The organism is Stenotrophomonas sp. YJH_SMC_54 (assembly GCF_059368435.1).
In genome coordinates, this window is the sequence record NZ_JCAFRS010000011.1 from 53267 (window position 1) to 109941 (window position 56675).

Consider the following 56675-nt stretch of genomic DNA (forward strand, 5'->3'; position numbering starts at 1 on the left):
CTCGGGCGGTGCCGGTGCGATGGAGCACTTCGCCGAAGCCTTCGACCAGGCCGACGTCGACGGCGCGCTGGCCGCCAGCGTGTTCCACAGCGGCGCGATCGCCATTCCGGAATTGAAGCGCTACCTGCGCGGACAGCAGATCGAGGTGCGGGATGTCTATTGAAGTCAGGCCGTCGTTGGACGCATTGCAGGCGCTGGACTGGGCCAAGGGTGACGGCCTGCTGCCGGCGGTGGTTCAGGATGCCGATACCCTGCAGGTACTGATGCTCGGTTATGTCAGCGCCGAATCGCTGGCGGCCACGCTGGCCATCGGCCACATGACCTTCTTCAGCCGCAGCAAGCAACGGTTGTGGACCAAGGGCGAGCAGTCCGGCAACGTGCTGGTGGTGCAGTCGATCAGCGTCGACTGCGATGCCGATACTTTGCTGGTGATGGCACGGCCGGCGGGGCCAACCTGCCACACCGGTGCAGAGAGCTGCTTCGACCAGGCGCCGAAGGATTTCCTGGGCGGGCTGGGCCAGCTGGTGGCGATGCGTGAGGCGCAACGCCCGCCGGGCAGCTACACCACCAGCCTGTTCGAGGGCGGCATCCGCCGTATCGCACAGAAGGTGGGCGAGGAGGGTGTGGAGACCGCCCTGGCGGCGGTGGCGCAGGATGACGAGGCGCTGCTCGGCGAGGCCTCGGACCTGCTGTACCACCTGCTGGTGCTGCTGCGCGCGCGCAGGCTGTCGCTGGATGATGCGCGTGCGGTGCTGGAAAAACGCCATTGTTGACGTGTGGTAGTGCCGGCCGCTGGCCGGCAAGCCCCGGATGCCCGACGATCATGAGGTTGCCGGCCAGCGGCCGACACTACCGGCAATGCGTCATCGCGTGCGCGATGTCATCAACGGAATCTACAATAGGCGGTCTTTCTTTCCCGGACCGCCCATGAAACTGCCTGCCGCCTGGCTGTGCTGCCTGTTGCTGACCTCGCCGGCCTGGGCCGCGGACACCGTGGTCACCGGCAAGGTGTATCTGGAGCGTGACGGCAAACCTGGCCGCGGTGCGACCGATCCGGGCCTGGCCGGGGTGCAGGTCTCCAACGGCGAGGCCATCGTCAAGACCGCCGCCGACGGCAGCTACAGCCTGCCGGTGCGCGACGGACAGACCGTATTCGTGATCAAGCCCGATGCGTATTCGTTCCCGAAGGCGGCCGATGGCCTGCCTTCGTTCTGGCGCCACTATCGCCCGAACGGTTCGCCGGCGCTGAAGTACGGTGGCATCGCCGCCACCAGCGATGTCACCCGCAACTGGGATTTCGCCCTGCAGTCGGATCGCCATGACAGCCGCCGTGGTTTCCAGATGCTGGTGTTCACCGACTCCCAGACCGCCAGCCTGAAGGATATCGGCTACTACCAGCAGTCGATCGTCGCGCCATTGGTGGGACAGACCAAGGCGCGCATGGGCACCACCCTGGGTGACATCGTCAACGACGACCTGACCCTGTATCCGGCGATCAACAAGGTCACCACCGGACTTGGCGTACCGTGGTTCCACGTGCCGGGCAACCACGATCTCGACTTCGATGCGGCCAGCGACGAACACTCGCTGGACAGCTGGCGCAACATCTACGGTCCGGACACCTACGCGGTGGAAGAGGGCGGCGCCAGTTTCGTGTTCCTGGACGACGTGGTGTACGACCCCAAGGCCAAGCCGAAGTACATCGGCGGCCTGCGCGAAGACCAGTTCGCCTTCCTCGCCAGCTACCTGAAGAGCCTGCACAAGGATCGCCTGCTGGTGCTGGGCATGCACATCCCGCTGTTCGACGCGGCGCCGGGACGCGAGACCTTCCGCCATGCCGACCGCCAGCGCCTGTTCGACCTGCTGAAGGACTTCCGCAACGTGCTGGTGCTCAGCGGCCACAGCCACACCCAGCAGCACGTCTACCATGGCAAGGCCGAGGGCTGGAACGGCGACAAGCCGCTGCACGAATACAACGTCGGCGCCAACTGCGGTGCGTTCTGGTCAGGCGTGAAGAATGCTGCCGGCGTGCCGGACAGCACCATGAGCGATGGCACGCCGAAGGGCTATGCGTTGCTTGACGTGGCCGGCAATGGCAGCTACAGACTGCAGTACCGCGTGGCCGGAAAACCGGCCAGCGAGCAGATCGGCCTGCATGCGCCGAAGGTGCTGCGCCAGGGGGCCTACCCGGCCTGGGGCATCTATGCCAACGTCTACATGGGTGAGGATGCCAGCGTGGTCGAGTACCGCGTTGATGGTGGCGCCTGGCAGCCGATGAAGCAGGTCAGCCAACCCGATCCGCGCCTGATGGTGGAGAACGTGGCCGACGATCTTGCAGACAGCCTGCGTGGCTACGACCGCTCGCCGGAGGCCACCGCATCGCCGCACCTGTGGCGTGGCGCGCTGCCGACCGATCTGGCCGTGGGCAGCCACAAAGTCGAGGTACGCTCCACCCAGCCCGACGGCGCGGTGTTCACCGCCAGCACCAGCTACAGCCTGCAGACTGCCCAGCCCTGACCCCGCACACCACCGCTCCAGCGAAAGGACCCCGCATGGATATCCGCTTCATGGCCGGCACCACGCCGGTGACCCTCAGCCGCCACTGGTTCACCGGCGCGATGCTGCTGCAGAGCGCTACCGAGAAGGTCTGGGTGCAGCACCCGCTGCATCCGGGCACCCACTTCTCGTTCTCGCTGGTACAGTCGTGGCTGCGCCACATTGCTGGCCATGAAGTGCTGGTAGAACGCACCCGGCCGCTGCTGTTCGCCGGCTTCCGCCCGCAGCGCCTGCGCGTGCTGGTGGACGGCGTGCAGGTGGCCGAACAGGAAGGCATGTAGGCCACCCTGAACCACCGGCGTGCTAGGCAAAGCCGCCCCGATGCCTGAGAATCGGGGCGATTCAATCGATCCAAGCAGGCCAGCGTGACCATCGCAGCAGCGTCCCCGGTTTCCTCCGACTCCGCCCGCGGCGGTCTTCCGCGCCATCTGGTCGTCGCCGATGTCGGCGGCACCTTCGCCCGTTTGGCGTTGGCTGAAACGCAACCCGGCCAGGCGCCGCTGCTGGGCAGCCATCGCACCTACGCCTGCGCCGGGCATCCCAGCCTGGCGGCGATCCTTGCTGATTTCACCGCTGGCCTCAGCCAGCCGGTGCAGACCGCCGTGGTGGCCATCGCCGGCCTGCTCGATGGCGATGTGCTGATCAATTCCAACCTGCCGTGGACCGTATCGCTGTCGGCCACCCGCGCGCAGTCCGGGCTGCGCGAGCTGCAGCTGATCAATGATTTCGAGGCGGTGGCACTGGCCATCCCGTACCTGCAGCGCGAGACGCTGGTGCCACTGAACGGCGACGCCGATCCGGCGCAGGCGTTCCCGGCGCTGGTGCTGGGCGCGGGCACCGGCTTGGGCGCTGCGCTGCGTTTCGCCGATGGCGAGCGCCCGGTGCTGGCCAGCGAGATCGGCCATGCCGCGCTTGGCGCCGGCAACGCGCTGGAACTGCAGGTGCTGGGCAAGCTGCTTCAGCGCTGGGCGCACGTGGACAACGAGCGTGTGCTTTCCGGCAGCGGCCTGATGAACCTGTATCCGTGCCTGTGCGAACTGCGTGGCGTCACCCCGGTGTGGTCCAGCACCGAGGCGCTGATCGGCGCCGCCCGCAGCGGCGAGGATGCGCTGGCGGTGGAGACGCTGCAGGTGTTCTGCGCCTGGCTGGGCAGCCTGGCCGGTGACGCGGCGATCGCCGTCGGCGCACGCTCGGTGTACCTGGCCGGCGGCATTTCCGCGCACGTGCAGGATTTCCTGGCCGATGGCCGTTTCCGTGAGCGCTTCCTCAACAAGGGCGTGCTGACCGAGGTGCTGCGCCAGGTGCCGGTATGGCGCGTGGAGCATGGCCAGCTGGGGGTGCTGGGCGCAGCGGTCTGGCACGCCGCACGGCAGCCCGCGCACGACTGATCGCTGCGACCGGCATCGTGCCGGCCGCACATTGCAGACTGGGAGGGGAAGATGGTGGATCGCAGGCAGTTCCTGCAGGCCGGAGCACTGGCTGCAGGCATGGCAGCATTACCGGGCGTACGCGCGCGCGCGCAGGGTGGAGCCAAGGTGGTTTCGACCTGGGACTTCGGCGTACCGGCCAACCAGGCTGCGTGGAAAGTACTGGCGCAAGGTGGCAGCGCGCTGGATGCGGTGGAAGCCGGTGCGCGCTGGGCCGAGAGCGAACTGTGCAATCCCACCGTCGGTCATTGCGGCAACCCGGATCGCGACGGCGTACTGAGCCTGGATGCCAGCATCATGGATGGCGATGGCCGTTGTGGTGCGGTGGCCGCGCTGGTCGACATCCTGCATCCGGTGTCGGTGGCCCGCAAAGTGATGGAGAACAGCCCGCATGTGCTGCTGGTGGGCGAGGGCGCGCAGCAGTTCGCGGTGCAGCAGGGTTTCGAACGCCAGCGCCTGCTGACGCCGCAGGCCGAAGCGGCCTGGCGCGAGTGGCTGAAGACCGAGAAGTACCAGCCGCAGATCAATGCCGAGCGCCGTGGCATCCCCGGCAACAGCGACAACCACGACACCATCGGCATGCTGGCGCTGGATGCCAAGGGCCATCTGGCCGGTGCCTGCACCACCAGCGGCATGGCCTGGAAGCTGCATGGCCGGGTCGGCGACAGCCCGATCATCGGTGCCGGCCTGTATGTCGACAATGAAGTGGGCGCGGCCACTGCCTCGGGCGTGGGTGAGGAGATGATCCGCAACGCCGCTTCATTCCTGGTGGTTGAGCTGATGCGCCAGGGGCGCTCGCCGGCGCAGGCCTGTCGCGAGGCGATCGACCGTGTGGTGCGCAAGCGCCCGGAAGCGAGCAGAACGCTGCAGGTGTGCTTCCTGGCCATGAACAAGCAGGGCGAGGTGGGCGCGTACGCGTTGCACCGCGGTTTCGTCTACGCGGTGTGTGATGCGCAGCGCCAGGATGACCTGCGCGACTCGCCGTCGATCTACACGAGCACGCAGGCGTGAGCACGCGGCGCACCCTGGAAATCGCCAGCAACTCGCTGGCCTCGGCGTTGGCGGCGCAGGCCGGCGGGGCCGACCGCATCGAGCTGTTCGACAACCTGGCCGAGGGTGGCACCACGCCGTCGTTTGCCACCATCGCGATTGCCCGCGAACGCCTGTCGATTCCGCTGTTCGTACTGGTGCGCCCGCGGCCGGGTGATTTCCACTACGACGCGTTGGAAACCGAACTGATGCTGCGTGACATCGCGCAGTGCCGTGCCCTCGGCTGCGATGGCGTTGTGATCGGCGCACTGGATGTGCAGGGCAACATCGATCTGCCGCTGTGCCGCGAACTGGTGCAGGCCGCCGGGCCGTTGCAGGTGACCTTCCACCGCGCCTTCGATGCCGCCCGCGACCTGCCTGCCGCACTGGAGCAGGTGATCGGGCTGGGATGCCAACGGGTATTGACCTCGGGGGGCCAGGCAAGCGCCGAGGCCGGTGCCGAGGTGCTGGCGGGCCTGGTTACCCAGGCGGCGGGGCGCATCACGGTGATGGCTGGTGCCGGACTGGGCCCGGCCAACATTGCCACGGTCGCGCGGAAGAGTGGCTGCAGCGAACTGCACGCCTCGGCCAAGGGCCTGCGGCGCTCGGCCATGCAGTTCCAGAATCCGGCCCTGCGCGGCCTGGACCCGGACTGGAGCCAGACCGCCACCGCCACCGTGGCCGCACTGCGGCAGGCGCTGGACGGCTGATTGCAGGCGCGGGGTCGGATCCCTTCGCAGAAGGGCTCCGACCCCACCCGACGCAATCGGGTCAGAGCCCCTCTGCGAGGGGATCCGACCCCGGACGCTGGCTTGCGCCGGACAAATCCGTTCCGCGCGCGATTGTCGCGATCATGTCATTGACGTGTGCGCTGTTCTCTCAGCGATGTTTCGCAACCCTTTGATTGTTCTTGATACCTGCGGCCGATAGCGGCATTGCACCGGGCATTGCTGCGTCGCCGCATGCCGGGCGTGGTTCAGCTGTGCTTTAGTTTGGATCGATCCACAGGGGAGGGCGTCGCGACGGTCTTGAACCGATCCAGGCGCCCGGATCAGCCGTAGTGCCGCGCCACTACCCGTCCGTGCGTCCACACTTTCGAAGAGCAACCACCCATGGCTCAGATCGTCCGCAAGCGTCGTCACCTGCTGTCCCAGGCCCTGGTCCTGGCCCTGCTTCCCCTGGCTGCCAATGCGCAGGAAGCCTCAAGCTCGTCCACCAAGGATCTCGACGCGGTCACCGTGACCGGCTCGCGCATCAAGCGCGCCAGCGTCGAAGGGCCGGCGCCGGTCAATGTGATCACCGCCGCGCAGATCCAGAAGGAAGGCTTCGTCAGCGTGTACGACGCGCTGAAGACGCTGACCGAAGCGACCGGCACCGTCGAGGCGGCCTCGCAATGGGGCTCGCACACACCCAACGCCAGCGGCCTGAACCTGCGCGGCATGGGGCCGAACCGCTCGCTGCTGCTGGTCAATGGTCGTCGTGTGGCCGACTACCCGCTGCCGTACGGCGGCGAGACCAACTTCTCCAACTACGGCAACATTCCGGCTGCTGCGGTGGAACGCATCGAAGTACTGACCGGAGGCGCCTCGGCCATCTACGGTTCCGATGCGATTGCCGGTGTGGTCAACGTCATCCTGAAAACGAACTACGACGGTGATGAAGTGCGCGTACGCGGCGGCACGTCGACCGAAGGCGGCCGTGATACCTGGGATCTGTCCTGGGCCGGCGGCAAGACCGGTGACAACTGGAGCGTGACCTACGCGCTGCAGTACACCAAGCGCGATCCGTTGTTCGGCCGTGACCGCCCGCAGATGGACGACGCAGACGATGCGCCGTACCCATCCTGGAACATGGAACAGCGCAAGGTCGGCTTCCGTCCCGCTGCCGGCCTGGCGCTGATCGATCCGAGCAACGGCCAGCGCCTGGCGCCACCGGCCGGCACCTGCGAGAAGTTCAACGGCGAGTACTACACGGCCGACCGGCTGGTCTACAACTACGCTGCCAACACCATCACCAATACCGGCCGCCTGTGCGGCATGAGCGCCGACTACGCCAACTGGCTGCTCACCGGCGGTGCCGAGAACGTGTCCGGCAACCTCTATGCCACCTTTGATTTCAGCACCAACCTGCAGGCCTGGACCAACCTGGCGGTGTACCGCTCGGAGGCGATATGGGGCACCAATCCGCCCAGCGTGTCGCTGATCGACGATGACAACGGCTATTACTGGGATGCCAACCGCAACCGCCCGATCCTCGGCGTGCGCCAGTTCACCCCGAACGAAGTCGGTGGCCTGGATACGCTGCGCAACACCAACCGCGAACTGTCCTGGGACTGGAGCGCCGGCCTGCGCGGGCGCCTGGCCGACCGCTTCGACTGGAGCGCAACGGTAGGGCGTTCGTACTACCGTGTGGAAGAGCGGCAGAACGTGGTCGACAAGCAGAAATCGTACGACTACTTCCTCGGCCCGAAGCTGGGCACCACGGCCGATGGCGAGGCGATCTACGCCTTGAACGAATCGCGCTGGTGGAATCCGCTGACGCCGGACCAGTACTGGCAGATGGGTACGGTGGCGAAGAACCGTGCGGCGTCCTGGGTCAACCAGGCCTCGGCGGATATCACCGGCGAACTGTTCCAGGGCTGGGCCGGCCCGATCTCGTTCGCCGCGGTGGCTGAAGTCGCGCAGCAGGGTTATCACCTCAGCCCCGACCCACGCGCAGGCATCGACTTCGACCTGCAGAACGTCGATCGCGGTGGCGGCGAGCGCACCCGCTATTCGGCCGGCGTCGAATTCAAGATTCCGCTGCTGGACAGCGTGACCGCCACTGCGGCCGCGCGCTATGACCGCTATGGCAACTACAAGGCCGACGACAGCAGCGAAGCACTGAACATCGGCAGCCAGAAGGAAACCACCTGGAACGTCGGCCTGGAATGGCGCCCGGTTGAATCGTTGCTGGTGCGTGGCTCCTATGCCACCAGCTTCCATGCGCCGGACATGCATTACCTGCTGGGCCAGCCGAGCAGCTCCGAAGTGCAGACCTATGACCGCCTGCGCTGCATCCAGAGTGGCGCGTACCTGGTCAACAACTGCGGCGTGGGCAACACCGATGTCTGGTACACCTTCGACGTGAACCGGCGTGGCACGCCGCTGCTGCGCTCGGAAACCGGTGATTCGTGGACGGTCGGTTTCGTCTGGGACGTGATGCCGAACCTGTCGGTCAGTGCCGACTACTGGGCGATCAAGCTGGAAGACATGATCGTCGACGTCGGCGCCGATGAGGTGCTGGCCAGCGAGGCCGGCTGCCTGACCGGCAAGAACATCGATGGCACGCCATGGGCCAATCCGGCCGGTGGCGAGTACTGCGCCGGCATCCTGGCCCGCGTGAACCGTGACAGCAACGGGCGCCTGGTATCGATCGAGCGCGGCCCGTTCAACCTGGCCAGCCGCGAGGTGCGTGGCATCGACCTGACCGCACGCTATCGCCTGGACACCGCGCAGTGGGGCAGCTTCCAGCTGGGCCTGAACTACACCAACCAGATCTCCACCAAGGAACAGCGCTACGCCAACGACCCGAATCCGGAGCGGCGCGATCGTGACCTGCGCAGCAAGCTGCGCGCGAGCCTGGCCTGGCAGCGTGGCAACTGGAACGCCAATGTCTACGCCGACCGCGTCGGCTCGGTACCGGGCGTGCGCTATCACTGGGGCACCGACCGCCTGGACAACCCCGGCGGCTGCCTGCCGTTCGCCGATGGCTACGTGCCCAGCGACAGCCCGTCGCTGAACTGCCTGGAGCCGGCGACGCGTCCGGACGGCTCGCCCAACCCGAATCCCAATGCCGGGCAGCAGACCGCACGGTACTTCGGCCGGGTCGGGCCGTTCATCACCTGGAACTTCAACGTGGGCTACCAGGTGACCGAACACGCGAAGGTGAACGTGTACGTCAACAACGCGTTCAACTCGGCCAGCTGGAACCACAAGGATCCGTACAAGCTGGACTACGACTTCGCCCCGACCCGCCTGCTGGGCGCGGTGGGCCGTGAGTTCGCGCTGGAGTACGTGTTCACCTTCTGAGGCGGGTTGCAGGCGGTACGCCGGGCATGGCCCGGCGCTACCGCTTGGTCCCGGGGCGGCTGGATTTGACCTTCCCACGATGGCAAGGTTTAGCCTGTCCGCATTCAGAAGGAACCCCGGGAATCCGATCATGAGTACGCCTCGCGCCACTGCAGTCCCCGCCAGCCCCTCCACCATCAGCCTTCCCATCGAGGGCATGACCTGTGCCAGCTGTGTCGGCCGGGTCGAGGCAGCGCTGTCCAAGGTCGAGGGCGTCGGCAGTGTCTCTGTGAACCTCGCCACCGAGCGCGCGGACATCCGGCCCTCCGGTCCGGTTGATCGCGCGGCGCTGATCCAGGCGGTTGAACGTGTGGGCTACGACGTACCCGCCGCGACCGTTGAACTGGCGGTGGAGGGCATGACCTGCGCATCCTGCGTGGGTCGCGTGGAGCGCGCGCTGCTGGCGGTGCCCGGGGTCAGCCAGGCCAGCGTGAACCTGGCCACCGAGCGCGCCACCGTGCGCGGCGTGGCTGATACGGCCACCCTGGTGGCGGCCATCGACAAGGTCGGCTACGCCGCCCGCCCGATCGAGGCCGGTGTGCAGTCCGATGATGAAGCCGCTGAAAAGAAGGATGCCGAGCGCGCCGAACTGAAGCGCGACCTGATCGTGGCGACCGCGCTGGCGCTGCCGGTGTTCGTGCTGGAGATGGGCTCGCACCTGATTCCCGGCATGCACGAATGGGTGATGGCCACCATCGGCATGCAGGCCAGCTGGTACCTGCAGTTCGTACTGACCCTCCTGGTGCTGGCCATTCCCGGCCGCCGTTTCTACCAGAAGGGGTTCCCGGCACTGCTGCGGCTGGCGCCGGACATGAATTCACTGGTGGCGGTGGGCACCGCCGCGGCGTTTGGCTACTCGGTGGTGGCGACCTTTGCACCGCGGCTGCTGCCGCCGGGCACGGTGAACGTCTACTACGAAGCGGCAGCAGTCATCGTCGCGCTGATCCTGCTCGGCCGCTTCCTCGAGGCCCGCGCCAAGGGCCGTACCTCCGAAGCGATCAAGCGTCTGGTCAACCTGCAGGCCAAGGTCGCCCATGTGATCCGTGACGGCCGCACCGTCGACATCCCGGTCAATGAAGTGCAGAGCGGCGACATGGTGGAAGTGCGGCCGGGCGAGCGCGTGCCGGTCGATGGCGAGGTGGTTGAAGGCCGCAGCTACATCGACGAATCGATGATCAGCGGCGAGCCGATCCCGGTCGAGAAGCAGCCGGGCAGCAGCGTGGTGGGCGGTACGGTCAACCAGAAGGGCGCACTGACGGTACGTGCCACGGCGGTGGGCGCGCAGACCATGCTGGCGCAGATCATCCGCATGGTCGAACAGGCGCAGGGCTCGAAGCTGCCGATCCAGGCGGTGGTCGACAAGGTCACGCTGTGGTTCGTGCCGGCGGTGATGCTGGCCGCGCTGGCGACCTTCGCAGTCTGGCTGATCTTCGGCCCGTCGCCAGCCCTGAGCTTCGCGCTGGTCAACGCGGTAGCGGTGCTGATCATTGCCTGCCCGTGCGCGATGGGGCTGGCCACGCCGACCTCGATCATGGTCGGGACCGGCCGCGGCGCCGAAATGGGCGTGCTGTTCCGCAAGGGCGAAGCACTGCAGCTGCTGAAGGACGCGAAGGTGGTGGCGGTGGACAAGACCGGCACGCTGACCGAAGGCCGCCCGCGCCTGACCGACTTCGAGATCACGGACGGTTTCAATCGCAGCACCGTGCTGGCGGCGGTTGCCGCAGTGGAGTCGCGCTCTGAGCATCCGATTGCCCGCGCCATCGTCGATGCAGCCACCGAGCAGGGCATCGCGCTGCCATCGATGGTCGATTTCGAATCGGTCACCGGCATGGGCGTGCGTGCCAACGTTGATGGTGCGCGGGTGGAGGTCGGTGCCGATCGCTTCATGCGCGACCTGGGCGTGGACATCACTTTGTTCGCGACGCTGGCGGCAGAGCTGGGCACCCAGGGCAAGTCGCCGCTGTATGCCGCCATCGACGGTCGCCTGGCCGCAATCATCGCGGTATCCGATCCGATCAAGCCGAGCACGCCGGCCGCAATCGCGGCACTGCATCAGCTTGGCCTGAAGGTGGCGATGATCACCGGTGACAACGCTGGTACCGCGCAGGCGATCGCGCGCCAGCTCGGCATCGACGAAGTGGTGGCCGAGGTGCTGCCGGAAGGCAAGGTCGAGGCGGTGCGCCGCTTGAAGGCCACGCATGGCCATGTCGCCTTCGTCGGCGACGGCATCAACGATGCGCCGGCACTGGCTGAAGCCGATGTCGGCCTGGCCATCGGGACCGGCACGGATATCGCAGTGGAATCGGCCGATGTGGTGCTGATGTCGGGCAACCTGCAGGGGGTGCCGAATGCCATCGCGCTGTCGAAGGCGACGCTGGGCAACATCCGGCAGAACCTGTTCTGGGCCTTCGCCTACAACACCGCGTTGATTCCGGTGGCCGCCGGCGTGCTGTACCCGGTCTGGGGCGTGCTGCTGTCACCGGTGTTCGCGGCCGGTGCAATGGCACTGTCCAGCGTGTTCGTACTGGGCAACGCGCTGCGCCTGCGCCGTTTCCAGCCACCGATGGCAGATGCCGCCGCAGCGACCCATTGAAGGAGATCCGTATGAACATCGGTGAAGCTGCCAAGGCCTCCAGCGTGTCGGCGAAGATGATCCGCTACTACGAACAGATCGGTCTGATTCCCGCCGCTGATAGAACCGAGTCGGGCTACCGGGCGTATTCGCAGGCGGACATCCACCGTCTGCGCTTCATTCGCCGCGCGCGCGATCTCGGCTTCCAGGTGGCCGAGATCACTGATCTTCTGGGCCTTTGGAATGACACCTCGCGGCACAGCGCCGACGTGAAGCACCTGGCCGAACAGCACATTGCCGATCTGGAACAGCGCATCGAGCACATGCGGCAGATGGCCGACACGCTGAAATCGCTGATCAGTTGTTGTGCCGGCGACGAGCGCCCGGAGTGCCCGATCCTGCAGCGGCTGGGTGAGGACGATCAGACGCCGGTGCCGGTCGATACCGCGAAGACCGGTGCGGTGCGGCGGCGTACGCACAAGCATTGACTCGATATCGCATGCATGAAAAAGCCCGCCGGGTGCAGCGGCACCGGGCGGGCTTTCCTGTGTGAGACGGGGGCAGGGGATCAGGCAGTGCGCGGCGGGAAGCCTGCGTCGTTCACTGCGGCGAAGACGTCTTCCTGCGATGCGGTGGTCTGCACCTTGACCAGGCCGGTCGGCGGGTCGGCGACCACGCTGGCGTTGGGATCGATCTGCTGGATCGCACGGGTCACGCTGCGCGCGCAGCCGCCGCAGGTCATGCCATCGACATGGAATTCCATCTGTAGCTCCTTCGGTGCTCTTGGGGTGGAGTCAGTGTGCACCTTCCAACGATGGCAGGGTCAAGCGCCGGGCTGAACGAAAGGCAAGCGCCGACAAGAAAAAACGGCAGCCACCTGTACCAGCGCGGCTGCCGTGGAGGAACGTCCCCGCCAGGGCGGGGCGTGGGTTGCACCGGGGCACGCCCGGGCAACCCGGTGTTGCCTTAGAACTTCCAGGTAGCGCCGAAGTACAGCTGGCGGCCTGCATAGGTATTGGAGACCAGGCGTGCCTTGGTGTCGCTTCCCAGGTGCACGCGCTGCTCGGACTTGGTGGCATTGATCACCGAGGCGGTCAGGGTCCAGTCCGGGGTCAGGTTGTAGGCCACGTTCAGGTCCAGCTGGTCATACGGCTCGGTGTAGACGGTGAGGCCATTGTTGAGCCCACCGACCACCTGGCCGCGACGGTTGAACGAGGCGCGCGCGAGGAACTTCTCGTTCTCGTAGAAGACCGTCACGTTGGCCTGGTTCTTGGCGCTGCCGACCAGCGGCGAGGAGCCGATTTCCTGCCCGTCCAGAACAATGGAAGCCAGGTTGGTGTCGTTGTAGGTGTAGTTGGCCTGCACGCCGAAGCCGAAATCGAAGGTGTACTGGCCATACAGCTCGACGCCCTGCGACACACCATCGCGGCCATTGGCCTGGGTCTCGTAGCGCTGCACGTTCACCGCTTCACCGTTGATGACCATGGGCGTGTCGCGCACCACCGGCAGGGTGAAGTTGTCCACGTTCTTGCGGAACAGGCTGACGCCGGCGACCGCGCCCGGCTGGAAGTACCACTCCAGGCCCAGGTCGAACTGGGTGGCCTTGAACGGCTCCAGCTGCTTGTTGCTGCCCTGGCCGACCCAGCCTGCGGTCGATGCGCCACCGGCAACGCGGCGATCATTGACGTACTCCTCGCTGTAGTAGCTCAGTGCGCCCGGTGCTGCGATGTCGGTGTAGCCAGGGCGGGCGATCACCTTCGATGCGGCACCACGCAGCACCAGCGTGTCGGTGATGTCCCATGCAATGTTGAAACTCGGCAGCACGTCGGTGTAGGTGCGGTCCACGCCGATCAGGCTGTAGGTCTTGCTCTGCGCCAGGTCATGCGGCAGGCGCACGAAGCCGCTCTCGCAGCTGTAGGTCGGGTAGGCCGCAGCGGCGGGATCGGTGCACGCCATCGGCGCGCCGGACGCGTTGTCCAGGAAGTAGTCGTTGAACTTCTCGATCGAGTCGGAAGACTGCGCGAACTGCTTGGTGCGCACCACACGCACGCCGACATTGCCGCGCAGGCGCTCGGTGCGGAAGTTGGCCTGGAAGTAGCCGGAGTAGATCTTCTCGTTGACGTTGTAGACGAAGTCTTCCTCGGTACGGTTGTGCGAACCACCGTAGGTCTTGTTCAGATAGTCGATGTACGCCGGGTAGTTGATGCCCGGGAACACGTTGGCATTGAAGCCACCGGCAATGTTGCTGATCGGGTTCGACAGGAAGAAGCCGGGCTGCGCATCGCCGGCAGTCGGATCGCAGCCACTCTGGTAGCGGCTGTTGTCATAGTCGGCCGGGTCACGGCCCGGGCATACCCAGTAGGTGTTGCCGGTGTTGCGGTGGACCTTGCCATCACGGTACTTGGCACCGAACTGGATCGAATCCAGCCAACCGGACTCGAACAGCTTGGTCACGTCGGCCTGGAAGTAGTTCTGCTTGACCTCGGTGCGCTTCCACGACGAATCGGTCGAGCCGGTGTCGACTTCGGCGATGCCGTTCATCAGCTGCTGCTGCAGGTCGGGCGAGAAGGTGGCAGACGGCGTGCCGGTCAGGTCCCATGCGCTGTACTGGTTACCGGACAGGTAGTCGTTGCCGACCTTGCGGCGCGGCTTGGCCGACATGCGGAAGTTCATCGACGGACCACCTTCAGACCAGGTGCGGCCACCGGTGAACGAGGCCTTCCACAGCGGGCTGATGTCCCAGTCGATGGTCAGGTCGGCGGTCTGCGACAGCGCCTTTTCCTTGCTGTAGCCACCGGTCAGCTGCGGTGTCGGAATCGTGCAGTCGTCCGGGCCCCAGCCGCCGGGCTTGAGGCCGGCGGCCTTGGCCTGGTCTTCGCTGCAGTAGTAGGTCTTTCCGGCCAGCTTTTCGAACTGGGCACCGGTGACGGTGTTGCCGCTGGGGTCGAAATCCAGGCCGTTGAGCAGGCGGCCGCCGGCCCAGTTTCCATCGCCGTTGAAGCGGGCCATGCTCCATTCCGGAATCTTCAGCATGTTCTGGGTGTAGTCACCCTGCAGCTCGAAGCGGAAGTAGTTGGCGGTCATCGTGACGTTGTCGACCGGCTTGAACTGGAAGGTCAGCTGGCCGCCCTTGCGCTCGCGCTTTTCTTCCTTCACGGCGAAGTTGACCGAGGTCGGCATGAAGAAATCGCTGTAGTTGCCGCCGGTCTGGTTGTTGAAGCCGGACTTGCCCCACCAGTAGTGGATGCCATCCTGCTGCTGCACGTTGCCATAGGCGTCGCGTGCCTTGCCGGCGCCGTACCACTGGTAGTCCTCGGTGCTGGCTTCCATGGTACGGGTCGTGCGCTTCTGCTGCGTCACGCCGACCAGCACGCCGAAACGCTCATCCTTGCTGTGCCACGAATACAGGGCCGAGGCCTGCGGGTCGATATCGTGGTGGGTATCGGAGGAGGTGCCCTCAAGCGTGACGAAGCCCGAGTTGGACTCCATGTCCAGCGGACGGCGGGTGTGCAGGATGACCGTACCGCCGATGCCGCCTTCGTCGATGCGTGCTTCCGGCGACTTGAACAGCTCGGCGCTGGACAGCATGTTCGACGGCAGCAGGGTGTAGTTGAACGAGCGGGTGGCTTCGTCGTTGGTTTCCGACGTGGCCACGTAGTTGCCATTCAACTGGGTCAGGGTCAGGTCCGGCGCAAGGCCGCGCACGCTGACACTCTTGCCTTCACCACCGCTGCGGGTGATGACCACGCCGGGCACGCGCTGCAGTGCGTCGGCCACGTTCTTGTCGGGGAACTTGCCGACGTCCTCGGCGGTGATCACTTCGACAACGGCGTTGGCGTCGCGCTTCTGCTCAAGGCTCTTTTCGATGGCGTAGCGGTAGCCGGTGACCTGGACGCTGTCCAGGTTGGTGGCTTCCTGCGAGCCGCTGGTGGTTGCCTGCTGCGCGGCGGCGCCGGCCGGAACGACGGCGGCGGCCAGGGCCAGCGCGATGGCCAGCGACAGTGCGTCCTGGCCATGCGTACGTGTTGAATGCTTCATTCCCATCTCTCCCTCTCTCCTGGATTGATCCGGTGACGTGGCACGGACAACTTGAATCGATCTAATTTGAAGTGACATTGTCGCTATCGCCATGCAGTGGCAGTTGCACCGTGCGCGTGGCCTGGTACGTCCTGTTGCCGCTCCCCCAACTCCCGGCCATCGCAATGTCGTCTTGGATCGATCTAAGCGATGGGCGGGCGTTTTTTAGCATGGGTCGCCCGTGGGCGCATGCTGCTCCGCAATATGGTACTGGCGTGGCGAAGGGATGACGGTTTGCTGAAAACAGTGAAATCGTTTTCGTGCGCAGGGGAGGGTGGGTTGGCAGGGCTGCGCCCTGCACCTGCTCGACGCCAAGGCCAAAGCCAAAGCCAGAACGGCTCCGGTTTTCTGTGGGTTGGGCGGGGCGGTGTCGGATTGCGGGGACGCCGTAAACCCGTCCATGGGGGCTTGGCCGCGGCATCCATGCCGCGGACACCCCGCAATCCGACACCGCCCCACCTTCGACAGTTTCCCGGTGACGGTTGGATTGATCCTGGAACGACATGGGGTGCTGGGGTCAGATCCGTTTTCTTTTGGAAAACGGATCTGACCCCCGATTGATTTCGATATCCGACAGAGATTTATCCACGCATGGCGTGGATCCACAGATCGCGGAAATCTGTCGAAGGCGGGGTGGGTCCGGTTGCGGGGGTGTCCGCGGCATGGATGCCGCGGCCAAGCCCCCAGGGACGGGTTTACGGCGTCCCCCGCAACCGGACCCACCCCGCCATCCCACGGACAGCCGGCTTTTGCTGTTGCTTCGGCTTCGGCAGGTGCAGGGCGCAGCCCTGCCGAACACCCCCTCTCATGCTGCGCCGCAGAATGCATTCGGCTGAACCTGCATGCTCTACTTGAATCGATCTAAATCCACGGTCTGGTGGGTCGGGCGTCATTCCAGGGGGAGCTCTCTGCAGGTCAGGGCAGGGCTCAGCGGAACGGTGCCGGACGGCCCCGGCCGTCTGCCTCCGCGTCATCGACTACAGGAACCCGACATGCGTCCAGTGCCGTCCGCTCCCGCCGTCCCATTGTCCTCCCGCCCGCTGGCGCGCCTGGCCTGTCTGCTGGCGCTTTCGGCCATGCCGATGCTGCTGCAAGCCGCACCGGCGGCGCTGGAGCGCGAGGTCAACACCTTCATCGGCAGCAAGGACGACGGCAATACCTTCCCCGGCGCATCGGCACCGTTCGGCCTGATCCAGGTCAGCCCGATCGGCAGCCACTATTCGGGCTGGCGCTACGACGACGAGAAGATCCGCGGTTTCGGCCACTCCTTCATCTCTGGCGCCGGTTGCTGGGAGCAGGGCGGGCAGGTGTCGATCCTGCCGGTCACCGGCAGCATCGGTCCGGGCGGCGATTTCGATACTGCTGACGCCAAGAACTTCAACCACAAGACCTATGCCGCTTCGTACACGCATGACGGCGAGATCGGCCAGGCCGGCTATTACAAGGTGCGCCTGACCAGCTACGGCGGCATCGATGCCGAGGCCACCGCGCGTACACGTGCCGCGGCCGAGCGCTACACCTTCAGCCAGCGCCAGGGCGAGGGCCACGTGCTGGTCAATGTTGGCCAAGCCAATGAGCGCCATTCGGTGATCGGCAGCGTGGTCGATGTGGTCGGCGACCGCGTGGTCGAGGGCAAGCTGGTGACCAAGAGTTTCTGCGGCGGCCATCAGTACACCACCTGGTTCCGCATCGAGTTCGACCGCCCGTTCAAGGCGCATGGCACCTGGGGCGAGGGCGGCGGCCTGCCGGGTGCGCGCCACAGCATGGAAGGCGAACAGAAGCCGAATGGTGCCTGGCTCAGCTTCGACCTCGCCAAGGGCCAGTCGGTAACGGCGATCAGCGCGATATCGCATGTGGATGCCGAAGGCGCGCGTACCAACCTGCGCGCGGAAGGCATGCAGGGCGGCGCGCTGCTCGGTTTCGACCGGATGCGTGCGCTGTCCCAGCAGTCGTGGCGCGAGCAGCTGGGCCGGGTGCGCGTGCAGGGCGGCACCGCCGACGACCGCGCCGTGTTCTACAGCGCTGTCTACCACGCGCTGCTGCAGCCGATGACCGGCAACGACGCCGACGGCCGCTACCGCGGCTATGACGATGGCATCCACCGTGCCGATGGTTGGACCTACTACGAGTACTTCTCGCTGTGGGATACCTACCGCGCGCAGAACCAGTGGTTGGCGCTGACCCGCCCGGACGTGGCGCGCGACATCGGCCGTACCCTGCTGGCGATAGACGAGCAGGGCGGCTGGCTGCCGCGCTGGGGCTATGCCAACTTCGAGACCAACATCATGACCGGCGACCCTGTCACCCCGTTCATGGTCGACCTGTGGCGCTTCGGTGCGCTCAAGGGCCGTGAATCGCAGGCCTGGGATGCGCTGCGCCGCAATGCCTTCGGCACGCCGCCGCTGAACTCACGCATGGCCGGCCGTTCCGGCAACCCGACCTACCTGGACAAGGGCTATGTGGTCTACGACCGCGCGTTCCCGTCCAAGGGCATGGACGTCGATCCGCACCACGGCGGTTCGGCTACCTTGGAATACGCACTGGCCGACTGTGCGCTTTCGCAGATGGCCGATGGCCTCGGCCATGCGCAGGACGCGGCGACGCTGCGTGAGCGCGGCCGCAACTGGCGCAAGGTGTGGGACCCGCAGGTGCGCGACGCCGAGACCGGCTTCACCGGTTTCCCGCGCCCGCGCACCGAGGATGGCCAGTGGTACACCCCGGCCGATGGCCACTACAGTCCGCGTTCGCACCACGGTTTCCATGAGGGCACGGCGTGGCAGTACCAGTGGCTGGCGCAGCAGGACGTGCCGGGGCTGGTCGAAGCGATGCAGGGCCGCGAACAGGCCGGCCGCCGCCTCGACGCGTTCTTCGCGATGGACGCGCTGCAGGCCGATCCGCTCAATGCCGCCCGCAAGGAGTGGGTGGTCGGGCCGTACAGCTACTACAACCAGTTCCGCTACAACCCGAACAACGAGCCCGACCTGCACTCGCCGTGGCTGTACACGCTGATCGGCCAGCCGTGGAAGACCGCGGCCGTAGTGCGTGCCGCGCAGCAGTTGTTCACCAATGCGCCCAATGGCGTGACCGGCAACGACGACCTCGGCACGATGTCGGCCTGGTATCTCTTCAGCGCCATCGGCGTGTATCCGGCGGTGCCGGGCAGCGGCCAGTTCCTGCTGCACACCCCGCGCTTCAGCAAGGTGGAACTGGACATGGGCAATGGCCGGACGCTGCGCATCGACGCGCCGGGTGCCGATGGCCGCCGCCTGCAGTACGTTCAGGGCGTGCAGGTCGATGGCCAGGCGCATGCGCCGGTCTGGCTGGACTGGAACCAGCTGCAGCAGGGCCCGCGCCTGCAGTTCGCGCTTGACGCGAAGGCGCCGGAGCAGGGCTGGGGTACGGCGGTGAAGGACCTGCCGGTGTCCTGGTGCGCGGCACCGGGCAGCCAGCTGCGCTGAGCCGGACTGTGCCGTTCGCGGTGACCCAGCGAACGGCACGGCACGACACGGCCCTGATCCATTAGGCTTGAGCCTCCAGCGGAGTCCGGGAAGACGATGAACGACAACGGCAGCAGTCCCAGCAAGCGCGCCGGCAAGGCAGTGACGGTGACCGACATCGCGCGTGCCATCGGCGTGTCACGGGCGACCGTGTCGCTGGTGTTGCGCGGCAGCCCGCTGGTCAACGTCGATACCCGTGCCAAGGTCGAGGCCGAGCTGCGCCGGCAGCGCTATGTCTACAACCGCGCTGCCGCCAACCTGCGCCGGCGTACCTCGTCGAGCATCGCGCTGGTGATCAACGATCTTTCCAACCCGTTCTTCGCCGAATTCGCGTCCGGCGTGGACGAGGCGCTGGGCGGACGCGGCTACGTGACCCTGCTCGGCAGCACTGGCGAATCGCCGGAGCGCCAGCAGGCGGTGCTGTCCACGTTGATGGAGCACACCCCGGCCGGCCTGATCCTGTCGCCGGCCGAGGGCAGCGATACCGTGCAGTTGCGACAGGCACTGGGTGCCAATGCCAACGTGCTGCTGTTCAACCGCGAACTGGAAGGGGCCGACTGGGACTTCCTGACCCTGGACAACCAGCACGGCGCCTATCTGGCCACGCGTCACCTGATCGAGCGCGGCCATCGCCAGATCGCCTTCTTCGGCGGCCACGCTGCATCGAGCTCGTGCCACCAGCGCCGTGCCGGTTTCCAGCAGGCGCTGGCCGAGGCCGGTCTGTCGCTGCCGCCGGGCTGGATGATCGAGTCGGCGCCGAACCGTCTGGAAGCCGCTGCGCGCACCGATGAGCTGTTTGCCGATGGCCATCGGCCGAGTGCGGCGGTCTGCTACAACGACACCGTCGCGCTGGGCCTGATGCTGGGCTTGAATTCACGGGGCATCCGTCCGGGAGGTGACTTTGCCGTTACCGGCTTCGACGATATTTCCGAGGCTGCGGTGGCGGTGCCGCCGTTGACCACGCTCACCGCCGATCCGCGCGAGCGGGGCCGGCAAGCTGCGGCGCTGCTGCTGCAACGACTGGACGAACCGGACGCGCCGCCACGGCGCACGGTCGCGCCGGTGCAGTTGCGCATCCGCGAAAGCAGTGCCGCACGACCGAACTGATTTATTCCATACACCCCTTCCACGCAACAACGACCTTCCGCGCATCGAGGCGCGTACCGCATGCCGATCTCCGCAACGCCCCGTCCAACGGGATCTTCGGGCAACGCACCTGCCGTCACCAACGGCAAGGCGCTGGCCGTGGTCACCACGATCTTCTTCATGTGGGGCTTCCTGACCTGCCTCAATGACATCCTGATCCCGCACCTGAAGGCGGTGTTCGAGCTGAACTACGCCAAGGCGATGCTGGTGCAGTTCACCTTCTTCGGCACCTATTTCCTGATGTCGCTGCCGGCGGGTCGGCTGGTGGCGGCGCTGGGTTACAAGAAGGGCATCGTGGCCGGCCTGGTGATTGCCGGTATCGGCGCGCTGGGCTTCTGGCCGGCGGCCGAGCTGCGCGTGTATGGCGCCTTCCTGGGCGCACTGTTCGTTCTGGCCACCGGCATCACCGTGCTGCAGGTTGCTGCGAACCCCTACGTCGCGCTGCTGGGCCCGGAGCAGACCAGCTCCAGTCGCCTGACCCTGGCGCAGGCACTGAACTCGCTGGGCACGGCCATCGCCCCGATCTTCGGCGGCATGCTGATCCTGTCCAACACGGTGAAGAGTGCCGATGACATCGCGGCACTGCCGGCCGCCGAACAGCTGGCCTACCGTGCCGCCGAGGCGCAGGCCGTGCAGGGCCCGTACGTGGGGCTGGCCGTTGCGCTGGTGCTGCTGGCGCTGTTCGTATACCTGTTCCGCCTGCCGGCACTGAGCGACGCCACCGAGCAGGCCGACAAGGGCCACCACCACAGCTACCTGGATGCGCTGCGCAAGCGCCACCTGCTGCTGGGTGTGCTGGGCATCTTCTTCTACGTCGGTGCCGAAGTTTCGATCGGCAGCTTCCTGGTCAACTACCTGTCGATGCCCAACATCGGCGGCTTCAGCGAGCAGGAAGCCACGCATTACGTGTCGGCCTACTGGACGATGGCGATGATCGGCCGCTTCGCCGGCTCGGCGCTGCTGGCGCGCTTCTCGCCCAGCCGCCTGCTGGCGATCTTCGCGCTGGTCAACGTGGGGCTGCTGGTCACGACCATGCTGACCTCCGGCAACATCGCGCTGTACTCGGTGGTGGCGATCGGCCTGTTCAACTCGATCATGTTCCCGACCATCTTCGCGCTGAGCATCGAGCGCCTGGGCCCGCTGACCAACAAGGGTTCCAGCCTGCTGATCATGGCCATCGTCGGCGGTGCGGTGGTGCCGTACCTGCAGGGTGTGCTGGCCGACCACATCGGTGTGCAGGCCAGCTTCATCCTGCCGCTGCTGTGCTACGGCTACATCATTTTCTACGGACTGGTCGGCGCACGTACGCCGGCTTCCGCAACGCAGGGAGGCTGAGTCCGGAATGGGTTCCATCGTTTGCTTCGGCGAAATTTTGATCGATCTACTAGCGCAGCCGCCGGCCTCGGCCGATACGCCGCGGGCGTTCCTGCAGTACGCCGGCGGTGCGCCGGCCAACGTTGCCGTGGCCGCTGCGCGGCTGGGCGCGAAGACCCAGTTCGTCGGCATGCTCGGCCGTGACATGTTCGGTGACTTCCTGGCCGACAGCCTGGTCGAGCACGGCGTGGGCACGGATTACATCGTGCGTACCGATGCGGCGAAGACCGCGCTGGCCTTCGTCGCCCTCGACGCCAGTGGCGAGCGCAGCTTCAGCTTCTACCGCCCGCCGGCCGCCGACCTGCTGTTCCGTGACAGCGATTTCCAGGCCGCCTGCTTCGACAGCGCGCAGTGCTTCCACGTCTGCTCCAACAGCCTGACCGAGCCGGGCATCGCCGAGGCGACCTTTGCCGGCATGGACCGTGCACGTGCGGCCGGAGCGGTGGTCAGCCTCGATCTGAACCTGCGTCCCGCGCTGTGGCCGGCGAACGAGGATCCCACGCCGCGCCTGTGGCAGGCGCTGGAACGCGCCGATCTGGTGAAGCTGTCGCGCGAGGAGCTGGACTACCTGGCCGCGCCACTGGGCAGTGACGGCGAGGCGACGGTGCTGCGGCGCCTGCTGGCCGCGCAGGCGCGCTGGGTGATCGTCACCGACGGTGCGGCCACACTGCACTGGTACACCCGCGACAACCACGGCACGGTCACCAGTTTCCGCGTGGCCACGGTCGACACCACGGCTGCTGGCGATGCCTTCGTCGGTGGCGTGCTGGTCGGCCTGCTGGAGCGCGGTGGGGCGGGCGCTGGTTTCGCTGCGTTCTGCCAGGACCCGGAGGCGATCACCGCCACGCTGCGTTTCGGCGCCGCCGTGGGGGCGCTGGCTGTTACCCGCAAGGGCGCGTTCGCCGCAATGCCCTCGCTCGATGAAGTGCAGCAGCTGCTGCAGGCACAGGACATTACCGCATGAGCACCTCGCCCGATTTCCGTTCGCCCGCGTTCCTGCGCGCGCACATCGCCGATACCATGGCGTTCTACCATCCGCGCTGCATCGATCCGGACGGCGGCTTCTTCCACTACTTCCGGGATGACGGCAGCGTCTACGATGCCAGCCACCGCCACCTGGTGAGCAGCACGCGCTTCGTCTTCAACTACGCGATGGCCTACCGCGAATTCGGCAATGCTGAATACCGCGAGGCGGTCGAGCACGGCGTGCGCTACCTGCGGGACGTGCACCGCAACCCGGCCACCGGTGGCTACGCCTGGACCCTGCGTGATGGCAAGGTCGAGGACGACATGAACCACTGCTACGGCGTGGCGTTCGTGCTGCTGGCCTACAGTTGCGCGCTGAAGGCCGGTGTCGAGCAGGCCCGCGAGTGGATGGACGAAACCTGGCAGCTGCTGGAAGCGCGCTTCTGGGAGCCACAGCACGGCCTGTACAAGGACGAGGCCGATGGCCAGTGGAACTTCACCGGCTATCGCGGCCAGAACGCCAACATGCACATGTGCGAGGCGATGCTGGCGGCGTTCGAGGCCAGTGGTGAGCAGCGCTATGTCGAGCGTGCGCTGCAGCTGGCCGACAACATGACCCGCCGCCAGGCGGCCAAGGCCGGCGGGCTGGTCTGGGAGCACTACGATGAGAACTGGGAGATCGACTGGGACTACAACCTGGACGACCCCAAGCACCTGTTCCGCCCGTGGGGCTTCCAACCGGGGCACCAGACCGAGTGGGCCAAGCTGTTGCTGATCCTCGATCGCCACGTGCAGGCCGACTGGCTGGTGCCGACCGCGCAGCACCTGTTCGATGTGTCCGTGGCGCGCAGCTGGGACGAAGCGCGCGGTGGCTTGTACTACGGTTTCGCACCCGAAACGCGCCGACAGCCGGGCATGGACGGTGCGCCGATCGGTGGCGACAGCTTCGTCTGCGACGACGACAAGTATTTCTGGGTGCAGGCCGAAACGCTGGCCACCGCCGCACTGATGGCCAAGCGCACCGGTGATGACCGCTACTGGCAGTGGTACGAACGCATCTGGGCGTACTCGTGGGAGTACTTCGTCGACCACCAGTACGGTGCCTGGTTCCGCATCCTTGATGCCGACAACCGCAAGTACAGCGACGAGAAGAGCCCGGCCGGCAAGGTGGATTACCACACCATGGGCGCGTGCTACGAAGTGTTGAACGTGGTGCGCTGAAGATCGTTCGAAGGCAGTATTGCCAGGCCATGCCTGGCAATCCGGAATCGGTAGCGCCGGGCGACGCCCGGCGGAAAAACAGGAGCTCCGCGTGCATCGTCTTTCCCTCGTTGTCCGTCTGCTCCTGCTGCTGATCGCAGTCTCCGCCTTCCCGGCAACTGCAGCCCCGCTGCAGGCGCGATGGGAATTCCGCATGCTGCCCGGCGATGCGCAGGGCGCCGCCCACCCGGGCCTGCAGCAGTGGCGTGCGGCGAAGGTGCCGGGCAGCGTGCACACCGACCTGCTCGCCCATGCGCTGATCCGCGATCCGTACGTCGGTGCGCCTGAGGCAGAGCTGCAATGGATCGGGCTGGCTGCCTGGGAGTACCGCGCCCGCTTCGACGTGGATGCGGCGACACTGGCCAAGCCCAATGCCGAGCTGCGCTTCGATGGGCTGGATACCTATGCCGAAGTCAGCCTCAACGGCAGGCGGCTGCTGCGCGCGGACAACGCGCACCGCACCTGGCGTGCGCGCGTGGACGGGCGCCTGCGCGCGAATGGCAATGAACTGCAGATCGTGTTCCGTTCACCAATCCGCACACTACTTCCCGGTGTACAGGCGATGCCGCACAAGATCGCCGGCAACTATCCTTCGCCCTATGGCGATGAGCCCAAGGACGCGATGGTCGGCAACTTCGCGCGCAAGCCGGCCTATCACTTCGGCTGGGACTGGGGCCCGCGCTATGTCACCGCCGGCGTGTGGCGCGGGGTCGACCTGCAGGCCTGGGATGCGCACCGCCTGACCGATCTTGCCGTGCGTACCGATGCATTGAGCGCGGAGCAGGCGAAGCTGGCCGTGCTGCTGGAGATGGAGCAGGGCGCGGCGGCCGGTTCTGCGGTGGTCCATGTGAATGTGCGCGATCCGCAGGGTCGCAGCGTGGCCCAGGTGCAGCGCACGGTGCTGCTGAAGCCCGGCCAGAACGCCGTCGAAGTACCGGTCGAACTGGTCAAGCCGCAGCGCTGGTGGCCGGTCGGCCACGGTGCACAGGACCGCTACACCGTGCAGGCCCGCCTGGATGATGGCGCCGATGCAGCGCTGGTGCGCGAGCAGCGTATCGGCCTGCGCACGGTTGATCTGCGCCGCGAGGAAGACGGCAAGGGCGGGCAGGGCTTCGCTTTCGTCATCAACGGCGTGGAGATCTTCGCAAAGGGCGCCAACGTCATTCCGTTCGATGCCTTCCCCGCACGGGTCGACGCCGCGCGCCTGCGCCAGGTGCTGACCGCCGCACGCGACGCCAACATGAACATGCTGCGCAACTGGGGGGGCGGCTACTACGAGGACGATGCGTTCTTCGACATCGCCGACGAACTGGGCCTGCTGGTCTGGCAGGACTTCATGTTCGGTGGTGGCATGCAGCCGGGCTACGATCCGGCCTTCCGTGCCAGCGTGGTGGCCGAGGCACGCGACAATGTGCGCCGGCTGCGCCATCACCCCAGCATCGTGCTGTGGTGTGGCAACAACGAGGAAGAAACCGCCTGGAAGGACTGGGGCCACGGCCGCGACCTGAAGGCGGCCGACCCGGCGTTTGCAGCGAAGGTCTGGCAGGGCTATGTCGACCTGTTCGGCAATGACCTGCGCCGGGTGGTGGGTGAGGAGGGACTGGGCGTGCCGTACTGGTCCAGCTCGCCCAGTAACGACCTGGGCGAAAAGGCGAACGACTCTACCCGTGGCGACAAGCACTACTGGCAGGTCTGGGGTAATCCGGCGCTGCCGGTGCAGGCTTACCTGCGCGAGACGCCGCGCTTCATGTCCGAGTACGGCCTGCAGGCATGGCCGTCGGTGGCCACCGTTGACCAGATCGCCACCCGCGCCGAGCAGCGCATCGACAGCCCGGTGATCCGCGCGCACCAGAAATTCATGGCCGGCGAGGGCAACAGCCGCCTGCTGCACTACATCGAACTGGGCTACGGCACGCCGAAGGACTTCGAGGACTTCGTCTACCTCAGCCAGGTGATGCAGGCCGATGGCATCGCGCTGGCCGCGTTGCACCATCGCGCTTCGCGGCCGTACACCATGGGCTCGCTGTACTGGCAGCTCAACGACGTCTGGCCGGGTGCTTCATGGTCCAGCGTGGACTACTTCGGTCGCTGGAAGGCATTGCACTTTGCCGCGCGGCGCTTCTTCGCGCCGGCCACGCTGGCGGCATTGCGTGACGAGGGCAGTACGCGGGTGCGCCTGATCAATGATGGCGCTGCCGGAGATGCACGCTGGCGGCTGCGGGTGATGGATGTGGATGGCAAGGTGCTGCGTCGTCGCGAGGACGCGGTGACGTTGACGGCGGCGGGCGTCACCTCGATTGGTGATTTCCGCGATGCCGAGCTGCTGGCCGGTGCCGATCCGAAGCGCACGGTGGCCGTGTTCGAGCTGCTGCAGAACGGGGCGGTCAGTGCCCGCCAGATCGTCGGATTCGTCGAAGCCAAGGACCAGGTGTTGCCGCGGCAGAAGCTGAAGGCCACCCTGTCCATCGAAGGCGATCACTACCGTCTGCGCCTGGAAAGCGCGTCTTACGTGCGCGCGACGTGGATCGATTTCGGCGCCCTGGATGTGCAGGTCGAAGACAACCTGCTGGACCTGCTGCCGGGCGAGACCCGCGATATCGCGGTGCGTGGCCCGGTGGACCTGACGACCCTGCGCGAAGCAATGAAGCTGAAGACCCTCAACGATCGTTGAGGGCGGCGTATCCCGCATTGGCAGGTGCCAACCTTGATTGGCACACCCGGAACATGCCAACCCAGGTTGGCATCCACCAGCCGCGGAGCGGGGCAGCTGCGGACCGCTGGTCCGCCCACCTCGATCGTTGAGGGCGGCACATCCTGTTTTGGTAGGTGCCAACCTTGGTTGGCACACCCCGAACATGCCAATCCAGGTTGGCATCCACCAGACGCGGAGACGGGTAGGTGCGGACCGTTGGTCCGCACACCTCTCTTCTTTACAGCTGGATCTGCTGGAAGTTCTCGACCCGCTCGTGGCCGTTGGCGGCCTGGCCGATGCGCGGCATCGGGTAGTCATCCAGGCGATCAATCAGGCGGGTCTGCAGGCCGGCTTCGCGGGCGGCGTCCAATTCCTCCACCACATCGGACAGGAACACGATCTCGCCGGCCGGCACGCCGATCGCCTGCACGATGCGGCGGTAGCTGTCGGCCTCGCGCTTGCCGCCGATCTCGGTATCGAACCAGCCCGACACCAGCGGGCTGAGGTCACCGGCATCGCTGAAACCGAAGAACAGCTTCTGCGCCGGCACCGAGCCGGAGGAGTACACGTACAGCGGCAGGCCGGCAGCGTGCCAGCCCTTCAGCACCGGCGCCACTTCCGGGTAGAAGTGCGCGGTGTAGTCGCCGCGGCGGTAGCCCTCATCCCAGATCAGGCCCTGCAGCGCCTTCAGCGCGGTGTGCTTGCGGTCCTGGTCGATCCAGCCCTGCAGCGTCTCGGCCACCAGGCTGTCCTGGCAGGCGCCGCCGATCTCGGTAGCCACCGCGTCCAGCCAGCGGCGGACCTCCGGCTGCTGGCCATGTTCGGCGACGAACGCCGGCAAGGCCTTGCGGGCATAGGGGAACAGCACGTTCTTGACGAACGAGATGCTGCTGGTAGTGCCTTCGATGTCGGTCAGGATGACGCGGGGCTGCATGGATCAGGACGCCTGGGTAGGTACGTAACGGGGGAACTTCTGCGCGATGTCGGTGCCGGTGAAATGACCCACCCAGCCGTCCGGCTCGGTGAAGAAGCGGATCGCCACGAAGCTCGGTTCATCGCCCATGTCGAACCAGTGGGTGGTGCCATCGGGCACGGCGATCAGGTCGTCCTTCACGCACTCGATCTCATAGACCTTGTCACCCACGTGCAGGGTGAACAGGCCGGAGCCTGCGACGAAGAAGCGCACCTCGTCTTCCTTGTGGAAGTGTTCGTCGAGGAACTTCTTCCGCAGCTCGGCGCGGTTCGGGTTGTCCGGGGCGATCGAGGCCACGTCCACGCTCTTGAAGCCGCGCTCGGCGACCAGGCGGTCGATGTCCGCGCGGTAGGCGGCGAACACTTCCTCCTGGCTGGCGCCGGGCGCAACCGGTGCGGTGGCCTGCCAGCGCTCGAAGGTGACGCCGATCTTCTGCAGTTCGGCAGCGATGACCGCGCCGTCCTGGGTGTCCAGCAGCGGCGATTCGGGGCGGGTGTCGTCGTAGATGCGCAGTCGGCTCATGGCGGCAGCTTGAACGTCTCGGGGGGAAGACAGGGTATCAGGGTGGGGGCGAGGTGCAGATTCCGGATCGGCATCTGCACCTGCGCGCGGGTTCAGCCGCGCAGCCTGCGCAGTTCCAGTTCGCAGTGGAACAGGAATTCGAAGGCTTCCAGATGACGGCGCGCCTCGGCCATGTCACGGCCCCAGGCGTACAGGCCGTGGCCGTCGATCAGGTAGCCCCACAGGTTCTGGCGGTCGAGCAGATCATCGACCTGCTTCGAAAGCACGTTCATGTCCTGGGTGTTGGCGAACACCGGTACGTTGATGGCCATCTCGTGGGTGCTGTTGCCGGCGAAGGCCTTCAGCAGTTCGTAGCCTTCCAGGTGCACATGACCCTGCGGCGCGTACAGGCGCGAGGCAATGGTCTGCACCGGCGAATGGGTGTGCAGTACGCAGCCGATTTCCGGGAAGCGGCGGTACAGCTGGGTGTGCAGCAGGGTCTCGGCGGAGGGGCGCAGCGGGCGGCCCACGGCCTTGCCATCGAAGTCCACCACCATGATGTCGTCCTCGATCAGGCGGCCCTTGTCCTTGCCCGAGACGGTGATCGCGGCGTGGCGGTCATCCAGGCGGTGGGAGAAGTTGCTGCTGGTGGCCGGGGTCCAGCCGGCCTGGGCCAGTTCGCGGACGTTGTCGATCAGCAGCTGGGCCAGTTCGCCCAGGCGGGCGGTGTCGTAGGGGAAGGTGGTGGTGTCCATGGACGGCATTTTACGTGATCCGGCCCGATGCTGGGCCCGCGCGGCGACCGCCTGCCTGCTGCGTGGGCAACGCGAAGCGGCGTGCTGGCAGGCGGCGCGCAGGGGTTGGATCGAGGCAAGCACAGCGCTGGCTGAATGGGGAGGGCAGCGCTCCCGCTGGAAGCGATTCCGGTCGTGGACAGCCCTCTTGCCGCGAAACATCATCGGATTGCCGCAGAAGTTCCGGCGAGCGCCAAGAAAAGGAGTACTTCGATGATCGCGCGCGCGATGGGGATGATGGGGGTGATTGGCATCATGCTTGCCAGCAGTGGCTGCACGATGGAATGGGTGAAGATGGATGCGGGTGCGCGGTCATTCGGCCCCGCCCATTCGAGTTGCAGGGCGCAGGCCGACGATCACTGGCCGGTCAGGAATGAAGTGGCCACGCGCACCGTCTACGAAGACCGCAAGGTGCCCTGCAGGCTTGATGAAGTCTGCGCCATTGACGGCAAGTACAACATGGTACCCATGCCGAAAGAGGAGAGTTACATCGTGGACGTCAACGCGTCCGACCGCAGCAGCGAGTTCAATGCCTGCATGGCCGGTGCCGGCTGGCAGCAGCAGCTCATCTGGTTCAATCGCCGCTAGGCGGGGCCGGCGCAGCGGACGACAGGGGCTCGACCGGTTGCTGCTCAACGGACTCGAGGCAACAGTGGCCAGCGGAGAATGACCTGGCTATGCGAACCGTTCAGGCGTCGAGGCTGGAGACGAGCAGGGAGCAGGACAAGAACACGTACGACGTGGATCGAAAGTACGAGCGCGTGCAGCGACCGGAAATCGAGAAGAATGATGGAGATGGCTACGTGTATGCGACTGGCCGTGGCTGCGGGGCTTGCGCTGTTGAGCGGCGGTTGTGCGACCGAATGGGCCCGCTTCAGTGATCATGCTGATCCGCTGGATGAGTCGCGGTGGCGCTGCAGGGCAGAGGCCAACGAGAAGTGGCCGGAGAAGATGGACGTTGTCGAGCGCACCGAGGAGATCGAGGTGCTGACGGTCTGCAAGGAAGGCGAGACATGCGACGTGGATGGCAAATACAAGAAGATGCTGATGCCAAAGACCGAGCGCTACACCGTGGACGTCAACTCCAACGGTAACCATGAGTACTTCATGGGTTGCATGGGCGGCGCCGGTTGGATACAGAAGACCATCTGGTTTGGTCGCAGGTGATTCTCATCCGATCGCCGGCACAATCACGGTACAGATGATATCCACGCATGGCGTGGATCCACCGGACGCGCCGGGAGAGTGTCGAAGGTGGGGAGGGGTGAGGTTGCGGGGGCGTGAGCCGCATGGATGCGGCGACCGAGCTTACAGGGATGTACTTGCAGCGCCCCCCGCAATCTCGCCCCTCCCCGCCAAACCCTCAGCCCGGCTGTTGCCGTTGCTCCGGCTTCAAAGGCGGGTGCAGGGCCGCAGGCCCTGCAATCCCTTTACTTCACCCGCAGGCGGCTGTGCCGGAACCCGTAGCAGAAATAGATCACGAAACCGACGAACGTCCACACCCCCATCAGCATCCAGTTGTGCATCGTCATCGCCGACAGCAGGGCAAGGCAACTCAGCACGCCCAGGCTGCAGATCAGCCACGCCATCGGCATGCGGAACGGGCGCGGCAGGTCCGGCTGGGTACGGCGCAGGATCAGCACGCCGGCGCAGACTGCGGCGAACGCGATCAGCGTGCCCATCGAGGTCAGCTCGCCCAGGATGTCCAGCGGGAACAGCGCCGCCAGCAGCGCGATGCCGATGCCGGTGATCACGGTGTTGATGTGCGGAGTGCGGTACTTCGGGTGGATCCTGGTGAACACCGGCGGCAGCAGGCCGTCGCGACCCATGATCATGAAGATGCGCGGCTGGCCGATGATCATCACCAGCACCACCGAGGACAGGCCGACCAGCGCGCCGACCTCGACCACCCAGCGCAGCCAGCCCAGCTGCGGATGCGCGGCCACGGCAGTCACCACCGGCTCGTCGGTGCCGAGCAGCTGGAACGGCACCAGGCCGGTCATCACCGCAGCCATCGCGATGTACAGCACGGTGCAGATCACCAGCGACAGCATCATGCCGAACGGCATGTCACGCTGCGGATTCTTCGATTCCTGCGCCGCCACCGACACCGCTTCGAAGCCGATGTAGGCGAAGAACACCATCGCCGCGCCACGCAGTACGCCTTCCATGCCGTACTTGCCAGGCCCTTCGTTGGCGGGAATGAACGGGGTCCAGTTGCTGGTGTCCACATACTTCCAGCCGACCACGATGACCAGCAGGATCAGGCCGGTCTTGAGCACGACCATCGCCATGTTCATCGCCGAGGACTTGCTGATGCCGACGTAGCACAGCCAGGTCAGCAGCAGTACCAGCGCAGCGGCCGGCAGGTTGGCGATCGCGCCGGTGGGGCGCAGCTGTGCATCGAGTGGGGCGCTGACCAGCGCCGCCGGTAGATGGATGTCGAACTGGCTGAGCAGGCTCAGGAAATAGCCGGTCCAGCTGACCGCGACCGCCGAGGCGGAGACGCCGTACTCGAGCACCAGCATCCAGCCGATGAACCAGGCCGAGAGCTCGCCGAAGGTGGCGTAGGTGTAGGTGTAGGCGCTGCCGGAGACCGGCACCATCGAGGCGAATTCGGCATAGGCCAGTGCGCAGAAGGCGCAACAGACGGCGGCCAGTACGAACGACAGCATGATGGCCGGGCCGGCGTGGTTGGCGGCGGCCTGGCCGGTGATGACGAAGATGCCGCCGCCGATCACCGCGCCGATACCGAGGGCAGTCAGGCCCCAGGGGCCGAGGTGGCGGCGCAGGCTCAGGCCGTTGGCCTCTTCATGGGCGGCATGCGGGTGCTTGGTGGCCCACAGTTGCTTGAACATGTGTGGTGGTCTTGTCGAAGCGCGCCACGGGCGGCGCGCGGGGAAAACGGACGGGCCGGCGCGAGGCCGGCCCGTAGGCGGATCAGGGCGACTTGGCAAGCTTGCTGTTGCGGATGCCGTAGCCCAGGTAGATCAGCAGGCCGAGCAGGGTCCAGCCAACGAACAGGTGCCAATGCACCACGAACGCCTGCCAGAACAGGAACAGGCAGGTGGCAGCGCCGAGCGGGCAGATGATCCAGACCATCGGCACGCGGAACGGGCGGTGCAGGTCCGGCTTGGTATAGCGCAGCACCAGCACGCCGACGCAGACGGTGGCGAAGGCCAGCAGGGTGCCCATCGAGACGAGTTCGCCGAGCACGTTCAGCGGCACCAGGCCGGCCAGCGCGGCAGCGATCACGCCGACCACGATGGTGGCGACGTACGGGGTGCGGAAGCGGGCGTGGACCTTGCCGAAGAACTTCGGCAGCAGGCCGTCGCGGGAGATGGTGTAGGCGATGCGGGTCTGGCCCATCATCATCACCAGCACCACCGAGGACAGGCCGGCGATGGCGCCGATTTCCACGAACGTCTTCAGCCAGGACAGGGTCGGGTAGGGCTCCAGCGCGGTGGCCACCGGCTTGTCGGTGCCCAGCAGGTGGTACGGCATCATGCCGGTCAGTACCGCGCAGACGATGATGTAGACGATCGTGCACACCGCCAGCGAGCCGAGCAGGCCGATCGGCATGTTGCGCTGTGGGTCCTTGGTTTCACCGGCGGCGGTGGAGACCGCGTCGAAGCCGATGTAGGCGAAGAACACGATGGTGGCGGCGCGGAAGATGCCGCTCCAGCCGAACTCACCCGGCACGCCGGTGTTTTCCGGGATGAACGGCTGCCAGTTGGCCGGGTCGATATGGGCCGCGCCGATGCCGATGAACAGGCAGATGACGGTGACCTTGATTGCCACGATGATGGCGTTGACGAAGGCCGACTGGGTCACGCCCACGTACAGCAGGCCGGACACCGCCGCCACGATCAGCACCGCCGGCAGGTTGAACAGCTTGCCGGAGGAGACGAACTCGCTGCCGGTCCAGGCGATGGGCGCGGCGCTGAGCAGGTCCGGGAACGGCATGTGCAAGGTGGTGGTGATGAAGCTGATCAGGTACGCCGACCAGCCCACCGCGACCGAGGCCGAGGCGAACAGGTACTCCAGCACCAGGCACCAGCCGATGAACCAGGCCATGCCTTCGCCCAGGGTGGCGTAGGAGTACGAGTAGGCACTGCCGGAGACCGGCATCATCGCCGCGAACTCGGCGTAGCACAGGCCCGCCAGGGCACAGGCGAAACCGGCCAGCACGAACGAAAGCATCACCGCCGGGCCGGCATGGTTGGCCGCGGCCTGGCCGGTCAGCACGAAGATACCAGCGCCGATCACCGCACCCACGCCAAGCAGGATGAGGTGTTTAGCCGTGAGGGTCCGTTTCAGCGTGGCTTCGCCGTCCAGGCTGCCTTCGATGGGTTCGCCGGCATCGACGTGCCCGGCCGGTTCAACCGGCTTGACCCTCAACAGAGCTTTCAGCATGCAGTACTTCCTAGTGATCGGATGGGGTGGGCCGCCGATACGTTGCCGGCAACCCTGGAATGGTGAAGGCCGCGCGAACGGCCCGCTGTACCTTAGCCAAAGCTGAAGCCAACGCACAAGCGCAATCGCAACAATGAACGGCGATAATGAGCAGTATTTTTCCAGACCGCCCCCATTCATGCGCCAGACCGCCGAAACCCTTGCCGTGCTTGACGATCGCTTGCGTGGCCTGCTGCGGGACTATGCCCGCCGTGAGCCTGCCCACGACGCACTGGCTGCCGAATTCGGCACATTGCTGGACGATCCGGAAGATCCGTTCCGGCGTGAACGGCTGGCCGGCCACTTCACCGCCAGCTGCTGGCTGGTCAGTGCCGATGGCCAGCGCCTGCTGCTGACCCATCACCGCAAGCTGCAGCGCTGGCTGCAGCTGGGCGGCCACGCCGACGGCGACCGCGACCTGGCCCAGGTGGCGCTGAAGGAAGCCGAGGAGGAGTCGGGCCTGAGCGGCCTGGTACTGGAAGACCCGGCCATCTTCGATCTGGACAAGCATTGGATTCCGGAGCGCAAGGACGTGCCGGGGCACTGGCACTACGACGTGCGTTTCGTGATCCGGGCGCTGGGTGGCGAGGCCTTCGTGCTCAGCGAGGAGTCACTTGACCTGGCATGGCGGCCGGTGACCGAAGTCGCGTCCGATCCGCAATCGGACGAGTCCATGCAGCGCATGGCGCGACGCTGGCTGGCACGTTGAGGTAAAAGGGGACGGAGGGGATTAAGTCGTTTATAGCGCATGTGCCGCTAACGACTTAATCCCCTCCGTCCCCTTTTTTCAATACAGGATGCGCGTCCGCAGCGTGCCCGGAATCGCGGCCAGTTCGTCGCGCACGGCGGCGGCCTGTGCCTCGCTGGCGGTGATGTCGATCACCACGTAACCCACCTTCGGGTCGGTGCGCAGGAACTGGCCGTCGATGTTGACGTTGTGGCGCGAGAAGATCTCGTTGACCTTGGACAGCACGCCCGGCACGTTCTGGTGGATGTGCAGCAGGCGCAGGCTGTCTTCGTGTTCGGGCAGGGTCACTTCCGGGAAGTTGACCGCCGACAGGGTGCTGCCGTTGTCGCTGTAGCGCACCAGCTTGGCCGCCACCTCCACGCCGATGTTGTCCTGCGCCTCCAGCGTGCTGCCGCCCACGTGCGGGGTCAGGATCACATTGTCGTGGCGGGTCAGCGGCGATTCGAAGATATCGCCATTGCCCTTCGGCTCGACCGGGAACACGTCCAGCGCGGCACCGCCGACGTGGCCGCTGGCCAGGGCCGCGTCCAGCGCATCGATGTCGACCACGGTGCCGCGCGCGGCGTTGATCAGGTGCGCGCCCTTGCGCATCTTCGCCAGCTCGGTGCTGCCGATCATCCACTGCGTGGCCGGGGTCTCCGGCACATGCAGGGTGACGATGTCGGCGCGGGCCAGCAGGTCGTCCAGGCTGGCCGCAGCACGCGCATTGCCCAGCGCCAGCTTGGTTTCCACGTCGTGGAAGATCACCTGCATGCCCAGCGATTCGGCCAGCACGCCGACTTGGGTGCCGATGTGGCCATAGCCGATGATGCCCAGGGTCTTGCCACGCACCTCATGGCTGCCGCTGGCCGACTTCGACCAGCCGCCGCGATGGCACTCGGCATTCTTCTGCGGAATGCCACGGGTGAGCATGATGGCCTCGGCAATCACCAGCTCGGCCACGCTGCGGGTGTTGGAATAGGGCGCGTTGAACACCGGGATGCCGGCCAGCTCGGCCGCGTCCAGGTCGACCTGGTTGGTGCCGATGCAGAAGCAGCCCACCGCGATCAGGCGCTTGGCCTCGGCCAGCACCTCGGCGCTGAGCTGGGTGCGCGAACGGATGCCGACGATGTGCGCCTCGGCGATGCGCGCCTTCAGTTCGTCCTCGGGCAGTGCCTTGGTGTGCGCCTCGATCTGGCTGTAGCCGGCGGCGCTGAACACCTCCACGGCGGTCTGGCTGACCCCCTCCAGCAACAGCACGCGGATATCCTGCTTGGGGAACGAGGTCTTCTTCGGCGACATGGGGCGACACGGCCAGTGGGACAGGGGCTGACCACTATGCCAGATCGAAGCGCCCATGGTGCAGTGCGCAATTGGTTGCATCCGTAGCTATCTGCAGCGCGGCAGGGCTGGACGCTGGCGCGTGCCGCTGGCACGCTTGCCCGTTCTTCACGCCCCGCGCTGGACCGTCATGACCGATTCCCGCATTGCCTCGCTGCAGCAGGCCTGTCCCGGCCTGAAGCTGAAGACCGACCCGGCCGACCTGGAGCATTACGGGCGCGACTGGACCCGGCGCTGGACGCCGGCGCCGTTGGCGATCGCACTGCCGGCCACGGTCGAGGAAGTGCAGGCGGTGATGCGCTGGAGTGCGGGCGAGGGCGTGGCCGTGGTGCCGTCCGGCGGCCGTACCGGCCTCTCCGGTGGCGCGGTGGCTGCCAACGGCGAGCTGGTGCTCAGCCTGGAACGGATGAACAAGGCGCTGGCCTACGACGCGGTCGATCGCACCCTGGTGGTGCAGGCCGGCATGCCGCTGGAAGCCGTGCACAACGCCGCGCTGGACCACGGCCTGATCTACCCGGTGGATTTCGCCGCGCGTGGTTCCTGCACGATCGGCGGCAACATCGCCACCAATGCCGGTGGCATCCGCGTGATCCGTTACGGCAACACCCGCGAGTGGATCGCCGGGCTGAAGGTGGTCACCGCCAGTGGCGAGTTGCTGGAGCTCAACAAGGGCCTGATCAAGAACTCCAGCGGCTATGACTTCCGCCAGCTGCTGATCGGTTCGGAAGGCACGCTGGGCGTGATCGTCGAAGCGACGGTGAAGCTGACCGATCCGCCGCCGGCCAGCAACGTGATGCTGCTGGCGCTGCCCAGCTTCGAAGTGCTGATGCAGGTATTCGCCGCGTTCCGCGCACGGCTGCAGCTGCAGGCCTTCGAATTCTTCACTGATCGCGCGCTGGAGCACGTGCTGGCGCATGGTGCGCAGGCACCGTTCGACGAGGTGCACCCGTATTACGTGGTCACCGAGTTCGCCGCCAACGACGAAGCGCAGGAAGCGGCGGCGATGGCGGCCTTCGAGGACTGCATGGGCAACGGCTGGGTCAGCGACGGCGTGATCAGTGCCAGCGATGCCCAGGCCGCCCAGTTGTGGCGCCTGCGCGAAGGCATCACCGAATCGCTGGCGCGCTACAAGCCCTACAAGAACGACGTCTCGGTGCGGATCTCGGCGATGCCGGCGTTCCTGGCCGAGACCCAGGCATTGATCGGGCAGGCCTACCCGCACTTCGATGTGGTGTGGTTCGGTCATATCGGTGACGGCAACCTGCACATCAACGTGCTCAAGCCCGATGACACCAGCGACGCCGATTTCGTGGCGCAGTGCGAGCATGTGACCAAGCTGCTGGCGCAGGTGCTGGCCCGGTTCGATGGCAGCATCTCGGCTGAACACGGCATCGGCCTGGTCAAGAAGGGCTACCTGGACAGCACCCGCGGCCCGGCCGAGATCGCCCTGATGAAGGCGGTCAAACGTGCGTTCGATCCCCAAGCGCGGCTGAATCCCGGCAAGCTGTTCGACGTTTGAGCCGGGCAAATCCTTCACGCACCCGTTACGCTCCACGCATCCTCACAACCGGCTTCGAACCGATGACCCGTCCGCTTCTGCTGCTCGCCCTGCTGTCCCTGCCGCTGGCCGGCTTCGCTTCCAGCTTCGCCGGCACCTCGGCCGGTTCCGCCACCGGTGCATCGTCGGGCTCTTCGGCCAGCAGCTCGGGCGACGACAAGGTGGTGCAGGCCGCACGCGACGATGCCGCCGCGTTCATCGCCAGCGACGGCCAGATCCGTGGCGCCCGCCTGCAGGCCGCGCTGGTCCACCTGCGTGAGCAGAGCGCTGCCGCGCAGCAGCAGAGCGACCTGGAACTGGCCCGCGCGCTGCTGGCGCGTTGATCCCGGGTAGTGCCGGCCGCTGGCTGGCAACGCCATGACATCTGCACGGAACGCAGCCAGGCATGGCCTGGCTCTACTGCTGGCCGTTCCGGCCGCACATGCCAGCAGCGACCTGCGCCTGGATCCGGAAGGGCTGAGCCCTGCACAGCAGCAGGTGGCGATGCAGACCCTGGCCGACGTGCAGTCCCTGCTGCCAGATGGCCTGCTGCGCTCACTGCCAGCACACGTGCAGGTGCGCTGGAGCGACCACCTGCCGGCCGATGTGCACGGTCGCGCTTTCGCCGGCCGCATCGACCTGCGTCGCGAGCTGCTGGATGATGCCGTGCCCGGCGCACGCCGTGCACGACGCAGCGCGCTGGTGCATGAACTGACCCATGTTGCAGACCGTAGCGGCGCGAACTGGTCGCGCAGTGCGCGCTGGCGCGACCTGGCCGGATGGCAGCGCAAGCCCTGGCATCTCGGCCGTGGTGGCAACGACTTCCGTGACCGTAGTCCGGATGCCTATGAACTGAAGGATCCGGCCGAGTACCTGGCAGTGAACGCCGAGCATTTCGTGCTCGACAGCGAGTTTGCCTGCCGGCGCCCGGCGCTGGCGCAGTGGTACCAGGCCCATTTCGGAACCCCGCCATCGCTGCCGCAGTCGCACTGCGCGGCCACGTTGCCATTGCTGCAGGCCGAATCGGAAGAGGGTGCGGCATCGCTGCTGCAGCTCGATCCTTCGCGCGTCTACGCCGTGGACTACCTGTTCGCCGAAGGCAGTGCGCAGCCGATGAGCCGCTGGGGGCACAGCATGCTGCGGCTGGTGATCTGCCGGCCGGGCCGTGCGCCGGGGCCGGACTGCCGCCTGGACCTGGAGCACCACCGCGTGCTGTCGTTCCGCGCATTCGTGGGTGATGTGCAGATTTCCAACTGGCGTGGCCTGACCGGCGGCTATCCCTCGCGGCTGTTCGTGCTGCCGCTGCAGCAGGTGGTGGACGAGTACACCAAGGTGGAACTGCGTGGGTTGCAGTCGCTGCCGTTGCAGTTGTCGCCCGGCGAGATCGCCGGCCTGCTCGAGCGCACTGCACAGGTGCACTGGAGCTACGACGGGCGCTATTACTTCGTCAGCAACAACTGCGCGGTGGAAACCGCAAAGCTGCTGCAGGCGGGCGTGCCGCGCCTGGGGGAGGCCGGGCTGGCCCAGCTGAGTCCGCGCGGGTTGAAGCGTCGGCTGGCGCGATTGCAGGTACTGGATGAGCAGGTGCTGGCTGATCGGGATTCCGCGCAGGCGCAGGGCTACTACTTCGCCTCGGCACGCGACCATTACCAGCAGTTGTTCGATGTGGCGGCTTCGCAGCTGGATCTGCCGGTGCGCGATGTGCGCGCCTGGCTGAAGCTGCCCGCACAGCAGCGTGCGCCCTGGCTGCTGCAGGGTGACCTGCGTGCCAGCGCCGGGCTGCTGCTGCTGGAACAGGCTGCGCAACGCCGCGCCGAACTGCGCGCGCGCGATGTGCTGAAACGGCGCCTGCTGGCGGCACCGGACAGTGCCGAGACGCGCGGCCTGCGCCAGCTGCTGGAGCAGGGTGGGCAATGGCTGCGCCCGGGTACGCTGCTGGTCGACGATGGCTACGGGTTGCCGCTTGCCGATGAGCAGGCGCTGTTGTCCGAGGTCGTGGCCACCGCCAGTGCGCAGGCGGTGCCGGCGTGGCAGGCGCTGCGCGTACAGCTGCGCCAGACGCTGCCGGCGCCGCAGCGCGACGAAATGGATGCGATCGACGCCAATCTGACCACACTCGGCGCGCACCTGCGCGAACAGGCCAGGCTGCCGGCTACTGGCGCGGAAGCTCGATGACGAAGCGGCTGCCGCCGGCGCTGCCGGGCGTGCAGTAGACGCGCCCGCCATGTGCATCGGCGATGGCCTTGACCACCGCCAGGCCCAGCCCGCTGCCGCCGCCCTGGCGCGAGCGCGAGCCGTCGGCGCGCATGAACGGAGTGAAGATGTCGGTGTGAAGTTCCGGGTCGATGCCCGGGCCTTCGTCCTCGATCGCCACCTGCACGTGTCCGGGCGTGTCGTGCACGGCAATCCGCACCTTGCCCGGGCTGGCGTAGCGACGCGCATTCTCCAGCAGTGCCAGCAGGGCCTGGCGCAAGCGTGTCGGGTCACAGTGCGCGTTGTGTTCCTCGCGGCTGGTTTCCAGCTCCAGCACGAAGCCGGCGGCGCGGAACTGCGGGTCGACCAGGGTCATCACCGAATGCACTTCGGCCACCACGTCGGTGCGCGCGCGGCGTACGTCCAACCGCGCGTTGTCGGACAGGCTCAACACGCGCAGATCCTCGATCAGGCGTGAGAGGCCTTCGACCTGTGCCAGCAGGCTGCGGAACTGGGATTCGTCTGGCTGGAACACGCCCTCGGCCAGCCCCTGCAGGCGACCACGCAGGATCGTCACCGGAGTCCTTAGTTCATGGGCAATGGCCGCATGCCACATCGCGCGCTCGCTCTCCATGTGCTGCAGGCGGCGCGCCATCGCATTGAAATCCTCGACCAGGGTGGCCACTTCGCCGGGCGAGTTTTCCTGGGCGCTGGCGCGCGCACCGAGGTCGCCGCCGGCAAGCGCGCGCACGCTGTCGACCAGCGAATTCAACGGCGACAGGATGCGGTGGGCAAGGCGGAACGAGGCGGCGATGGCCAGTGCCAGGCCGGTCAGGATCACCCCGACCATCCATGCCAGCTCCGGCCCGGTCGGCAGCCAGCTTTCCGGCTCTTCGGCACTGCCGGGGAAGAACTCGACCAGCACCGCGTACAGCAGCCACGATGACAGGATCATCATCACGATGACGCCGATCACCATCAGCGACATCGAGACGATGATGTGGCGACTGAGCCCGGAGCGGCGCAGGCGGGCCATCAGCGGTCGGCCATCAACCGGTAGCCGACACCGCGCACGCTGGCCGGAACATTGACCATGCCCACTTCATCCAGCTTGCGGCGCAGCTTGCTGACATGGCTGTCGACCGTGCGCTCCAGCGCCTCGCTTTCCGGCAGGCATTCGTGCATCAGTTCGCTGCGGCTGAAGATGCGGGTCGGCGCCAGCGCCATGCAGTGCAGCAGCTTGAACTCGGTGAGGGTGAGCAGCACTTCGTGGCTGTAGCCGTCGCCTTCCACATGCACGGCATGGGTGGCCGAGTCGATCAGCAACGGGCCCGCGCGCAGTGCGGTCGGTGCGTCCACGCGCGAGCCACGCAGCGTACGCCGCAGCACGGCGCGCACGCGCGCTGCCACTTCGGCTGGATTGAACGGCTTGACCACGTAGTCGTCGGCGCCCATGCGCAGCGCAGTCAGCTTGTCCAGGTCCTGGTCCAGCGCGGTCAGCATGATCACCGGCGTTTCGCCGCGCTGGCGTAGCTGGGTCAGTACGCTCCAGCCATCCAGCCGCGGCAGTTGTACGTCGAGCAGGACCAGGTCGGGGCGGGCGCTGCGGTGCAGGTCCAGTGCACTGTGGCCATCGGCGGCACGCAGGGTGCGTAGTCCTTCGCGTTCCAGGTAGGCGGTAAGAATATCGGCGATCTCGGCCTCATCCTCGACGATCAGGACGAGGGCGGCGAGGGCAGGGGAGGCATGCATGCAGGGGCGGGGCCTTAAGGTGCTTGCCTCCATCGTATCTCCACAGTTCCTCCATCGAAACCCCATCATCGCCCCGCAGACTGCACGCTTCAGAACCTATCAGCCGCCCGCGCGGCATTGTGCACAGCAATGAGAACCTTCAGGACTCCGGTCGCGTTGATCGCGGCCCTCGCCCTGGCCATGACGGCCTGCTCCGCCCCCGAAGCCACGCCCGAAGCGGCACCGCGCGTCAGCGTGGTCACTGTCGGCCCGCAGGTCGTGCAGCGCGATGACGAACTGCCCGGCCGCGTGGCCGCCGTACGCACCGCACAGATCCGTGCCCAGGTGGGCGGCATCGTGCAGCGCCGGCTGTTTGAGCAGGGTGCGGAAGTGCGCGCCGGCCAGGCCCTGTTCCAGATCGATCCGGCGGCGTTCCGTGCCGATGTCGACTCGGCACTGGCCGCGCTGCAGCGCAGTGAGGCAGCCCTGGGCCGCAGCCGCGTGCAGTCGCAGCGCCTGCATGCGCTGGCGGCCGCGCAGGCGGTCAGCCAGCAGCACCGCGACGATGCCAGTGCCGAGTACGAACAGGCCCGTGCCGCGGTGAACGAAGCGCGCGCGATCCTGGCGCGTCGCCAGCTCGATCTGCGCTATGCCACGGTCAGCGCGCCGATTGCCGGCCGCATCGACCAGGCGCTGGTGACCGAAGGTGCACTGGTCGGCGTGGCCGATGCCGAGCCGATGGCGGTGGTGCAGCAGATCGACCAGGTCTACGTCGATGTGCGCCAGCCAGCGGCGCAGCTCGAGTCGCTGCAACGCAGTGCCGGTGGCGGCGAGCTGCCGGTGACGATCATCGGTGCGGCCGGCAAGCCGCTGCCCGAACGTGGCCAGATGCTGTTCTCCGGCATCAATGTCGATGCGCGCACCGGTGATGTGATCCTGCGCATCCTGGTCGACAACCCGCAGCGCCAGCTGCTGCCCGGCATGTACGTGCGCGCGAAGGTGCCGCGGGGTGCGCCGGCCAGCGCACTGACCGTGCCACAGCAGGCCGTGCTGCGCAGTGCCGGTGGCCAGGCCTATGCCTGGGTGATCGGTGGCGATGGCAAGGCGGTGATCCGCACGCTGGAAGTGGACGGTAGTGTCGATCGCCAATGGCTGGTGCGCACCGGCCTGAAGGCGGGCGAAAAGGTGGTGGTCGAAGGCCAGGAACGCCTGCAGGAAGGCGTGGTGGTCGATGCGCGCGATTGGCAGATGCCGGTCGCCAGCGCCGGCGCGGTGCAGGCCGGCAGCAAGGGCTGAGCCTCTACCGGGCCGGTCCCTCCAGGAAAATCCAACATGGCACGTTTCTTCATCGATCGCCCGGTGTTCGCCTGGGTGCTGGCGATCTTCATCATCCTGGCCGGTGTGCTGGCGATCCCGCGGCTGGCGGTGGAGCGCTATCCGGCGGTTGCCCCGCCCAGCGTCAGCATCTATGCCAGTTACCCGGGTGCGAGCCCGCAGACGCTGAATGACGCGGTGGTCGGCCTGATCGAGCGCGAGCTGTCCAGCGTCAAGCACCTGCTGTACTTCGAGTCGTCGGTGGACACGTCCGGCGAAGCCTCGATCACCGCCACCTTCAAGCCGGGCACCAACCCGGAGCTGGCGCAGGTGGACGTGCAGAACCGGATCAAGGCGATCGAGCCGCGCCTGCCGCGCAGCGTGCGCCAGAACGGCCTGTTCGTGGAGGCCGCCGATTCCGGTTTCCTGATGCTGGTCGGCCTGCGTTCGCCGGATGCCAGCGTCAGCGAGGCCGCACTGGGCGACTTCATGGCGCGCAACATCATCGAGGAGCTGCGCCGCATCGATGGCGTCGGCCGCGTGCAGCTGTTCGGTGCCGAACAGGCGATGCGCGTGTGGCTGGACCCGACCCGGTTGACCGGCTATGGGCTGACCATGGGTGACGTGGCCGCTGCCATCGAGCAGCAGAACCTGGAGATCTCGCCGGGGCGCATCGGCGATTCTCCGGGTGTTCCGGGCCAGCGCATCACCGTGCCGCTGAGTGCCGATGGCCAGCTGTCCACGCCGGAGCAGTTCGCTGCCATCGTGCTGCGCGCCGGGGCCGACGGCTCGCGGGTGGTGCTGGGCGATGTCGCCCGCGTTGAACTGGGCGCGCAGAGCTATGCCTGGGGCACCCGCGAGGATGGTCATCCGGCCACCGCCGCCGGCGTGCAGCTGCGTCCTGGCGCGAACGCGGTTCGCACCGCGTCGGCGGTGCGCGAGCGCATGGCCGAGCTGGCGCCGCTGTTGCCGCGCGGCGTGGAGGCGAGCATTCCGTTCGACACCGCACCGTTCGTCAAGATCTCGATCCAGAAGGTGGTGCAGACGCTGCTGGAGGCGATGCTGCTGGTGTTCGCAGTGATGTACCTGTTTCTGCAGAACTGGCGCTACACGCTGATTCCGGCACTGGTCGCACCGATCGCGTTGCTGGGCACCTTCGCGGTGATGCTGGCGCTGGGCTTCTCGATCAACGTGCTGACCATGTTCGGCATGGTGCTGGCGATCGGCATCATCGTCGACGACGCCATCGTGGTTGTCGAGGGCGTGGAACGGATCATGGCCGAGGAAGGCCTGCCGCCGCGCGAGGCCACCATCAAGGCGATGCGCGAACTGACCGGTGCGGTGATCGGCATCACCCTGGTGCTGACCGCGGTGTTCATTCCGATGGCGCTGGCCAGCGGCTCGGTGGGTGCGATCTACCGCCAGTTCACCGTGGCGATGGCGGTGTCGATCCTGTTCTCGGCGCTGCTGGCATTGAGCCTGACGCCGGCGCTGTGCGCGACCCTGCTGCGCCCGAACACCCATGGCCACCATGGTCGGGGCGGTCTGTTCGGCGCCTTCAATCGTGGCTTCGAACGGATGACCGGGCGCTACCAGCGTGGCGTGGCGTCGGTGCTGCAGCGGAGCGGGCGGGTCATGGGCGTGTTCGCCGCGCTGGTGGCGGCGCTGCTGCTGGGCCTGCACTGGCTGCCGGGCGCCTTCCTGCCGGAAGAGGACCAGGGCTACTTCATGACCTCGATCCAGCTGCCGGCCGAAGCCACCGCCGAACGCACGCTGGCCGTGGTCGAAGCCTACGAACGGCACGTGGCGTCACGCCCGGGCATCGGCTCCAACCAGTCGATCCTCGGCTACAGCTTCTCCGGTTCCGGCCCGAGCGCGGCGCTGACCTACACGATGCTGAAGGACTGGGGCGAGCGTGCAGGGGCCACCGCGGCCGGCGAAGTGGAGGCCGCGCAGAAGGCGATGGCGACGATTGCCGAGGGCGAGGTGATGAGCGTGATGCCGCCGGCGATCGACAGCCTGGGCCGTTCGTCCGGCTTCTCGCTGGCGCTGCAGGCGCGCACCGGGCAGAGCCAGGCCGAGCTGCGTGCGGCCCTGCAGCAGCTGCTGAAGCTGGCCGAGGCCAGTCCGCTGCTGTCGGAGGTGCATGCCGATGGCCTGCCGGCAGGTACCAGCGTGCGGCTGGACATCGATCGCGCCAAGGCCGAGGCGATGGGCGTGGGGTTCGAGCAGATCAGCAGCACGCTGTCGGCGGCGATGGGCTCGCAGTACGTCAACGACTTCCCCAACAAGGGGCGGCTGCAGCAGGTGATCCTGCAGGCCGATGCACCCCACCGGATGGAGCTGGAGGATGTGCTGAGGCTGTACGTGCGCAACAGCGAAGGCGGCATGGTGGCGTTGTCGGAACTGGTGACGCCGCACTGGACCGAGGCGCCGCTGCAGCTGCAGCGCTATCTCGGCTTCCCGGCGCTGAACCTGTCCGGCGCACCGGCCTCCGGCGTGTCGACCGGCCAGGCCATGGCGGAGATGGAGCGGTTGGCGGAGAAGCTGCCGTCCGGTTTTGCCCTGCAGTGGACCAGCCAGTCGCTGCAGGAGCGGGAGTCCGGTGCGCAGGCGCCGTGGTTGCTGCTGTTGTCGATGCTGGTGGTGTTCCTGGTGCTGGCGGCACTGTACGAGAGCTGGTCGATCCCGCTGGCGGTGATGCTGGTGGTGCCGCTGGGCCTGCTCGGTGCGGTTGCTGCGGTGCTGTTGCGGGGCATGCCCAACGACGTGTTCTTCAAGGTCGGCATGATCACCGTGATCGGGCTGTCGGCGAAGAACGCGATCCTCATCGTCGAGTTCGCGCGCCAGCTGCAGCAGCAGGGTCGCGGCCTGGTTGAAGCAGCGCTGGAGGCGGCGCGGCTGCGCCTGCGGCCGATCGTGATGACCTCGTTGGCATTCGCGCTGGGCGTCGTGCCGCTGATGCTGGCGCAGGGCGCGTCGAAGGAAACCCAGCAGGCGATTGGAACCGGTGTGTTCGGCGGCATGGTCAGTGCGACGGTGCTGGCGGTGTTCTTCGTGCCGGTCTTCTATGTAGTGGTGCAGGGCGCGCGGCAGTGGATCGCGCAACGCCTGCGCAGGCGCCGGCCGATGCCGGAAGGATCCGTGGATGGAACGGGACATCGTTGAAGACCTGCATGAGCGGCAGTTGGCAGCGCTGGAACAGCGCCTGCGGCAGGCATTGCTGGATGACGACCACGATGCGCTGACCGCGCTGGTATCGCCGGCATTGTTCATGATGGACGGGCAGGGCGGACGCTTGCTCGACCTGCCGTGGCTGGGCGACTGGCTGGCCGGAAACCTGCACGTGCGCAGCCTGCAGTCGTACGCGGTGGAAGCGCTGCTGTGCGGACGCCTGGCATTGTTGTCCAGCGACGTGCGCTTGTCGGTGCGCGGGCAGGGCCAGGAGCGCGAGCTGAAACTGCGCCTGCTGCGGGTGTGGACCTGCAGTTCCGGCGAAAGCGGCGCGCAGCTGTTGTCGATGGCGGTACTGGCCGCATGAGTGCGGTCAGGCCGCTTTCAGGCCCCGCTCACCGACAGGTGGTAGGGTCGAGCCTCTCTGTAGTGTCGACAAGGAGTCGAGCCATGCGTGTAGTTCCCAGTCTGTTGGCAGCCTCCCTCGGGTTGGTGCTGGCCGCGTGCCAGCCGGCCCAGCCGCCCGCCGCAGGCGGCAATGACGCCCCGCCTGCCGCGCCGCAGCCGAGCGCCAGCACCGAAGGTGGCAGCGAGACCACGTACCAGTGTGGTGATCTGAGCGTGCGCGCGACCTTCAATGGCGAGGATGCGGCCACGGTGGTGATCGGCGAACGCACCTTCGCCATGAGCTCCGAGCGTGCGGCGTCGGGTGCCAAGTACGGCGATGGCAAGGGCAACAGCTTCTGGACCAAGGGCAGCGATGACGGCCTGTTGAGCCTGAAGGGCGAAGCCGATCGCGAGTGCCATGCGGTCGAAGCCACTGAAGGCGATGGCAGCGCCGGCAATGCCGCGTTCCGTGCCACCGGCAATGAGCCGGGCTGGCTGGCGGTTGTCGACGGCGACACGCCGGGCCTGCAGGTGGAAGTGGATTACGGTGAGCGTCGTTTCGATGTCGCCCAGCCCACCGCAGGTGCTGACGGCTGGAGTGGCAAGGCGTCCGATGGCACCGACGTCAAGCTCAGCTTCCAGCGCACGACCTGCCAGGACGACATGAGTGGCGAGGCGTTCGATGCCAAGGTGAACCTGACCATCGGCACCCGCCAGTACCACGGCTGCGGCAATTTCGGCGCGAAGCAGCCGTAAGCTACCTGTAGAGCCGAGCCACGCTCGGCTGCAGTCCCTGTCCAACGCACAGCAGCCGAGCGTGGGCTCGGTGCTACACGACTGCTACATCCGATGGCCTGCCTGCGGCGAATGCGCCGCAGGCAGGGACAGGCAGCCGATCAGCGCGAGGCGATTAGTCGGCACGGCCCGCGAATTCGCCGGTGGCGGTGTTCACCAGCACGCGTTCGCCGTTGACGATGTACTCCGGCACCATGATCTCGATGCCGGTGTTGAGCTTGGCCGGCTTCGGGCGCTTGGTGGCGGTGCCACCCTTCAGTTCCGGCGGCGTCTCGATCACTTCCAGCACCACCGAGGCCGGCAGCTGGATCGCCACCGGCTGCTCGTCGATCACCTGCACGTAGATGCCGGTCAGGCCATCGGTGATGTAGCCAGCGTCGTCGCCGATCACGTCCGCGTCCAGGGTGTAGGGGGTGTAGTCCTCGTCATCGAGGAACACGAACGCGTCGCCGTCCTTGTACGAATAGGTGGACTGGCGGCGCAGCAGTTCGACCTCGACCAGGTTGTCGTCGGCATCGAAGCTGGCATCGAGCTTGTTGCCGCCCGGCACGCTGTACATGATGAAGCGGAAGCGGACGTTGCCGCCGCGACCCTGCGGCGAGCTGCGCTCGATGTCGCGGATCTGGTACACGCCGTTGTTGTACTCGACGACGTTGCCCTTCTTGATGTCGTTGGCTTTCATGGTGATCTAGGTCGTTGGGGGAGGGCGCCGTCCCGGCGCCCGTGGGGAATCACTTCGGAGCGAGGCGGGTAGCGCCGTCCAGGCGGATGGTCTCGCCGTTGAGGTAGGTGTTGCCGAGGATGAAGCCGACCAGGCTGGCGAAGTCTTCCGGCTTGCCCAGGCGCGACGGGAACGGAATCGAGGCGGCCAGCGACTGCTGCACGGCTTCGGGCATGCCGTCGACCATCGGCGTCCAGAACACGCCCGGAGCAATCGTATTGACGCGGATGCCGAAGCGCGACAGTTCGCGTGCCATGGGCAGCGTCATCGAGACCACGCCACCCTTGCTGGCGGCATACGCGGCCTGGCCGATCTGGCCTTCATAGGCGGCGATGCTGGCGGTGTTGATGATCACGCCGCGCTCGCCGTCAGTGCCCGCTTCGTTGTGCTGCATGCGGTTGGCCGCGGCCTTGGCCACGTTGAAGCTGCCGACCAGGTTCACCATCACCGTGCCCTGGAAGCCGGCCAGCGGCATCGGGCCTTCCTTGCCCAGCACGCGGCCGGCGCCCAGGATGCCGGCGCAGTTCATCGCCACGTTCAGGCCGCCGAGGAAATCGTGGGCCTGGTCGATGGCCGCGGTCACCGCCGCCTCATCGCTGACGTTGACGTTGAAATAGCGGGCCTTGTCGGCACCCAGCCCGGCAATGGCGGCAGCGCCCTTGTCGTCGTTGAGGTCGAACAGGGCCACCTTGCCGCCCTGGGCGACGAGGTGCTGGGCCACGGCCAGGCCGAGGCCGGAGACGCCGCCAGTGATCACGGCACGTACGGAAGACAGCTGCATTGAACGGTCCTGCAGGTTCGAGAACCGCCGATTCTAACGGAAGCCGCGACCGCCGCTGTTGTGCACTGCGCCGCCTTTGCGGGGCGGCGCAGTGCGGCGGTCAACCGGCGGCGGCCAGCGCCTGCCCGGTGCGGCTGGCGGTGGCGCGGCCGAGCAGGCCGGCCAGCCAGCGGCCGGTCTCGGCCAGTGCCGGCAGGTCCACGCCGCTGTCCAGGCCGAGGCCCTGCAGCAGGTAGACCACGTCTTCGCTGGCCACATTGCCGCTGGCGCCCTTGGCATACGGGCAGCCACCGGCACCCGACACCGCACTGTCGACCACGCGCACGCCTGCTTCCAGGCAGGTGGCGATGTTGGCGATGGCCTGGCCGTACGTATCGTGGAAGTGCACGGCCAGTGCTTCCATCGGAATCTCGGCAGCGACCGCCTGCAGCATCGCCCGTGCCTTGCGTGGGGTGCCGACGCCGATGGTGTCGCCCAGCGAAATTTCGTAACAGCCCATCTGGTGCAGGGCGCGTGCAACGCGCACCACATCAGCCAGCGGCACTTCGCCCTGGTAGGGGCAGCCGAGCACGGTGGAGACGTAGCCGCGCACGCGCACGCCATCGGCGGCGGCACGGCGCAGGATCGGCTCGAAGCGCGCCAGCGATTCATCGATGCCGGCATTGGTATTGGTGCGGTTGAATGCCTCGGACGCGGCGGTGAACACCGCTACTTCCTCGACGCCCACCGCACGGGCGCGGTCGTAGCCCTGTTCGTTCGGCACCAGTACCGGGTAGTGGATGCCGGGCCGGCGCTGGATGCCGGCATAGACCTCGGCGGCATCGGCCAGCTGCGGGATCCACTTCGGGCTGACGAAGCTGGTTGCCTCGATGCTGCGCAGGCCGGTGGCCGACAGGCGGTTGATCAGTTCGATCTTGTCGCCGGTGGAGACCGACTGCTTCTCGTTCTGCAGGCCGTCACGCGGCCCGACCTCGACGATGCGGACGTAGTCACTCATGCGGTTGCCCCATTGGCAGGGCGGTGGCAGACCGCCTCGATGTTGTTGCCATCCGGGTCCAGCACGAAGGCGCCGTAGTAGTCCGGGTGATACCACGGGCGCAGGCCCGGGGCGCCGTTGTCGCGGCCACCGGCGGCGAGGGCGGCGGCATGGAAGGCGTCCACCTGGTCGCGGCTGGCGCAGGCGAAGGCCACATGCACGCCATGGCTGGCGGTGCCGCCATTGCCAAGCCAGAAGAACGGCTTGCCGTCGCTGCCGAAGCCGATGTGGTCGTGCGCGCCGGTCTGTTCGGCGGTCACTTCCATCACCACGCCGATCTGCAGTGGCGCCAGTGCCTGCAGGAAGAAGGCCTTGCTGCGCGCCAGGTCGGCGCTGGTCAAACCAAGATGATCGAGCATGTTCAGGCTTCCGTGACCCAATGGGGGGCGCGCTTGTCGAGGAAGGCGCCCAGGCCTTCCTGGCCCTCGGCCGACACCCGCAGGCGCGCGATCAGGGCGGCGTTATCGCGATCCAGGGTGTCGCGGTCATGGCTGTCGCGGACCTGGCGGACCAGTTGCTTGGCGGTGGACGAGGCGATCGGGCCGGCCTTGTCGAGCAGGGCCAGCTGGCGTTGCACGGCCTCGTCCAGGCGTTCGGGCTCGACCAGCTGGTGGACCAGGCCGATGCGCAGCGCGGTGTCGGCGTCAAAATGCTCGCCGGTGGCGAACCAGCGGCGGGCTTGGCGCGGGCCGATGGCTTCGATCACATAGGGCGAGATCACCGCCGGCAGCAGGCCCAGGCGGCTTTCGGTCAGGCCGAAGCGGGCCGAGGTGCTGGCGATGGCGATGTCGCAGCAGGCGACCAGGCCGACGCCGCCGCCGAAGGCCGCGCCATGGACCCGGGCCAGGGTCGGTTTGGGCAGCTCGTCCAGGGTGCGCATCAGCCGGGCCAGGGCCAGCGAGTCCTCGCGGTTATCGGCTTCGCTGGCCGCCGCCATGCCGCGCATCCACTGCATGTCGGCACCTGCCGAGAAGGAGGCGCCGTGGCCGGCCAGCACCACCGCGCGCACCGAAGCATCGTGGCCGGCGGCCTCCAGTGCGGCAGTCAGCCGGGCGATCAGCCCGGCGTCAAAGGCGTTGTGCAGCTCCGGCCGGTTCAGCCAGAGAGTGAGGACGGCGCCGCTGCGCTCGATCTGCAAAGCATCGTTCATGGGATTCCAGGGTCACTCCATACCTGTATGGATCATAGCGGGCCATTGGTCATGGGCCATGACGCGACGCGGGAATGTTAGAATCGAGAACCATTTACATCCAGCAGAGAACGCGCTAGATGACGCTGTCCGAACTGCCGCTGCACACCTCGGCCGTGGTCGAGTCCGTGCAGGACCTGCATGCCAACGATGCCATCGCCCGTCGCTTGCGCGAGCTGGGTTTCGTGAAGGGCGAGGAAGTGCGCCTGGTGGCCAAGGGTCCGGTGGGGGGAGAGCCGCTGCTGGTGCAGGTCGGGTTCACCCGTTTCGCGCTGCGGATCAGTGAAGCCAAGCGGGTCGTGGTCGACGCCGCCAGCCAGGAACGACGCGCATGACTGCTACTGCCACTACCGCCCCCCTGCGCGTTGCGCTGGTCGGTAACCCCAACAGCGGCAAGACCGCACTGTTCAACCAGCTGACCGGCAGCCGGCAGAAGGTTGCCAACTACACCGGCGTCACCGTCGAGCGCAAGGAAGGCCGTCTGCGTGCGCCGTCCGGCCGCGAGTTCGCGGTACTCGACCTTCCGGGCGCCTACAGCCTGCATCCGGCCAGCCTGGACGAGGCGATCACCCGTGACCTGTGCCGGGGCTTCTACCCGGGCGAAGCCGCGCCGGATGTGCTGCTGTGCGTGATCGACGCCACCAACCTGCGCCTGCACCTGCGCTTCGCGCTGGAACTGCGCGAGCTGGGCAAGCCGATGGTGGTGGCGCTGAACATGGTTGATGCGGCCCAGCGCCGTGGCATCCAGGTGGACGTGGCCGCGCTGGAGCGCGAGCTGGGCGTGCCGGTAGTGGAGACCGTGGCGGTGCGCAAGCAGGGCGCCAGGGCCCTGGTCGAACGCCTGGATGCGATGGTCCCGCACCTGGATGCACCGGTGCCGGGCCCGGAAGGTGGCATCGATTACCACGCCAAGGTGCGCGAGATCCTGTCGGTGGCCGTGCGCATGCCGGCGCGGACCGCGAAGATCGACGACGCGCTGGACCGCTGGCTGCTGCACCCGGTGTTCGGCCTGGTCAGCCTGGCGGTGGTGATGTTCCTGATCTTCCAGGCCGTGTACGCCTGGGCGACGCCGCTGATGGACGCCATCGAGGCCGGTTTCGCCTGGCTCGGCGCCTTCGTCGGCAGCGTGCTGCCGGAAGGCCCGCTGGCCAGCCTGCTGACCGACGGCATCATCGCCGGTGTCGGTGGCGTGGTGGTGTTCCTGCCGCAGATCCTGATCCTGTTCTTCTTCATCCTGGTGCTGGAGGAATCCGGCTACCTGCCGCGTGCGGCGTTCCTGCTCGACCGCATGATGGCCGCTGCCGGCCTGTCCGGTCGCTCGTTCATCCCGCTGCTGTCCAGCTTCGCCTGCGCAGTGCCGGGCATCATGTCCACGCGCAGCATCCAGGACCCGCGTGACCGCCTGGCCACGATCCTGGTGGCGCCGCTGATGACCTGTTCCGCACGCCTGCCGGTGTACGCGCTGCTGATCGGTGCGTTCATTCCGCAGAAGACGGTATGGGGCGTGTTCAACCAGCAGGGCCTGGTGCTGTTCGGCCTGTACGCGGCCGGCATCCTCAGCGCGCTGGCGATGTCGTGGATCATGAAGAAGTGGCGCCGCGACAAGAGCGAGCATCCGCTGATGCTGGAACTGCCGTCGTACCGCCTGCCGCACGTGCGTGACCTGGCGGTCGGCCTGTACGAGCGCGGCATGATTTTCCTCAAGCGCGTTGGCGGCATCATCCTGGCGCTGACCATCCTGCTGTGGGTGCTGTTGTCGTTCCCGGCAGCGCCGGCGGGGGCCACCATGCCCGCGATCGATTACAGCTACGCCGGCCAGATCGGCCATGCAATGGCTGTGTTCTTCGCGCCGCTGGGCTTCAACTGGCAGATCTGCATCGCGCTGATCCCGGGCCTGGCCGCGCGTGAGGTGGCGGTGTCTTCGCTGGCCACCGTGTATGCGCTGTCGGCAGCCGATGACGATGCCGCCAGCCAGGCACTGACCCCGCTGATCAGCGATGGCTGGTCGCTGGCCACCGCACTGTCGCTGCTGGTCTGGTACATCTACGCCCCGATGTGCATCTCGACGCTGGCCACCATCAAGCGCGAGACCAACTCATGGAAACAGATGGGCTTCGCTGCGTTCTACCTGTTCGCGGCGGCCTACGTGGCCGCGCTGATCACCTACCAGGTGACCAGGGCGCTGGGAGGCGGCTGATGGATGCCGGGCTGCTGATCCAGTACCTGATCATCGCGGTGGCCGTGCTGGTCAGTGCCTGGGTGGTGCTGAAGAAGCAGTTCCCCGGTACCGTGCGCAAGCTGCGCGGTGCGTTGGCGCTGGCCCTGCTGAAGCCCGGTCGCGCCGCCTGGCTGCAGGCGCTGGGGCGGAAGGTCGCGCCACCGGCGAGCGGAAGTGGCGGTGCCTGTGGCGGTTGCGACAGTTGCGGGCCGACTCCGCCGAAGCGGCACTGACGCTGCTTCTCCTGCGCTGGTGGGTGCGAACCTTGGTTCGCACGCTTCCGGGGTTCAGACCTCTCTGCGGATGATCGCCCGGAAGCGTCCATCCCGATTCAATCGCCGCACCGATTCCCGGTTCCCATGGGTTGCCGCGAAGCCGGCCACGTCGGCAAGGGCATCGAGCAGCAGGCCTTTCAGTCCGTCGCGGTTACCAGCCTGCAGCAGGTCTTCAAGATCCTGCTGGATGAAGGCCCGGCGCAGGCCTGGTGTCTCTTCGATCCGCCAGTCGACGTGGGGCGTGGGAATGCTGGAGCGGTACCTGAAAGCCGTTTCAAGATCGTCAGGTGCGAGGGGATGCTCGAGCAGCTCTGGAAAGTAGAGTCCAGCATTCACATAGAAACCCCGGCTTTCGCTGGCACGCTGGTGATTCACGACAAGGAGGGCGTCATCCAGCAAGCGGTAGCGGGTAGTCGTGGTCCCGGCAAAGCCGGTCTTCCTGGCGCACTTGCTGAAGACAGTCGAGGATTTCATGGGCTTTGCCCGGGCCGGAACAGGGGGCCACAGCCTTGAGGCGCGGTGCCTGGCGGTCAATTGGCAAACGCGACACCCGCAACGAGCGCCCCAGGTGCGTGCGAACGCCCCGGGTGGGTGCGAACCTTGGTTCGCACGCTCTTCTGGCTAGTTGGCCCGTGAGCCCAGCTCCGCCGCCAGCGCCAGCCACTTGCTGCGTTGTGCCGGTGTACTGCTGCGTACAGCGCCAAGGCGGCTGACACGCACCGGGCGGATGCCGCAGAACTGCAGGATGGTGGCGCGGATCTGGGCGATGCCCGGGTCGCGGTAGATCCAGCGGTAGTACCAGGGCGGCGTATCCAGCGTGGTGATCACCCGCGCGCTGCGCCCGGCCAGCAGCCGGTCCCACCACACCGAATCGCGCCGGTAGCGGAAGGCGTACCCCGGCAGCAGCACGCGATCGAAGAAGCTCTTCAGCAGTGCCGGCATCGCGCCCCACCAGGTGGGGTAGACCAGCACCAGGTGATCGCAGGCCTCGATCGCTTCCGCGGCGTCCTGAAGGTCGGCTTCCAGCGGCTGGATCTGACGGTAGCCGTGGCGCAGTACCGGGTCGAACTGGAGGTCACCCAGCGCGATCAGGCGCACCCGGTGGCCAGCATTCTCGGCGGCGGTGGCATAGCGCTGGGCGAGGGCGCCGCACAGGCTGTCACGGTCAGGATGGCCCAGCAGGATCAGGATGGAACGGGACACGGCAACCTCGCGCAATGGAAAGTGCGCGAGGTTGGGGTCTGCCCCAGGGGCAGAGTCAAACCGGGGTGGTGCAGCCGCTGGGTTCCAGGATGCAGTCGCCGCTGCCGGAGTGCAGCCACTGCTGCAGTTCGTCGCTGACCAGCTGCAGGTCGCGCTCGACCTGTGCCAGCCGCATCCGCTCGTCGGCGATGCGGCCGCGCTGCTCCTCCAGCAAGGCCAGTACCGCTGGCCAGTCGAGCCGTCCATCGCGGCCCTGCAGGCGTGAGATCGCGGCCAGGGTGATGCCCAGCCCCAGTGCCTGGCGGATCAGCTGCACCCAGGCCACGTCCTGTTCGCTGTAGTCGCGATAGCGGTTCAGGCGTGGCACCGGCGGCAGTAGTCCGCGCGCCTCGTACAGGCGGATGGCCCTGGCACTGGCGCCGGTCAGGCGGCTGACTTCGGAGATGCGCATCGACTCAGTCCCGCACCAGCCCGCCATCGACCACCAGGTTCTGACCGGTCACCGCGCGCGACCATGGGCTGGCGAAGAACAGCGCGGCATCGGCGAACTCGGCCGGCGTGGTGACGCTGCGCAGTGGCGTGTTGGCGGCGATGTAGTCGAACACTGCTTCCGGCGTGGCGGCGCTGGCATCGGTGGTGCGCAGCAGGCCGCCGGACAACATGTTCACGGTGATGCCATGCGGGCCGAGGTCGCCGGCCAGGGTACGGGTCAGCGACAGCAGTGCGGCCTTGGCGGCGGTGTAGTCGTGATAGGGCACCACCGGATTCTGGAACAGGTTGGTGCCGATGTTGATCACCCGACCGAAGCGACGGGCCTGCATGCCGGGCAGGGCGGCCTGCACGGTGTTCAGCGCGCCGCGCACGCTGCCGTCGAACTGCGCCTGGAACGCCGGCCAGCCGATGTCGGCGGCGCCGTCGCGGGCATCACCATTGAACGAGAACGCTGCCAGTGCGTTGTTGACTACGGTGGTGACGCCCTGGCCGAAGTGGGCGAGGGCGTGCTGCAGCATTGCATCGACCTCGGCGCGCTCAGTGACATCGGCCGGCAGCGCGATCGCCTGTCCGCCCAGCTCGGCAGCCAGAGCACGTGCAGCGCCTTCGCTTCGGTGGTAGTTGATGATGACGCGCGCGCCCTGCGCGGCGAAGGCGCGGGCGATGTGCTGGCCAAGTCCGCGCCCGGCACCGGTGACAAGCACCAGCTGTTCACTGATCTGCATGAGGGAACTGCCATCCATTGCATGAAAGGGCATGCAGCGTAGCAGCGATGGCGCTTGCCGGAGCGGGCGTGCTGCCGCTAGCCTGCAGGCATGAACCAGACTCCCCTGCGATTGCTCATCCACGGTGCCTCCGGGCGCATGGGCCAGGCCCTGCTGCGGCTGGCCGCCGAACATCCCGAAACCCTGCAGATCGCCGCTGCGGTGACGGGTCGTGCGCCGGCCCAGCGCGTGGTCGATGGCGTACCGTTCTTCGCGGCCAGCGAGCTGCCCGGTGCGCCGGCATTCGACGTGGCGATCGACTTCAGCCTGCCGGAGGGTTTCGACCCGATGCTGGCACTGTGCGTGGAACGTGGTGCGGGGCTGGTCTCGGGCACTACCGGCATCTCCAGCACGCAGCGCCAGGCGCTGGAGGCGGCGGCGGCGAGGATCCCGCTGGTCTGGGCCTCGAACTTCAGCCTGGGCGTGGCGGTGCTGGACGAGCTGGTCGAGCGCGCGGCGCAGGCGCTGGCCGGCTGGGACTGTGACATCGTCGAGTCTCACCACACCCAGAAGAAGGACGCGCCGTCGGGCACTGCACTGACCCTGGGCGCGGCCGCGCAGCGGGGCGGGGCGGAGCCGCACTATGCCAGCCTGCGCGCTGGTGACATCGTCGGCGAGCATCTGGTGCAGTTCACCGGGCTGGGCGAGCGCATCGAGCTGGTGCACCGGGCCACCAACCGCGACATTTTCGCCCGCGGCGCCCTGTTCGCCGCCCGCCAGCTGCAGGGCCGCGCCCCGGGCAGCTACCGGGTACGGGACCTGCTGCAGTAAGGCGGGCTGATTCCTGGGGTCGGATCCCTTTCCTGCGGAAAGGGCTCTGACCCCATCCGAGGGCGCCTGGGGTCAGAGCCTTTCCGATTCGGGAAAGGATCCGACCCCACCTCCGGCCCGCATACGCCGCCGGATTGAAATGAATGCGCAATCGCCCGTTCATGAAGCGCGATAACCGCTGGCGCGAGCGCCCCGGCAGCGCTACAATTCGCACTCGCCGAATCACGAAAGCCGGACCGGTCCCAGACCGCACGTCCGCGCTTTTTTGCAACCGGATTTCCGTGAAGCGCAGGCGTGACTTCGGCAGCCCCCTCGGTAGCCAAAGTGAGATTCCCGTGACCCAAGCCGCAATCCTCGTCCTCGAAGACGGCACCGTATTCGAGGGCGAATCCGTAGGCGCGCCCGGCCTGTCCGTCGGTGAGGTGGTGTTCAACACCGCCATGACCGGCTACCAGGAAGTGCTGACCGACCCGTCCTACGCCCGGCAGATGGTCACGCTGACCTATCCGCATATCGGTAACACCGGCATGACCGACCAGGACAACGAAGCGTCCAAGGTGTGGTCGGCCGGCCTGATCGTGCGCGATGTTCCGCGTCG

Annotated in this window: 50 protein-coding genes (2 of these 50 running past the window's edge); 31 read left to right on the forward strand and 19 right to left on the reverse strand. The window is 66.9% G+C overall.

Annotated features, from left to right (window positions below; genetic code table 11):
• The 10 genes from hisF to cueR form a co-directional block, all read left to right on the forward strand.
• Positions 1-163, forward strand: the final stretch of a protein-coding gene (hisF, locus tag AC5P5S_RS13700; RefSeq protein ID WP_005409431.1) for an imidazole glycerol phosphate synthase subunit HisF. 614 nt of this gene lie to the left of the window's left edge; the window shows 163 of its 777 coding nt (coding positions 615-777); the start codon falls outside the window, past its left edge; it ends in the stop codon at positions 161-163.
• A complete protein-coding gene (gene hisIE / locus AC5P5S_RS13705) occupies positions 153-773 on the forward strand; it encodes a bifunctional phosphoribosyl-AMP cyclohydrolase/phosphoribosyl-ATP diphosphatase HisIE (RefSeq protein ID WP_062605923.1) in 621 nt (206 codons plus the stop codon). The genes hisF and hisIE overlap by 11 nt, the downstream gene beginning before the upstream one ends.
• 154 nt (positions 774-927) lie before the next feature.
• Entirely contained in the window at positions 928-2517 is a 1590-nt protein-coding gene (locus AC5P5S_RS13710; protein ID WP_062605920.1) for a calcineurin-like phosphoesterase C-terminal domain-containing protein, read from the forward strand.
• Between the two features lie 35 nt (positions 2518-2552).
• Positions 2553-2837, forward strand: coding sequence for a hypothetical protein (locus tag AC5P5S_RS13715; protein WP_005409434.1), 285 nt, complete (start codon positions 2553-2555; stop codon positions 2835-2837).
• 84 nt (positions 2838-2921) lie between these two features.
• The gene (locus AC5P5S_RS13720) at positions 2922-3944 is read left to right on the forward strand and encodes a glucokinase (protein ID WP_062605918.1); all 1023 of its coding nucleotides are present in this window, start codon (positions 2922-2924) and stop codon (positions 3942-3944) included.
• Between the two features lie 51 nt (positions 3945-3995).
• Positions 3996-4994: a glycosylasparaginase gene (locus AC5P5S_RS13725; protein ID WP_062605917.1), complete on the forward strand. Its 999-nt coding sequence runs from the start codon at positions 3996-3998 to the stop codon at positions 4992-4994.
• On the forward strand, positions 4991-5722 hold the full coding sequence (locus tag AC5P5S_RS13730; RefSeq protein ID WP_062605914.1) for a copper homeostasis protein CutC: 732 nt from the start codon (positions 4991-4993) through the stop codon (positions 5720-5722). Before AC5P5S_RS13725 ends, AC5P5S_RS13730 begins: the two co-directional genes overlap by 4 nt.
• Positions 5723-6124: 402 nt before the next feature.
• Positions 6125-9082: a TonB-dependent receptor plug domain-containing protein gene (locus AC5P5S_RS13735; protein WP_062605912.1), complete on the forward strand. Its 2958-nt coding sequence runs from the start codon at positions 6125-6127 to the stop codon at positions 9080-9082.
• 130 nt (positions 9083-9212) lie between these two features.
• Positions 9213-11714 (forward strand): heavy metal translocating P-type ATPase, encoded by a 2502-nt coding sequence (locus AC5P5S_RS13740; protein ID WP_062605910.1) that lies wholly within the window; start codon positions 9213-9215, stop codon positions 11712-11714.
• 11 nt (positions 11715-11725) lie between these two features.
• Positions 11726-12181, forward strand: coding sequence for a Cu(I)-responsive transcriptional regulator (cueR, locus tag AC5P5S_RS13745; protein WP_005409440.1), 456 nt, complete (start codon positions 11726-11728; stop codon positions 12179-12181).
• Between the two features lie 80 nt (positions 12182-12261).
• Here cueR and AC5P5S_RS13750 read toward each other — a convergent pair whose 3' ends face one another.
• Both AC5P5S_RS13750 and AC5P5S_RS13755 read right to left on the reverse strand, forming a co-directional pair.
• The gene (locus tag AC5P5S_RS13750; protein ID WP_005409441.1) at positions 12262-12456 is read right to left on the reverse strand and encodes a heavy-metal-associated domain-containing protein; all 195 of its coding nucleotides are present in this window, start codon (positions 12454-12456) and stop codon (positions 12262-12264) included.
• Between the two features lie 203 nt (positions 12457-12659).
• Positions 12660-15737 carry a TonB-dependent receptor gene (locus tag AC5P5S_RS13755; RefSeq protein WP_062605908.1) on the reverse strand — a complete coding sequence of 1026 codons (3078 nt, stop codon included), beginning with the start codon at positions 15735-15737 and terminating at the stop codon, positions 12660-12662.
• Between the two features lie 1025 nt (positions 15738-16762).
• On the opposite strand from AC5P5S_RS13755, the gene AC5P5S_RS13760 reads away from it, so the two are divergent.
• From AC5P5S_RS13760 to AC5P5S_RS13785, 6 genes are all read left to right on the forward strand, one after another.
• Positions 16763-19228, forward strand: a complete 2466-nt coding sequence (locus AC5P5S_RS13760; protein WP_049459806.1) for a GH92 family glycosyl hydrolase — start codon at positions 16763-16765, stop codon at positions 19226-19228.
• 96 nt (positions 19229-19324) lie between these two features.
• Complete coding sequence (locus AC5P5S_RS13765; RefSeq protein WP_005413180.1) at positions 19325-20374, forward strand: LacI family DNA-binding transcriptional regulator; 1050 nt, start codon at positions 19325-19327, stop codon at positions 20372-20374.
• 60 nt (positions 20375-20434) lie between these two features.
• The gene (gene fucP / locus AC5P5S_RS13770; RefSeq protein WP_062605907.1) at positions 20435-21748 is read left to right on the forward strand and encodes an L-fucose:H+ symporter permease; all 1314 of its coding nucleotides are present in this window, start codon (positions 20435-20437) and stop codon (positions 21746-21748) included.
• A gap of 7 nt (positions 21749-21755) precedes the next feature.
• Complete coding sequence (locus AC5P5S_RS13775; protein WP_043035615.1) at positions 21756-22751, forward strand: carbohydrate kinase family protein; 996 nt, start codon at positions 21756-21758, stop codon at positions 22749-22751.
• Positions 22748-23974, forward strand: a complete 1227-nt coding sequence (locus AC5P5S_RS13780; protein WP_062605904.1) for an AGE family epimerase/isomerase — start codon at positions 22748-22750, stop codon at positions 23972-23974. Before AC5P5S_RS13775 ends, AC5P5S_RS13780 begins: the two co-directional genes overlap by 4 nt.
• A gap of 91 nt (positions 23975-24065) precedes the next feature.
• Positions 24066-26684: a beta-mannosidase gene (locus tag AC5P5S_RS13785; RefSeq protein WP_062605902.1), complete on the forward strand. Its 2619-nt coding sequence runs from the start codon at positions 24066-24068 to the stop codon at positions 26682-26684.
• 259 nt (positions 26685-26943) lie between these two features.
• Here the strand turns inward: AC5P5S_RS13785 and mtnC are convergent, their stop codons facing one another.
• The 3 genes from mtnC to AC5P5S_RS13800 form a co-directional block, all read right to left on the reverse strand.
• The gene (mtnC, locus tag AC5P5S_RS13790; RefSeq protein WP_012480050.1) at positions 26944-27639 is read right to left on the reverse strand and encodes an acireductone synthase; all 696 of its coding nucleotides are present in this window, start codon (positions 27637-27639) and stop codon (positions 26944-26946) included.
• Between the two features lie 3 nt (positions 27640-27642).
• Entirely contained in the window at positions 27643-28200 is a 558-nt protein-coding gene (locus AC5P5S_RS13795; RefSeq protein WP_005409451.1) for a 1,2-dihydroxy-3-keto-5-methylthiopentene dioxygenase, read from the reverse strand.
• A 92-nt stretch (positions 28201-28292) separates the two neighbouring features.
• A complete protein-coding gene (locus tag AC5P5S_RS13800) occupies positions 28293-28934 on the reverse strand; it encodes a methylthioribulose 1-phosphate dehydratase (protein ID WP_032967162.1) in 642 nt (213 codons plus the stop codon).
• 252 nt (positions 28935-29186) lie between these two features.
• Here AC5P5S_RS13800 and AC5P5S_RS13805 point away from each other — a divergent pair, with 252 nt between their 5' ends.
• Complete coding sequence (locus AC5P5S_RS13805; RefSeq protein ID WP_005413186.1) at positions 29187-29561, forward strand: hypothetical protein; 375 nt, start codon at positions 29187-29189, stop codon at positions 29559-29561.
• 219 nt (positions 29562-29780) lie between these two features.
• Positions 29781-30140, forward strand: coding sequence for a hypothetical protein (locus AC5P5S_RS13810; protein ID WP_231098199.1), 360 nt, complete (start codon positions 29781-29783; stop codon positions 30138-30140).
• A 263-nt stretch (positions 30141-30403) separates the two neighbouring features.
• On the opposite strand, the gene AC5P5S_RS13815 is transcribed toward AC5P5S_RS13810, so the two are convergent.
• Both AC5P5S_RS13815 and AC5P5S_RS13820 read right to left on the reverse strand, forming a co-directional pair.
• The gene (locus AC5P5S_RS13815; RefSeq protein WP_062605899.1) at positions 30404-31831 is read right to left on the reverse strand and encodes an amino acid permease; all 1428 of its coding nucleotides are present in this window, start codon (positions 31829-31831) and stop codon (positions 30404-30406) included.
• A gap of 82 nt (positions 31832-31913) precedes the next feature.
• Positions 31914-33389 (reverse strand): amino acid permease, encoded by a 1476-nt coding sequence (locus tag AC5P5S_RS13820; protein WP_005409456.1) that lies wholly within the window; start codon positions 33387-33389, stop codon positions 31914-31916.
• A 133-nt stretch (positions 33390-33522) separates the two neighbouring features.
• Between AC5P5S_RS13820 and AC5P5S_RS13825 the strand changes: the two genes are divergently transcribed.
• Positions 33523-34137, forward strand: a complete 615-nt coding sequence (locus tag AC5P5S_RS13825; RefSeq protein WP_081113736.1) for an NUDIX hydrolase — start codon at positions 33523-33525, stop codon at positions 34135-34137.
• Between the two features lie 78 nt (positions 34138-34215).
• Here the strand turns inward: AC5P5S_RS13825 and serA are convergent, their stop codons facing one another.
• Positions 34216-35457, reverse strand: a complete 1242-nt coding sequence (serA, locus tag AC5P5S_RS13830) for a phosphoglycerate dehydrogenase (protein ID WP_005409458.1) — start codon at positions 35455-35457, stop codon at positions 34216-34218.
• Between the two features lie 169 nt (positions 35458-35626).
• Here serA and AC5P5S_RS13835 point away from each other — a divergent pair, with 169 nt between their 5' ends.
• From AC5P5S_RS13835 to AC5P5S_RS13845, 3 genes are all read left to right on the forward strand, one after another.
• On the forward strand, positions 35627-37015 hold the full coding sequence (locus AC5P5S_RS13835; protein ID WP_024958330.1) for an FAD-binding oxidoreductase: 1389 nt from the start codon (positions 35627-35629) through the stop codon (positions 37013-37015).
• Between the two features lie 62 nt (positions 37016-37077).
• Positions 37078-37377: a DUF2388 domain-containing protein gene (locus tag AC5P5S_RS13840; protein WP_005409460.1), complete on the forward strand. Its 300-nt coding sequence runs from the start codon at positions 37078-37080 to the stop codon at positions 37375-37377.
• A 34-nt stretch (positions 37378-37411) separates the two neighbouring features.
• Positions 37412-39208 carry an Lnb N-terminal periplasmic domain-containing protein gene (locus tag AC5P5S_RS13845; protein WP_062605893.1) on the forward strand — a complete coding sequence of 599 codons (1797 nt, stop codon included), beginning with the start codon at positions 37412-37414 and terminating at the stop codon, positions 39206-39208.
• On the opposite strand, the gene AC5P5S_RS13850 is transcribed toward AC5P5S_RS13845, so the two are convergent.
• Together AC5P5S_RS13850 and AC5P5S_RS13855 are read right to left on the reverse strand one after the other, a co-directional pair.
• On the reverse strand, positions 39186-40262 hold the full coding sequence (locus AC5P5S_RS13850; RefSeq protein ID WP_005409462.1) for an ATP-binding protein: 1077 nt from the start codon (positions 40260-40262) through the stop codon (positions 39186-39188). The two genes, AC5P5S_RS13845 and AC5P5S_RS13850, sit on opposite strands and share 23 nt — an antisense overlap.
• On the reverse strand, positions 40262-40978 hold the full coding sequence (locus tag AC5P5S_RS13855; RefSeq protein ID WP_005413196.1) for a response regulator: 717 nt from the start codon (positions 40976-40978) through the stop codon (positions 40262-40264). The genes AC5P5S_RS13850 and AC5P5S_RS13855 overlap by 1 nt, the downstream gene beginning before the upstream one ends.
• Positions 40979-41107: 129 nt before the next feature.
• On the opposite strand from AC5P5S_RS13855, the gene AC5P5S_RS13860 reads away from it, so the two are divergent.
• The 4 genes from AC5P5S_RS13860 (at position 41108) to AC5P5S_RS13875 (ending at position 46588) form a co-directional block, all read left to right on the forward strand.
• Positions 41108-42253, forward strand: coding sequence for an efflux RND transporter periplasmic adaptor subunit (locus AC5P5S_RS13860; protein WP_024958332.1), 1146 nt, complete (start codon positions 41108-41110; stop codon positions 42251-42253).
• 36 nt (positions 42254-42289) lie between these two features.
• Positions 42290-45439 (forward strand): multidrug efflux RND transporter permease subunit, encoded by a 3150-nt coding sequence (locus AC5P5S_RS13865; protein WP_062605891.1) that lies wholly within the window; start codon positions 42290-42292, stop codon positions 45437-45439.
• The gene (locus AC5P5S_RS13870) at positions 45420-45812 is read left to right on the forward strand and encodes a nuclear transport factor 2 family protein (RefSeq protein WP_062605889.1); all 393 of its coding nucleotides are present in this window, start codon (positions 45420-45422) and stop codon (positions 45810-45812) included. Before AC5P5S_RS13865 ends, AC5P5S_RS13870 begins: the two co-directional genes overlap by 20 nt.
• 83 nt (positions 45813-45895) lie before the next feature.
• Complete coding sequence (locus AC5P5S_RS13875; protein WP_005413200.1) at positions 45896-46588, forward strand: COG3650 family protein; 693 nt, start codon at positions 45896-45898, stop codon at positions 46586-46588.
• 154 nt (positions 46589-46742) lie between these two features.
• Here AC5P5S_RS13875 and yeiP read toward each other — a convergent pair whose 3' ends face one another.
• The 5 genes from yeiP to AC5P5S_RS13900 all read right to left on the reverse strand — a co-directional run bounded on the left by yeiP (position 46743) and on the right by AC5P5S_RS13900 (position 50315).
• Positions 46743-47309: an elongation factor P-like protein YeiP gene (yeiP, locus tag AC5P5S_RS13880; RefSeq protein ID WP_005409468.1), complete on the reverse strand. Its 567-nt coding sequence runs from the start codon at positions 47307-47309 to the stop codon at positions 46743-46745.
• Between the two features lie 49 nt (positions 47310-47358).
• Positions 47359-48129, reverse strand: coding sequence for an SDR family oxidoreductase (locus AC5P5S_RS13885; protein ID WP_005409469.1), 771 nt, complete (start codon positions 48127-48129; stop codon positions 47359-47361).
• Positions 48130-48229: 100 nt separating this feature from the next.
• Complete coding sequence (locus AC5P5S_RS13890) at positions 48230-49126, reverse strand: hydroxymethylglutaryl-CoA lyase (protein ID WP_012480063.1); 897 nt, start codon at positions 49124-49126, stop codon at positions 48230-48232.
• A complete protein-coding gene (locus AC5P5S_RS13895; protein WP_005409471.1) occupies positions 49123-49524 on the reverse strand; it encodes a VOC family protein in 402 nt (133 codons plus the stop codon). The genes AC5P5S_RS13890 and AC5P5S_RS13895 overlap by 4 nt, the downstream gene beginning before the upstream one ends.
• A 2-nt stretch (positions 49525-49526) precedes the next feature.
• On the reverse strand, positions 49527-50315 hold the full coding sequence (locus AC5P5S_RS13900; protein ID WP_005409472.1) for an enoyl-CoA hydratase/isomerase family protein: 789 nt from the start codon (positions 50313-50315) through the stop codon (positions 49527-49529).
• A gap of 119 nt (positions 50316-50434) precedes the next feature.
• Here AC5P5S_RS13900 and AC5P5S_RS13905 point away from each other — a divergent pair, with 119 nt between their 5' ends.
• Genes AC5P5S_RS13905 through AC5P5S_RS13915 form a run of 3 tightly spaced genes read left to right on the forward strand, consistent with a single transcriptional unit; the run spans position 50435 to position 52805 of the window.
• The gene (locus AC5P5S_RS13905) at positions 50435-50689 is read left to right on the forward strand and encodes a FeoA family protein (RefSeq protein WP_005409473.1); all 255 of its coding nucleotides are present in this window, start codon (positions 50435-50437) and stop codon (positions 50687-50689) included.
• A complete protein-coding gene (gene feoB, locus AC5P5S_RS13910) occupies positions 50686-52551 on the forward strand; it encodes a ferrous iron transporter B (RefSeq protein WP_062605887.1) in 1866 nt (621 codons plus the stop codon). The genes AC5P5S_RS13905 and feoB overlap by 4 nt, the downstream gene beginning before the upstream one ends.
• Positions 52551-52805 carry a DUF6587 family protein gene (locus AC5P5S_RS13915; RefSeq protein WP_005409475.1) on the forward strand — a complete coding sequence of 85 codons (255 nt, stop codon included), beginning with the start codon at positions 52551-52553 and terminating at the stop codon, positions 52803-52805. Before feoB ends, AC5P5S_RS13915 begins: the two co-directional genes overlap by 1 nt.
• 54 nt (positions 52806-52859) lie before the next feature.
• Here the strand turns inward: AC5P5S_RS13915 and AC5P5S_RS13920 are convergent, their stop codons facing one another.
• The 4 genes from AC5P5S_RS13920 to AC5P5S_RS13935 form a co-directional block, all read right to left on the reverse strand.
• Complete coding sequence (locus AC5P5S_RS13920; protein ID WP_012480065.1) at positions 52860-53321, reverse strand: DUF4304 domain-containing protein; 462 nt, start codon at positions 53319-53321, stop codon at positions 52860-52862.
• A 147-nt stretch (positions 53322-53468) separates the two neighbouring features.
• Complete coding sequence (locus tag AC5P5S_RS13925; protein WP_062605885.1) at positions 53469-54050, reverse strand: NAD(P)H-dependent oxidoreductase; 582 nt, start codon at positions 54048-54050, stop codon at positions 53469-53471.
• A 55-nt stretch (positions 54051-54105) separates the two neighbouring features.
• Entirely contained in the window at positions 54106-54501 is a 396-nt protein-coding gene (locus tag AC5P5S_RS13930; RefSeq protein ID WP_062605883.1) for a MerR family transcriptional regulator, read from the reverse strand.
• Between the two features lie 4 nt (positions 54502-54505).
• The gene (locus AC5P5S_RS13935; protein WP_414490314.1) at positions 54506-55267 is read right to left on the reverse strand and encodes a 3-oxoacyl-ACP reductase; all 762 of its coding nucleotides are present in this window, start codon (positions 55265-55267) and stop codon (positions 54506-54508) included.
• A 90-nt stretch (positions 55268-55357) separates the two neighbouring features.
• Here AC5P5S_RS13935 and dapB point away from each other — a divergent pair, with 90 nt between their 5' ends.
• Both dapB and carA read left to right on the forward strand, forming a co-directional pair.
• Entirely contained in the window at positions 55358-56077 is a 720-nt protein-coding gene (gene dapB / locus AC5P5S_RS13940) for a 4-hydroxy-tetrahydrodipicolinate reductase (protein ID WP_005409480.1), read from the forward strand.
• A gap of 335 nt (positions 56078-56412) precedes the next feature.
• On the forward strand, positions 56413-56675 hold the beginning of the coding sequence (carA, locus tag AC5P5S_RS13945) for a glutamine-hydrolyzing carbamoyl-phosphate synthase small subunit (protein ID WP_062605879.1). It continues 865 nt past the right edge of the window; 263 of the gene's 1128 nt are visible here — the first part of the coding sequence; its start codon is at positions 56413-56415; its stop codon lies beyond the right edge, outside the window.

What these genes read in the sequence shown, in the direction of transcription:
- AC5P5S_RS13780 (WP_062605904.1), top strand. Translation starts at nt 22,748, where the DNA reads ATGAGCACCTCGCCCGATTTCCGTTCGCCCGCGTTCCTGCGCGCGCAC.
- AC5P5S_RS13840 (WP_005409460.1), top strand. Translation starts at nt 37,078, where the DNA reads ATGACCCGTCCGCTTCTGCTGCTCGCCCTGCTGTCCCTGCCGCTGGCC.
- AC5P5S_RS13855 (WP_005413196.1), bottom strand. Translation starts at nt 40,978, where the DNA reads ATGCATGCCTCCCCTGCCCTCGCCGCCCTCGTCCTGATCGTCGAGGAT.
- AC5P5S_RS13775 (WP_043035615.1), top strand. Translation starts at nt 21,756, where the DNA reads ATGGGTTCCATCGTTTGCTTCGGCGAAATTTTGATCGATCTACTAGCG.
- mtnC (WP_012480050.1), bottom strand. Translation starts at nt 27,639, where the DNA reads ATGCAGCCCCGCGTCATCCTGACCGACATCGAAGGCACTACCAGCAGC.
- AC5P5S_RS13935 (WP_414490314.1), bottom strand. Translation starts at nt 55,267, where the DNA reads ATGCAGATCAGTGAACAGCTGGTGCTTGTCACCGGTGCCGGGCGCGGA.
- AC5P5S_RS13825 (WP_081113736.1), top strand. Translation starts at nt 33,523, where the DNA reads ATGAACGGCGATAATGAGCAGTATTTTTCCAGACCGCCCCCATTCATG.
- AC5P5S_RS13750 (WP_005409441.1), bottom strand. Translation starts at nt 12,456, where the DNA reads ATGGAATTCCATGTCGATGGCATGACCTGCGGCGGCTGCGCGCGCAGC.
- AC5P5S_RS13760 (WP_049459806.1), top strand. Translation starts at nt 16,763, where the DNA reads ATGCGTCCAGTGCCGTCCGCTCCCGCCGTCCCATTGTCCTCCCGCCCG.
- AC5P5S_RS13815 (WP_062605899.1), bottom strand. Translation starts at nt 31,831, where the DNA reads ATGTTCAAGCAACTGTGGGCCACCAAGCACCCGCATGCCGCCCATGAA.
- fucP (WP_062605907.1), top strand. Translation starts at nt 20,435, where the DNA reads ATGCCGATCTCCGCAACGCCCCGTCCAACGGGATCTTCGGGCAACGCA.
- dapB (WP_005409480.1), top strand. Translation starts at nt 55,358, where the DNA reads ATGAACCAGACTCCCCTGCGATTGCTCATCCACGGTGCCTCCGGGCGC.
- AC5P5S_RS13930 (WP_062605883.1), bottom strand. Translation starts at nt 54,501, where the DNA reads ATGCGCATCTCCGAAGTCAGCCGCCTGACCGGCGCCAGTGCCAGGGCC.
- AC5P5S_RS13885 (WP_005409469.1), bottom strand. Translation starts at nt 48,129, where the DNA reads ATGCAGCTGTCTTCCGTACGTGCCGTGATCACTGGCGGCGTCTCCGGC.
- AC5P5S_RS13810 (WP_231098199.1), top strand. Translation starts at nt 29,781, where the DNA reads ATGCGACTGGCCGTGGCTGCGGGGCTTGCGCTGTTGAGCGGCGGTTGT.
- AC5P5S_RS13710 (WP_062605920.1), top strand. Translation starts at nt 928, where the DNA reads ATGAAACTGCCTGCCGCCTGGCTGTGCTGCCTGTTGCTGACCTCGCCG.
- hisIE (WP_062605923.1), top strand. Translation starts at nt 153, where the DNA reads ATGTCTATTGAAGTCAGGCCGTCGTTGGACGCATTGCAGGCGCTGGAC.
- serA (WP_005409458.1), bottom strand. Translation starts at nt 35,457, where the DNA reads ATGTCGCCGAAGAAGACCTCGTTCCCCAAGCAGGATATCCGCGTGCTG.
- AC5P5S_RS13755 (WP_062605908.1), bottom strand. Translation starts at nt 15,737, where the DNA reads ATGGGAATGAAGCATTCAACACGTACGCATGGCCAGGACGCACTGTCG.
- AC5P5S_RS13850 (WP_005409462.1), bottom strand. Translation starts at nt 40,262, where the DNA reads ATGGCCCGCCTGCGCCGCTCCGGGCTCAGTCGCCACATCATCGTCTCG.
- AC5P5S_RS13895 (WP_005409471.1), bottom strand. Translation starts at nt 49,524, where the DNA reads ATGCTCGATCATCTTGGTTTGACCAGCGCCGACCTGGCGCGCAGCAAG.
- AC5P5S_RS13805 (WP_005413186.1), top strand. Translation starts at nt 29,187, where the DNA reads ATGATCGCGCGCGCGATGGGGATGATGGGGGTGATTGGCATCATGCTT.
- AC5P5S_RS13835 (WP_024958330.1), top strand. Translation starts at nt 35,627, where the DNA reads ATGACCGATTCCCGCATTGCCTCGCTGCAGCAGGCCTGTCCCGGCCTG.
- feoB (WP_062605887.1), top strand. Translation starts at nt 50,686, where the DNA reads ATGACTGCTACTGCCACTACCGCCCCCCTGCGCGTTGCGCTGGTCGGT.
- yeiP (WP_005409468.1), bottom strand. Translation starts at nt 47,309, where the DNA reads ATGAAAGCCAACGACATCAAGAAGGGCAACGTCGTCGAGTACAACAAC.
- AC5P5S_RS13795 (WP_005409451.1), bottom strand. Translation starts at nt 28,200, where the DNA reads ATGAGCCGACTGCGCATCTACGACGACACCCGCCCCGAATCGCCGCTG.
- AC5P5S_RS13870 (WP_062605889.1), top strand. Translation starts at nt 45,420, where the DNA reads ATGGAACGGGACATCGTTGAAGACCTGCATGAGCGGCAGTTGGCAGCG.
- AC5P5S_RS13890 (WP_012480063.1), bottom strand. Translation starts at nt 49,126, where the DNA reads ATGAGTGACTACGTCCGCATCGTCGAGGTCGGGCCGCGTGACGGCCTG.
- AC5P5S_RS13860 (WP_024958332.1), top strand. Translation starts at nt 41,108, where the DNA reads ATGAGAACCTTCAGGACTCCGGTCGCGTTGATCGCGGCCCTCGCCCTG.
- AC5P5S_RS13845 (WP_062605893.1), top strand. Translation starts at nt 37,412, where the DNA reads ATGACATCTGCACGGAACGCAGCCAGGCATGGCCTGGCTCTACTGCTG.
- AC5P5S_RS13920 (WP_012480065.1), bottom strand. Translation starts at nt 53,321, where the DNA reads ATGAAATCCTCGACTGTCTTCAGCAAGTGCGCCAGGAAGACCGGCTTT.
- AC5P5S_RS13865 (WP_062605891.1), top strand. Translation starts at nt 42,290, where the DNA reads ATGGCACGTTTCTTCATCGATCGCCCGGTGTTCGCCTGGGTGCTGGCG.
- AC5P5S_RS13875 (WP_005413200.1), top strand. Translation starts at nt 45,896, where the DNA reads ATGCGTGTAGTTCCCAGTCTGTTGGCAGCCTCCCTCGGGTTGGTGCTG.
- cueR (WP_005409440.1), top strand. Translation starts at nt 11,726, where the DNA reads ATGAACATCGGTGAAGCTGCCAAGGCCTCCAGCGTGTCGGCGAAGATG.
- AC5P5S_RS13820 (WP_005409456.1), bottom strand. Translation starts at nt 33,389, where the DNA reads ATGCTGAAAGCTCTGTTGAGGGTCAAGCCGGTTGAACCGGCCGGGCAC.
- AC5P5S_RS13715 (WP_005409434.1), top strand. Translation starts at nt 2,553, where the DNA reads ATGGATATCCGCTTCATGGCCGGCACCACGCCGGTGACCCTCAGCCGC.
- AC5P5S_RS13765 (WP_005413180.1), top strand. Translation starts at nt 19,325, where the DNA reads ATGAACGACAACGGCAGCAGTCCCAGCAAGCGCGCCGGCAAGGCAGTG.
- AC5P5S_RS13800 (WP_032967162.1), bottom strand. Translation starts at nt 28,934, where the DNA reads ATGGACACCACCACCTTCCCCTACGACACCGCCCGCCTGGGCGAACTG.
- AC5P5S_RS13905 (WP_005409473.1), top strand. Translation starts at nt 50,435, where the DNA reads ATGACGCTGTCCGAACTGCCGCTGCACACCTCGGCCGTGGTCGAGTCC.
- AC5P5S_RS13740 (WP_062605910.1), top strand. Translation starts at nt 9,213, where the DNA reads ATGAGTACGCCTCGCGCCACTGCAGTCCCCGCCAGCCCCTCCACCATC.
- AC5P5S_RS13915 (WP_005409475.1), top strand. Translation starts at nt 52,551, where the DNA reads ATGGATGCCGGGCTGCTGATCCAGTACCTGATCATCGCGGTGGCCGTG.
- AC5P5S_RS13725 (WP_062605917.1), top strand. Translation starts at nt 3,996, where the DNA reads ATGGTGGATCGCAGGCAGTTCCTGCAGGCCGGAGCACTGGCTGCAGGC.
- AC5P5S_RS13735 (WP_062605912.1), top strand. Translation starts at nt 6,125, where the DNA reads ATGGCTCAGATCGTCCGCAAGCGTCGTCACCTGCTGTCCCAGGCCCTG.
- AC5P5S_RS13900 (WP_005409472.1), bottom strand. Translation starts at nt 50,315, where the DNA reads ATGAACGATGCTTTGCAGATCGAGCGCAGCGGCGCCGTCCTCACTCTC.